At 43.4% G+C, this 48,214-nt stretch carries 35 protein-coding genes and 1 pseudogene (1 of these 36 running past the window's edge); 26 read left to right on the forward strand and 10 right to left on the reverse strand.

Annotation, left to right across the window (positions count from 1 at the left end; all coding sequences use genetic code 11):
• Together ACTS60_RS07825 and ACTS60_RS07830 are read left to right on the forward strand one after the other, a co-directional pair.
• Positions 1-154, forward strand: partial view of an Lrp/AsnC family transcriptional regulator gene (locus ACTS60_RS07825; RefSeq protein ID WP_440887786.1) — the final stretch only. It extends 302 nt beyond the left edge of the window; the window shows 154 of its 456 coding nt (coding positions 303-456); its start codon lies off the left edge, out of view; the stop codon is at positions 152-154.
• Positions 155-216: 62 nt separating this feature from the next.
• The gene (locus ACTS60_RS07830) at positions 217-840 is read left to right on the forward strand and encodes a class I SAM-dependent methyltransferase (protein WP_440887787.1); all 624 of its coding nucleotides are present in this window, start codon (positions 217-219) and stop codon (positions 838-840) included.
• Between the two features lie 429 nt (positions 841-1,269).
• Here ACTS60_RS07830 and ACTS60_RS07835 read toward each other — a convergent pair whose 3' ends face one another.
• A complete protein-coding gene (locus ACTS60_RS07835; RefSeq protein WP_440887788.1) occupies positions 1,270-1,635 on the reverse strand; it encodes a hypothetical protein in 366 nt (121 codons plus the stop codon).
• A 285-nt stretch (positions 1,636-1,920) separates the two neighbouring features.
• Between ACTS60_RS07835 and ACTS60_RS07840 the strand changes: the two genes are divergently transcribed.
• The 4 genes from ACTS60_RS07840 to secF all read left to right on the forward strand — a co-directional run bounded on the left by ACTS60_RS07840 (position 1,921) and on the right by secF (position 6,112).
• A complete protein-coding gene (locus ACTS60_RS07840; protein WP_440887789.1) occupies positions 1,921-2,589 on the forward strand; it encodes an SH3 domain-containing protein in 669 nt (222 codons plus the stop codon).
• Positions 2,590-2,721: 132 nt separating this feature from the next.
• On the forward strand, positions 2,722-3,195 hold the full coding sequence (locus ACTS60_RS07845; protein WP_440887790.1) for a hypothetical protein: 474 nt from the start codon (positions 2,722-2,724) through the stop codon (positions 3,193-3,195).
• Positions 3,196-3,368: 173 nt separating this feature from the next.
• Positions 3,369-5,207: a protein translocase subunit SecD gene (gene secD, locus ACTS60_RS07850; RefSeq protein ID WP_440887791.1), complete on the forward strand. Its 1,839-nt coding sequence runs from the start codon at positions 3,369-3,371 to the stop codon at positions 5,205-5,207.
• Positions 5,208-5,209: 2 nt separating this feature from the next.
• The gene (gene secF / locus ACTS60_RS07855) at positions 5,210-6,112 is read left to right on the forward strand and encodes a protein translocase subunit SecF (protein ID WP_440887792.1); all 903 of its coding nucleotides are present in this window, start codon (positions 5,210-5,212) and stop codon (positions 6,110-6,112) included.
• Positions 6,113-6,245: 133 nt separating this feature from the next.
• Here the strand turns inward: secF and ACTS60_RS07860 are convergent.
• Together ACTS60_RS07860 and ACTS60_RS07865 are read right to left on the reverse strand one after the other, a co-directional pair.
• Positions 6,246-6,512: pseudogene (locus tag ACTS60_RS07860) on the reverse strand (hypothetical protein).
• Between the two features lie 16 nt (positions 6,513-6,528).
• Positions 6,529-7,098, reverse strand: a complete 570-nt coding sequence (locus ACTS60_RS07865) for a LysE family translocator (protein ID WP_440887813.1) — start codon at positions 7,096-7,098, stop codon at positions 6,529-6,531.
• 802 nt (positions 7,099-7,900) lie between these two features.
• On the opposite strand from ACTS60_RS07865, the gene ACTS60_RS07870 reads away from it, so the two are divergent.
• From ACTS60_RS07870 to phaC, 4 genes are all read left to right on the forward strand, one after another.
• Positions 7,901-8,641, forward strand: coding sequence for an SDR family oxidoreductase (locus ACTS60_RS07870; protein WP_440887793.1), 741 nt, complete (start codon positions 7,901-7,903; stop codon positions 8,639-8,641).
• 11 nt (positions 8,642-8,652) lie between these two features.
• Positions 8,653-9,861, forward strand: coding sequence for an acetyl-CoA C-acetyltransferase (locus tag ACTS60_RS07875; protein WP_440887794.1), 1,209 nt, complete (start codon positions 8,653-8,655; stop codon positions 9,859-9,861).
• Positions 9,862-9,905: 44 nt separating this feature from the next.
• Complete coding sequence (locus tag ACTS60_RS07880) at positions 9,906-10,253, forward strand: phasin family protein (RefSeq protein WP_440887795.1); 348 nt, start codon at positions 9,906-9,908, stop codon at positions 10,251-10,253.
• Positions 10,254-10,318: 65 nt separating this feature from the next.
• Positions 10,319-12,094: a class I poly(R)-hydroxyalkanoic acid synthase gene (gene phaC, locus ACTS60_RS07885; protein WP_440887796.1), complete on the forward strand. Its 1,776-nt coding sequence runs from the start codon at positions 10,319-10,321 to the stop codon at positions 12,092-12,094.
• Between the two features lie 220 nt (positions 12,095-12,314).
• On the opposite strand, the gene ACTS60_RS07890 is transcribed toward phaC, so the two are convergent.
• The 6 genes from ACTS60_RS07890 to napF form a co-directional block, all read right to left on the reverse strand.
• The gene (locus ACTS60_RS07890; RefSeq protein WP_005433365.1) at positions 12,315-12,449 is read right to left on the reverse strand and encodes a TIGR02808 family protein; all 135 of its coding nucleotides are present in this window, start codon (positions 12,447-12,449) and stop codon (positions 12,315-12,317) included.
• A gap of 15 nt (positions 12,450-12,464) precedes the next feature.
• Positions 12,465-13,043, reverse strand: a complete 579-nt coding sequence (locus ACTS60_RS07895) for a NapC/NirT family cytochrome c (protein WP_038885989.1) — start codon at positions 13,041-13,043, stop codon at positions 12,465-12,467.
• A 29-nt stretch (positions 13,044-13,072) separates the two neighbouring features.
• Positions 13,073-13,528 (reverse strand): nitrate reductase cytochrome c-type subunit, encoded by a 456-nt coding sequence (locus ACTS60_RS07900; RefSeq protein WP_038885992.1) that lies wholly within the window; start codon positions 13,526-13,528, stop codon positions 13,073-13,075.
• A 72-nt stretch (positions 13,529-13,600) separates the two neighbouring features.
• Positions 13,601-16,090, reverse strand: coding sequence for a periplasmic nitrate reductase subunit alpha (gene napA / locus ACTS60_RS07905; protein ID WP_010451319.1), 2,490 nt, complete (start codon positions 16,088-16,090; stop codon positions 13,601-13,603).
• Positions 16,087-16,395 (reverse strand): chaperone NapD, encoded by a 309-nt coding sequence (locus tag ACTS60_RS07910; protein WP_010451320.1) that lies wholly within the window; start codon positions 16,393-16,395, stop codon positions 16,087-16,089. Before ACTS60_RS07910 ends, napA begins: the two co-directional genes overlap by 4 nt.
• 41 nt (positions 16,396-16,436) lie before the next feature.
• Positions 16,437-16,922: a ferredoxin-type protein NapF gene (napF, locus tag ACTS60_RS07915; protein WP_440887797.1), complete on the reverse strand. Its 486-nt coding sequence runs from the start codon at positions 16,920-16,922 to the stop codon at positions 16,437-16,439.
• Positions 16,923-17,168: 246 nt separating this feature from the next.
• On the opposite strand from napF, the gene narQ reads away from it, so the two are divergent.
• The 16 genes from narQ (at position 17,169) to ACTS60_RS07995 (ending at position 38,231) form a co-directional block, all read left to right on the forward strand.
• Positions 17,169-18,890: a nitrate/nitrite two-component system sensor histidine kinase NarQ gene (gene narQ / locus ACTS60_RS07920; protein ID WP_409386703.1), complete on the forward strand. Its 1,722-nt coding sequence runs from the start codon at positions 17,169-17,171 to the stop codon at positions 18,888-18,890.
• A 1-nt stretch (position 18,891) separates the two neighbouring features.
• Complete coding sequence (locus ACTS60_RS07925; RefSeq protein WP_440887798.1) at positions 18,892-19,524, forward strand: response regulator; 633 nt, start codon at positions 18,892-18,894, stop codon at positions 19,522-19,524.
• Between the two features lie 298 nt (positions 19,525-19,822).
• Positions 19,823-20,827 (forward strand): response regulator, encoded by a 1,005-nt coding sequence (locus tag ACTS60_RS07930; RefSeq protein WP_010451325.1) that lies wholly within the window; start codon positions 19,823-19,825, stop codon positions 20,825-20,827.
• Positions 20,827-21,264, forward strand: a complete 438-nt coding sequence (locus ACTS60_RS07935) for a PAS domain-containing protein (protein ID WP_010451326.1) — start codon at positions 20,827-20,829, stop codon at positions 21,262-21,264. The genes ACTS60_RS07930 and ACTS60_RS07935 overlap by 1 nt, the downstream gene beginning before the upstream one ends.
• A gap of 77 nt (positions 21,265-21,341) precedes the next feature.
• Complete coding sequence (locus ACTS60_RS07940) at positions 21,342-22,877, forward strand: NAD(P)H-hydrate dehydratase (RefSeq protein WP_440887814.1); 1,536 nt, start codon at positions 21,342-21,344, stop codon at positions 22,875-22,877.
• 443 nt (positions 22,878-23,320) lie between these two features.
• Positions 23,321-24,364 (forward strand): GMP reductase, encoded by a 1,044-nt coding sequence (locus ACTS60_RS07945; protein ID WP_010451329.1) that lies wholly within the window; start codon positions 23,321-23,323, stop codon positions 24,362-24,364.
• Positions 24,365-25,003: 639 nt separating this feature from the next.
• Positions 25,004-25,477, forward strand: coding sequence for a hypothetical protein (locus ACTS60_RS07950; RefSeq protein ID WP_440887799.1), 474 nt, complete (start codon positions 25,004-25,006; stop codon positions 25,475-25,477).
• Positions 25,478-25,623: 146 nt separating this feature from the next.
• Positions 25,624-26,928, forward strand: a complete 1,305-nt coding sequence (locus ACTS60_RS07955; RefSeq protein ID WP_440887800.1) for an FRG domain-containing protein — start codon at positions 25,624-25,626, stop codon at positions 26,926-26,928.
• A 132-nt stretch (positions 26,929-27,060) separates the two neighbouring features.
• Positions 27,061-27,384: a hypothetical protein gene (locus ACTS60_RS07960; protein ID WP_440887801.1), complete on the forward strand. Its 324-nt coding sequence runs from the start codon at positions 27,061-27,063 to the stop codon at positions 27,382-27,384.
• A 1,103-nt stretch (positions 27,385-28,487) separates the two neighbouring features.
• Positions 28,488-28,901 carry an RDD family protein gene (locus ACTS60_RS07965; RefSeq protein WP_440887802.1) on the forward strand — a complete coding sequence of 138 codons (414 nt, stop codon included), beginning with the start codon at positions 28,488-28,490 and terminating at the stop codon, positions 28,899-28,901.
• Positions 28,902-28,973: 72 nt separating this feature from the next.
• Entirely contained in the window at positions 28,974-29,621 is a 648-nt protein-coding gene (locus tag ACTS60_RS07970; protein WP_440887815.1) for an HAD family hydrolase, read from the forward strand.
• A gap of 168 nt (positions 29,622-29,789) precedes the next feature.
• The gene (locus ACTS60_RS07975) at positions 29,790-30,047 is read left to right on the forward strand and encodes a hypothetical protein (RefSeq protein ID WP_440887803.1); all 258 of its coding nucleotides are present in this window, start codon (positions 29,790-29,792) and stop codon (positions 30,045-30,047) included.
• Between the two features lie 135 nt (positions 30,048-30,182).
• Positions 30,183-33,035 carry an HD domain-containing phosphohydrolase gene (locus ACTS60_RS07980; protein ID WP_440887804.1) on the forward strand — a complete coding sequence of 951 codons (2,853 nt, stop codon included), beginning with the start codon at positions 30,183-30,185 and terminating at the stop codon, positions 33,033-33,035.
• A 105-nt stretch (positions 33,036-33,140) separates the two neighbouring features.
• Positions 33,141-34,778, forward strand: coding sequence for an ABC transporter transmembrane domain-containing protein (locus ACTS60_RS07985; RefSeq protein WP_440887805.1), 1,638 nt, complete (start codon positions 33,141-33,143; stop codon positions 34,776-34,778).
• Positions 34,775-36,925, forward strand: coding sequence for an ABC transporter transmembrane domain-containing protein (locus tag ACTS60_RS07990; protein ID WP_440887806.1), 2,151 nt, complete (start codon positions 34,775-34,777; stop codon positions 36,923-36,925). The genes ACTS60_RS07985 and ACTS60_RS07990 overlap by 4 nt, the downstream gene beginning before the upstream one ends.
• The gene (locus ACTS60_RS07995; protein WP_440887807.1) at positions 36,918-38,231 is read left to right on the forward strand and encodes an HlyD family type I secretion periplasmic adaptor subunit; all 1,314 of its coding nucleotides are present in this window, start codon (positions 36,918-36,920) and stop codon (positions 38,229-38,231) included. The genes ACTS60_RS07990 and ACTS60_RS07995 overlap by 8 nt, the downstream gene beginning before the upstream one ends.
• Before the next feature lie 98 nt (positions 38,232-38,329).
• Here ACTS60_RS07995 and ACTS60_RS08000 read toward each other — a convergent pair.
• Positions 38,330-48,214, reverse strand: a 9,885-nt coding sequence (locus ACTS60_RS08000) for a VCBS domain-containing protein (RefSeq protein WP_440887808.1), incomplete at its 5' end; no start/stop codon positions are given.

The raw sequence follows: 48,214 nt of genomic DNA on the forward strand, positions 1-48,214 counted from the left end.
TTATGACTACTTGCTCGAAGTGGTGAGCCAAGACTTAAAAAACTACGAAGTGTTTACTCGTAAACTTCAGCGGTTGGATAATGTCAAAGATATTCATACGCATCTAGCAATTCGCCAAGTGAAGGGAAGTGGGGAGCTACCTATTTTTCTCTAAGCTCTGCCATTTGATAAAACATCATAGCCTTTTGCCCTCGGAACGACTAGCCAGGAATTCGTGTGAAATTTTTAGATAAACTTAGGATCTATCATTACCATCACAAACGTGAGAAGCAGTTCGATGGTGAGCACTCTCAAATTTTGGGGTGGCAGGACTTGGATAGTCAGATATCGAGATTTGAAGCGTTGTGTGGTGACTTTTGTTTCGAAAATCACTCCGTTTTAGATGTTGGGTGTGGATATGGCGATTTACTCGCATACCTAGAGTCTACAGAGCGCTTTCCAAGTTTTTATACTGGGGTTGATTTGAAGCGGAGTTTTGTGTCTGCGGCTAGGAAGAGAGAATTTCTAACGAACTGTACTTTTTTAAAAGGGGATTTTAGCAAGATGATCCTCAAAAAAAGTGATTTTGTGTTTGCCTCTGGCTCGTTGAACTATCAGACGAGTAATGCAAATCACACGGTGGAGATGATCCGTAAAATGTATGATTTAGCGAATGTTGCGTGCGTTTTCAATTTGCTCGATCAGGATAAACTACCCGCAATGAAACTGTTGGAATCACACAATAAAGAAGGTGTACTGCGGTATTGTAGAATCTTATGCCCAGAGAGCTATTTGATAGAGGGGTATTCTGCTCATGACTTTACAGTGGTTATGCTCAAAAAAGCGGAGTCAGTTTCCTAACTCCGCTTAAGAACTTTTAAGCCTTATTGGTTCTTATATTGTGATATTTCACAATCACCAGTCATTCTGTTTACCTTGAACGAAAATGCAGCTGAATGGTACTCCCTACCGTCACTCCAAATTGTTTCTCCAAAGATTTTACACAAGTCCAAATCATTGATTGAACCGAATTGTTTAACGTGCCTAACTACTGACAAAAACTTGGCTTTAGTAGCATTAGGACAATCCATGTTACTCAAACGATTGATAATCATATGGTTTGCATTATCTCCAGCCAAATATGACTTTTTATTTAATTTTGTTAATGGATAAAGTATCCAAAAAGTGGACGTAAGTAAAGCATTATTGTGACCTGTGTCGCTAAATTTGAATTTGAGCGGTTGAATTCTGACCGTAAATTGGAAGGGGAGTAAAATACCGTTAATAGATTCAATTGGATGGGTTTTGTACACGTAATAAGGTAGCAACTTCTCTGTCGTACTGCGCTTTGAGCGCATCAAATTGAGTTGAAAGTTGGTTGATTTGAGTTCCTAGCTCTAATGCTTGTGTGTGATACCAATCTGCAACGATGTGGTTTACTTGGTATCGCTCTTTTTTACACCCCAATGAGATGTTCTGCCAGTTGTTAGCGTTACTTTCTAAAGCTATGGACAGTTTTCCAACGAGGTTAGCATTCTGTTTAACTTTATTGATAAATAACCGAGAGGCGTTAAGTTGGCTTTCTAATAGGTCCTTCTTACCTTCGGACTGCCAGAGCAGAGAAATATCTGACTCTGAGAAGGTTTGCGTTAACAATCGCCGCTGCTCGTGTTCAAAGAGAAGTTGATTGAAGGTGGTCGCATGCCGATTGTAGGTAGACTCTAATCTATTGAATTGGGTAAGATAATTATTCCATGAATCTTCATTACATTGGGGCTGCTCTTTCGCCAATATAGCAAAAGAACAGCACGTTATTGATGATATGACTAACCATTGTTGAAAAAGTGAATGCATAATGTGCTACTTCGCAATGGGCGCTACTTCCATTATAGAATGCATCTTTAATGTCGCTTAGTGGCCAAAACATTACAGGGAAGGAACATGAAGAAAATCATAATCGCAGTGTTCATTTTGCTTCTATTGGGCGGTGCAGGTGCGGGCTATTATTTCTTTTTTATGCAAAGTGAAGAACCGGAAGCTACGGTTGCTGAGCCTGCTCCTGCTGTCAGTGAGAACCAGGAGGCACCTAAGCCAATAATGGACTTAGAAGCCAAACCTAAGGAAATAACAGAATATTACGTCATCGATCGAAAGATCAGTGTCTTCAACGAACCAAGCGAAGACGGTTTAATCGTCGACTCTCTATATAAGGGAGAAAAGCTTTCTGTTCTTGAAAAGAAAGACGGTTGGTTCCGAATATCTGCTTATATTGTTTATCATGAAGGTGGAGAGGAGACTGCAGAGTGGGTGGCTTCTAAAGGGTTATCTGATGCGGCTCCCGTCATTAAGGAACAGGAGCGCCTTGAGATTCTGGATAGCTATTTAGCTAAATCGGATGATTTAAAAGAGCATCGAAAAGTATTTCGCAGTACCACTCAGAAGTTACTAAAAGATGACACTTGTAAGCCAGAAGACTTTGAAGAGTTAGGTGGATGGGTTCGTTCGATCACTTACAAAACACGAAATGTGTACTTCATATACTGTGGTGGAATAGAACAAGAGAATAAAATCTATCTTGATGTGGATAATGGCGAGATTTTTTATCGATGAGCTATTCCCTAGGGTATTGTTTCTAGCTTAATTATGAATTTAGAATTTTTTAGTTGTTAACTATACACGATGAGAATATTATTCAAGGGTCGGACTGGTTGAGTTCGACTCTTTTATTTTAAGTGAGCAGTTATGCCTTGGTTCTTCATTAGACATCTCTTTTTGTTGCTTTGTGCAATGGCGTTTATGCCAGCACATGCGGCAATGTCTGATGCAGACGTTTCAGTACCAAGTCACTTTAAAATTAAGGTAAATCTTGCAGCTCAGGGGCAGTCGACACCACCGATTGACTTCAAAGAGCTAACAGAAGAACCGGTACAAACCCCTGTGTCTGAAGGGCATGTTAGCCAAGACACCTACGCAATTTTTAACTATCAACGATTTACTTCTCACCTAAGAGAAAATATTGATGATGAACATGTTGATAGTGTTTCCGATCTAACTTCGCCATATTATGCCGATGCAGGCTATGCTTATGGGCTGCATACGACTACATGGCGCCAAAATCGTTCTACTTTTTATCATTTCGTTAGTGACCATCGCCTTTCAGGGTGGAAAGATACTAACGCGATGTATGTTGCCCTCAATAGTCAGTTTTCTGCGTAAACACCATCACTCTGCACATATTGTGCATTCTTAACACGACGTCGCTTCTACATCGACAGGGCAACAGAAGCTCTGGGCATTCTATACCTGAGTATTATTTCAGGTCAGCGTTTTGTCGTGTCTTGAATCTAACTAATTGAAACTTCACGGTTACGTGAAGGGATGATGTTTACATGAAGAAAACACCCGGAACACAAAAGAACAGAAAAGTGCTGAATCACTACTCAGCATGGAAATACGTCGTACTCGTTACGACCGTGATTATCTTAACGTTGAGTGCAATCCCAACTTGGTTTGGTGAGCAACCTTCTATTCAGGTGACGTTTGCTGATCAAAACAACAGTGCGATGTCGTTGGTTCAACTAGACCAACTACTAAAAACACACCATATCCCAGCATCCAAGATCATCGAGAAAGATGGAAAAACCACCATCGTTTTTGATGGAGAAGATGCACAAAGTAAAGCACGTGCGTTATTAAACGAACAACTAGGCCAAGATGACAGTATCACGTTTTCTTACGTTTCTGTCGCGCCAGAATGGCTAAATGAAATGGGTTTTAGCCCGATCAAGCTTGGTCTTGACCTTCGTGGTGGCGTGCAGTTCTTGCTTAATGTTGATGTGAACAAAGCATTCGAAGAACAACGAGATGCACTTGTCGATGAAATCAAAGCTAATCTTCGTGAGCAGCGTATCCGAGGTGTTCAAGTTCGTGCAGAAGCGCACAACCACATCGCAGTGAACAGCGAAAATGAAGACGGTTTGAAAGCAGCAAGTCAGTTCATTCGCCAAAACTACCCTGGTTGGACAATGACGAGCTCTGACCGTGGTTTCGAGCTTCAACCAAGCGAACAAAATATTCAAGAATTCCAAACTACGACACTTCAACAAAACTTGAAGATCATGCGTGGTCGTATTGAGGAGCTTGGCATTACGGAAGCTCTGGTTCAACGCCAAGGTAAAGAGAGTATCCGCATTGAACTTCCTGGTGTTCAAGACCCAGCACAAGCGAAAAACGTTATTGGTGCGACAGCAAGTCTTGCGTTCTATGAAGTAAAAGACGCTAGCCAAGCACGCAGCAGCCAAGATTTGGTTCTTAAAGATAACGACGGCCGTACTGTGATCCTGCAGAAACGTCCGGTTCTTACTGGTGAGCATATTGTGAACGCTCGCGCAGGTGTCGATCAGATGGGTATGTCAGAAGTAAACATCTCTCTCGATCACGCTGGTGGTAAGAAGATGAGTGACTTCTCTGCAACTCATATTGGTAAACCAATGGCAACGGTCTACCGTGAGTACAAAACAGACGAACGTGGTATGACGGAGCGAAGTGAACGTGTAATCAGTGTCGCAACGATTCAATCTCAGCTTGGTAGCCAATTCCGTATTACCGGTGCTGGCAGTATGGATGAAGCACAACAACTTGCACTACTTCTACGTGCAGGTTCTCTAACTGCGCCAGTGACTATTGTTGAAGAACGTACTATCGGCGCTTCTCTTGGTGCAGAAAATATCCAAAATGGTTTTGCAGCACTTGCGCTAGGTATGGGGTTAACCCTTCTATTTATGGCACTTTGGTATCGTCGTCTAGGTTGGGTAGCAAACGTCGCGCTATGTGCCAATATGCTTTGTTTGCTTGGCCTTATCGCATTGCTTCCTGGTGCGGTACTGACTCTACCAGGTATTGCAGGTTTAGTACTGACCGTTGGTATGGCTGTTGATACTAACGTAATTATCTTTGAACGAATTAAGGACAAAATGCGTGAAGGCCGTAGCTTCGCTCAAGCGATCGACTTAGGCTTTGACAGTGCATTTGCCACAATCCTTGATGCCAACATCACCACCATGATCACCGCAGTGATTCTATACGCGATCGGTAACGGTCCAATTCAGGGCTTCGCCTTAACACTAGGCTTGGGTCTGATGACCAGTATGTTTACTGGCGTATTTGCTTCTCGTGCAATGATCAATTTAATTTGGGGCCGCGATGGCCGTCGTGATGTGAGGGTTTAATCATGGTCGAAATGCTAAAACAAAATATCCGTAAGATTCGTTATTTCACTACTGCTGTATCAGCGGTTCTAACAATAATTGCTCTGGTTGCTCTTGGTATGAAAGGGCTTAATCTCGGTCTCGACTTCACTGGTGGTATGGTTACTGAAGTGAAAGTTGATAAACAACTGACTAACCATGACTTGCTTAATGCGCTTCAACCAAAGCTTGGTGAATCAACATCGGTTACCCGTTCTGGTGAAGATGGCCGTTGGGTGATTCGTTACTCTGCGCCGACTGAAGGCCAAACGCTTCCAAGTGTTGCAGATGTTCTTAAGCCAATCTCGCATCAAGTTGATGTGGTGAGCAATAGCATCGTTGGTGCTCAAGTAGGGCAAGATCTGTTTGACCAAGGTGGTTTAGCACTACTGATTTCGGTACTAACCATTCTTGGCTACCTGTGTTTCCGCTTTGAATGGCGTTTGGCGAGTGGTTCGTTATTCGCGTTAGCACATGACGTGATCTTGGTACTTGGCTTCTTTGCTATTACTCAAATGGAGTTCAACCTAACGGTGTTTGCGGCGATACTCGCGATTCTTGGCTACTCATTGAATGACTCGATCATCATCGCAGACCGTATTCGTGAACTACTCGTGGCTAAGCAAAACTGGAAAACCGAGCAGATCAACGACGAAGCGGTACTGGCGACATTCTCCCGTACTATGGTGACATCGGGCACCACTTTGATCACTGTAGGCGCGTTGTGGATTATGGGCGGCTCAGCTCTAGCTGGTTTCTCAACGGCAATGTTTATCGGCGTACTTTCAGGTACGTGGTCATCTATCTCGATTGGTACGGTGCTTCCAGAATGGTTGAAGCTAGAACCAAAACACTACCTACCAGTAGAGATCGACACTGCACCATAATGCTTGGTGTGTAATACCAATCAGAATAGATATCTGGGTAATGTAACCATCTATTTACCCTGATTGGTATAGGTAAAAGTGCTTGCGCCACTCAATATGAGTGGCGCTTTTTTATCTGGAGAAACGAGAGGTGCTATTTCACCCGCATCAGTCGATGTTTGACTGCACCTAAATCAAACTCAATGGCTTGAGAACGCTTCATCGACTCTACTTTGGTGAGCATTACCTCTTTCTAGCCTTTTCTTTTCATCCATTGTAACGGTTCAGAGAAGCTGTCTTCATTGACCACATAAGATTCTCCCTTGTGTTCACCGGCGTAGACATTTACTACCCACACGCGGGCTCGGAAATCCAACATTTCACCTATGGCCTGTTTTAGCTTCGTTAAAAAGTTCTTCATCACTGGTCGCTCGTTTCTAACTCATTAAAAGCCAAACACCCACTCCCATCATCAAAGTACCTGCGATGCGGTTCATTAAACGTACATTTTTCGATTGTCCTAGCAAACGCTTTAATCCTTTACCGCCCGTTGCGTATAAAGACATACAAATAAACTCGAACAACAAAATGATAGAGACGAGTATGGCAAGCTGGGGTGCAAGAGCAGCACTTTGGTCGATAAAAGGAGGGAGGAGAGAAATCATAAATGCCCAACCTTTTGGATTTGCGATTGCGGTCACGAAGCCTTGTAAAACTAAAGCCCAGTTGCCACTAGTAGGAACATCGACATTATCAACATTGATGGCGAGTTTGCCTCGCGATCGCCACATTTCTATACCGAGATAGAGGAGGTAGCCACCGCCAATAAATTTGAGTGCGGTAAATAGCCACGGATAGTTAAGCATAATAGCCGCGATACCAAGTACAGCCGAAACAGAAACTAGCGCAACACCGATGAGCTCTCCCACCATCATCCAAAGAGTGCGTCGATATCCGATGCTCATTCCTAGCGTTAAGGCAAGCGTCATGCACATTCCGGGAGTAATTTAAACGAAGAAATAGGTAGGGATGAACATGGTTAACAAAGCGGTATTCATGATGACTGATAGTTTTGTAAGTCAATAGTAAGGTATCAAAGATAGTGCAAAAGGGTGATAGATGCCACCAATAATCAACATTGGTAACATTGATATAGAGTTATTATTCAAATATTTAATTGAACTTAAATCGTCATAAAATAAATGTGACATATTGGTGCAGGTCTGCACCAAATAGTTTAGTTTATAAATTGATTCAACCGTGTGAATTTAAAATAAAAGAGTGTCTATTGTGATTTCTATATTTATTATTTAAGTGCCATTATCATTTGATGGTGCATCATTTAATATATAAATTACTCAGTTAAATCTAACTAAATGATATATTTAATATTTGTTGATACGCAAGTAAGAAGTATTCTTTATATGATTTAATTGGAAGTTATAACTTTAAGAAAGAATGATGATCTTCAACTACTTGTAAATGTAACGCACATAAAAATTCATGTAACTTACTGAATAAACTATGTTTTTCAAAAGTGAGAATAGTGGGTTTATTTTTGTTTTTTCTTTTAAAGCAATAACTTATGATAAGTTAACGTTTTTATAACATTTCATTGCGATTGAGATCTAAATCAATCTTATGCAAACAAATAAGTTTTTTATTTGAAATGTAATATTTCTAAGTTAAGTTTAAATAAAAGGCAGTAGAGGAATTACTGTCGAAAGAATAAATAAACACGTCAGTTGGCGATTCATTTCGCCAGTGTATTAGTTTGCTTTTTAAATGCCGTTAAGAATGGAGTCTTCAATGAAGAAAGTCGCTTTGATCACTGGATCAAAAGGCGGAATTGGTTCTGCTATTTCCTCTCAACTAGTAAATGATGGTTACCGTGTTATAGCAACCTATTTCACGGGGAAATATGAATGTGCTTTAGAGTGGTTTAATGAAAAAGGGTTTACCAAAGATCAAGTACGTCTTTTTGAGTTGGATGTAACTGATACTGCTCAATGTGCTGAAAAGTTAGCTCTTTTACTTGAAGAAGAGGGGACAATAGATGTCGTGATCAACAACGCAGGTATCACACGTGACGGTGTGTTCAAAAAGATGTCTGCGGAAGCTTGGAACGATGTAATTAACACTAACTTAAACAGCTTGTTCAATGTAACTCAACCTGTTTTCGCGACGATGTGCGAAAAAGGTGGAGGTCGTATCATTAACATCTCCTCGGTCAATGGCCTGAAAGGCCAGTTTGGTCAAGCAAATTACTCTGCAGCAAAAGCCGGCATGATTGGTTTCTCAAAAGCATTGGCATATGAAGGTGCTCGCTCTGGTGTAACGGTAAACGTGATTGCACCGGGCTACACCGGCACGCCAATGGTAGAGCAGATGAAACCAGAGGTGCTGGATTCGATCACCAACCAAATCCCAATGAAGCGTTTAGCTACGCCAGAAGAAATTGCAGCATCAGTAAGCTTCCTAGTGAGTGATGCAGGTGCGTACATCACCGGCGAAACACTGTCGGTGAATGGCGGCCTATACATGAGCTAAGGAGTGGAATGATGGAAAAAGTATTTATCGTAGCAGCAAAACGTACCCCAATTGGTGCATTTGGTGGAAGCTTAAAAAATACCTCAGCAGGTCAGTTAGCGTCAGTGGCAATCAAAGGTGCACTTGACTCAATCGCTCTACCAGCAGACAAGGTTGATGAAGTGATTGTTGGCAATGTCATTGCCGCTGGGCAAGGTATGGGCGTTGGTCGCCAAGCGGCATTGTTTGCCGGTGTTCCTGAGTCAGTGCCAGCTTATGGCGTAAACATGGTTTGTGGCAGTGGTATGAAAACCGTCATGGATGGTGTGTCTCATATTCGCAGTGGCGACGCAGAAATCGTTGTGGCCGCTGGTGTAGAAGTGATGTCACAAATCCCATTCATTGTGCCTAGCGTTGTACGTGATGGTAATAAGATGGGCAACATGGAGTTGAAAGATCTCCTCATTGCGGACGGTTTGACGGACGTTTACAACCAATACCACATGGGCGTGACCGCAGAAAATGTGGCTAAGGAAGTGGGTTTATCGCGTCAACAACAAGACGAGTACGCACTTTCAAGCCAGCAGAAAGCAGTGGCTGCGATTGAAGCAGGCAAGTTCAAAGATGAAATTGTCCCAGTAGAAGTTAAGCAGCGCCGTGAAACAGTGGTATTTGACACAGATGAATACCCAAAAGCCAACGCAACACTTGAGGGGTTGAGCAAGCTGCGCCCTGCATTTGATCGAGAAGGTACAGTGACAGCTGGTAACGCTTCAGGCATTAACGACGGGGCAAGTGCCATCATATTAGCTTCGGAAAGTGCCGTTCAAGCGCACGGCTTGACGCCACTTGCTGAGGTGGTTAGCTACGCTCAATCGGGTTTGGATCCTCAAATTATGGGGCTTGGTCCGGTGGAATCAGTGAATAAGGCATTGCAAAAAGCCGAACTGAAAACGAGCGATATTGATGTTTATGAACTGAATGAAGCCTTTGCTGCTCAAGCTCTGGGTGTGATTCATAAGCTGGCTGAAACCAACCAAGTACCAGTGAACTCAATTCAAGATAAAGCCAACTTTAACGGTGGTGCTATCGCATTAGGTCACCCTCTAGGTGCATCAGGTAACCGTATTCTGGTTACGCTAGTACACGAACTTCACAAACAAAACGGTCAGTACGGAGTCGCTTCACTTTGTGTAGGCGGTGGTATGGGCACAGCTGTAGTTATAAAAGCAGCTAAGTAGTTATTTAAACGGATATTTTTAATTATTTTTCTAGGAGATAAACCATGTACACTGATTTTTTCAAGACTTTTAGCGATCAAACTGAAAAGAATCTAGAACCATACTTGAAGTTCAACAAGTTAGTGACAAAGAACGTAGAAGTTCTTACCGAGCTTCAATTAAACGCAATCCGTACTTACAGCGAAGTGGGGCTAAATCAAATGAAAGCAGCGTCGGAAATCAAAGACGTAACTTCTCTAACTGCTTTTAACAGTCAGCAACTTACTGTTCTTACAAAGCTTTCTCAACAAATGATGGACGACAGCAACAAGCTGCAAGCTATCGCGAAAGAATTTAAAGAAGACGTTGAGCAAATGACTTCGGAAAACCTTAAGACTGTTACTCCTGTGTAATACGTCCTCTTTCGCCGCCCAAGATCTTGGGCGGCGTTATTATTTCCGAATATAGGAGTAAGACTATGTTTCAGCACTTCTTTTCGGACTATCTTGTTAAGCTTCAGGAAACCAATCAACAGTGGTGGCATGATTTCGAAGTCAACAAGGCAGTCGTGAATTCTCCTTTGAATAAGGCCATGCAAGAAGTGAACTTCGAAGATACGGCTAAATTGTTTGAACAAGCCGCCAACCAACCTGCTGCGATTTTGAAGCTCCAAGCTGAATGGTGGGAGCAACAGCTACAAATTTGGCAGAATGTGGCATTAGCGGGAAATCAGAAGCAAATCATCGAAGCAGAGAGGGGTGATAAGCGCTTCTCAAATGAGGCTTGGCAACAAGAAGCCATGTACAGCTTTATTAAGCAATCTTATTTACTGTTTAGCAAAACCTATTTAGACACGCTCGATTCTATCGAAGGTCTTGATGAGAAGACCAAAGAGCGTATTACCTTCTTCTCTCGTCAAGCCATCAATGCACTCTCTCCATCCAACTTCATCGCGACCAATCCTGAACTGCTTAAACTGACACTAGAGCAAAATGGTGAAAACCTACTGACGGGGTTAGAGAAGCTCAAAGAAGATGTCGAGTCGAGCGCAGATATCCTCAAAGTGCGCATGACCAACAATAATGCATTTCGTGTTGGTGATGATGTTGCGACGACAGCGGGTGATGTGGTTTTCCAAAACGAGCTGTTTGAACTGATTCAGTACCGTCCTTTGACAGAAAAAGTGAATGCGACACCGCTTCTGATCGTTCCGCCCTTCATCAATAAATACTACATACTCGATCTAACGGCTAAGAACTCGATGGTTCGTTGGCTATTAGAGCAAGGTCATAGTGTGTTTATGATGTCATGGCGCAATCCGGGCAAAGAACAAGCTAATGTTGAATTTGGTGACTACGTGACGGAAGGCGTCGCTAAAGCCGTGACTGCGATTGAAGATATTACAGGTCAAGAGCAGATCAACGCAGCAGGATACTGTATCGGTGGTACGGTTTTAGCGAGCACTGTCGCTTACTACGCGGCGAAGCGCATGAAAAAGCGCATTAAGTCTGCGAGCTTTTTTACGACGTTACTAGACTTCTCTCAACCTGGGGAAGTGGGCGCGTACATTAATGACACCATTATTAGTGCAATTGAAACGCAGAATAACGCCAAAGGTTATATGGATGGTCGCTCGTTAAGTGTGACGTTCAGTTTACTGCGTGAAAACAGCTTGTACTGGAACTATTACGTTGATAATTATTTGAAAGGTAATAGCCCAGTTGATTTTGACCTGCTTTACTGGAATAGCGACAGTACAAACGTGAGTGCCGCATCTCACAACTTCTTATTGCGTGAACTTTATCTAGAGAACAAGCTAGTTCAAGACAAGGGCGTGAAGATTGGTGGTGTTTGGATCGACCTGAACAAGATTAAGATCCCAAGCTATTTTGTGTCGACCAAAGAAGACCATATCGCGTTGTGGCAGGGAACTTATCGCGGTGCGCTTAATACCGGCGGTAACAAGACTTTTGTTTTGGGTGAATCAGGGCACATTGCCGGTATCGTCAATCACCCTGCAAAAAACAAATATGGTTACTGGTTGAATGACAACCTTGATGATTCTGCAGATGAGTGGTTCAACAATGCCAATCATCAAGAAGGCTCTTGGTGGACGCACTGGCACCAGTGGTTGATGCAGTTCAACTCGAAAGAGCAAGTCGAGCCATTCCCAATTGGCTCTGAGCAGAATCCTGTAATTGATGAAGCACCGGGTCAATACGTTAAACAAGTATTGCCTATTCAAGAGTCCTAAACTGCTCCTTACAGCAGTATTGGTTGGCGACCTACGTAGGTCGCCTTTTTTATATCAACTCTCTACCCGAGAAGTAGGGATGCTCTGAGCTCATCGAACAGAGCGGCTATGAAAGAGCTTATTGATGGAATTGGTATAATACACAAAGAAAAAACGCCAAGCACAAGCTTGGCGTTTTCCGTCAACAAAATAGGCAAAAAGTTGACAAGTTAGAGGCTGATTAAACCTCTTTATCCTTACCTAGTGAGAGTAGCCAAAGAGAGATTGCAGCTACACCCACAAAGCCGGAAAGAATAATGACTGGCATCGCACTGTATCCAAGAAAATGCCAGATAAAGGATTCAAGATTACTCATGGTCTGTTTTGCTCCTTATTGCCAGCCTTCAACGCCGTGCATGTCAGGCAACTTGTGAGCAATACCTTTATGGCAGTCTACACAGGTTTTATCGCCATTCGCTAAAGCGGTGGAGTGTTGTTTTGCACTTCGAGAACCTTGTTCTGAGAAGTCCATGTATTCAAATTCGTGACAGTTACGACATTCCAACGAGTCGTTCTTTTTCAAACGAGCCCATTCTCGCTCAGCAAGGTGAGCTCGACGAGCTTGGAATTTTTCAGGCGTGTCGATGGTTTTCGTTACGAAGTGAGCAAACAGCTCTTTTGATGCTTGAACCTTACGAACGATTTTATCAGTCCATTCATGTGGTACGTGACAATCTGAACAGATTGCGCGAACACCAGAACGGTTAGAATAGTGAATCGTCTCTTGAATTTCTGCGACGATAGGTGCGTGACAACCTGAACAGAACTCTTCTGTATTGGTTGCCTCCATACCTGTGTTAAATGCGCCCCAGAATAGAAGACCACCAGCAAATCCCATAAATAGCACTATGCCTACGGCAGCTTTACTTGGGCTTGTCAGTCTCTTCCAAAACGCTTTCAATAATTTCATAGATAGCCTCTTATCTTTTCAAGCCGCACTTATTTCAGTGCATCAACGCTCTTGAATTTGTTTTCAACAAGCGGCTTCGCGTTTGCTTGAGGAACATGACATTGCAGACAGAAGTAGCGACGAGGAGACATATCTGCCAGTACAGCATCTTCACGGTTCACATAGTGTGTTACGCTAATTTTCGTTGCACCCATCTCTTTAGCATTCTTCCAGCTATGGCAAGCTAGACATTTGTTCGCGTTGAGAGACACCTCATAGTTACGAATGTTATGAGGAATCAAAGGTGGCTGATAAACAAAGCTGCTATCAAGAACCTGCTCTTTTGGGTATTTTTTAAAGTCATCCGCTGGGCGAGTAGATTCTAGCTCGCTTGCCCCACGTAGAGACTCAAGTCCGCCGATGCCGCCTGGGTTATCGAGTTCGGCTACTGCTGCACCACTAACTAGCGCACCTACAGATAACAGTGCAATTAGAAATTTTTTCATTATTAATTCTCCGCCTAATGGCTAAATTCTTAGGTATGACTGCTGCTTTCACAGCAGTCATCGCACTCTTAATTAAGCAATTTTTGTGATCTTCACTGGACACTTCTTAAAGTCCGTCTGCTTAGACAGAGGATCCGTAGCGTCTAGGATCAGTTTGTTAATCAAAATACGAGCATCAAAGAATGGTACGAATACCAAGCCTTCAGGTGGACGGTTACGGCCGCGAGTTTCAACACGAACGCGTACTTCACCACGTTTGTTTGCAATCAGAACTTCTTCACCGCGACGTACGTTACGTTTCTTCGCATCAGCAGGGTGCATGTAAACCACAGCATCAGGAACCGCTTTGTAAAGCTCAGGTACACGACGAGTCATAGTACCTGTGTGCCAGTGCTCAAGAACACGCCCTGTACACAGCCACATATCGAATTCAGCGTCCGGCACTTCTGGTGGCGCTTCATATGGTGCAGAGATAATCAGTGCTTTACCATCTGGCTTACCGTAGAAGTCCCAACCGCTGCCAGCTTTAGCGTATGGATCTGAGCCTTCTTTGAAGCGCCAAAGCGTTTCTTTTCCGTCAACCACTGGCCAGCGTAGACCGCGGACTTGGTGGTAAACATCGTATGGTGCTAAGTCATGACCATGGCCGCGACCAAACGCTGCGTACTCTTCAAACAGACCTTTCTGTACGTAGTAACCGAAGTGGTGTGCATCGTCGTTCAGCTCACGCGCTTCTTCAATTGGGTATTTGTTAATAACGCCGTTGGCAAATAGCATGTCGTACATGGTTTTACCGCGGTACTGAGGTGCTTTCGCTAGTTGCTCTTCGGTCCAAACTTCTTCCATCTTGAAGCGTTTAGAGAACTCCATCACCTGCCATAAGTCAGACTTAGCTTCGCCTACAGTACCGACTTGTTGGTACCAAGCTTGAGTACGACGCTCTGCGTTACCATAAGCGCCTTCTTTTTCGATCCACATTGCTGTAGGTAGAACTAGGTCAGCAGCTTGCGCTGTTGCTGTTGGGTATGGGTCAGAACATACAATGAAGTTTTCTGGGTTACGGTAACCAGGAAGACGTTCACCATTGATGTTTGGACCGGCTTGCATGTTGTTGTTACACATTACCCAGTAAGCGTTTAGCTTGCCGTCTTTTAACATGCGATCTTGAAGAACCGCGTGGAAGCCAGGTTTAGGTGGAATAACACCATCAGGAATATTCCAGATACCTTCTGCAATCTTACGGTGTTTAGGGTTAGCAACAACCATGTCGGCTGGTAGGCGGTGGGCAAACGTACCAACTTCACGAGCGGTACCACATGCTGATGGCTGACCAGTAAGTGAGAACGGGCTGTTACCTGGAGTCGCAATTTTACCTGTTAGCAAGTGAATGTTGTAAATCAGGCTGTTCATCCATACGCCACGAGTATGTTGGTTCATACCCATTGTCCAAAGTGACATTACTTTCGTGTTTGGATCCGCGTATTGTTTTGCAAGCTCGATCAACTTCTCTTGCTCCACACCAGATAGCTCAGAAGCTTTCTCTACTGTGTAAGGTGCAACGGACTTTTTGTACTCTTCGAATGAAATAGAGCTCATTTTGCCAGAGTTAGGGTTAGCGGCAGCTTTTTGAAGTGGGTCATCATCACGTAGGCCGTAACCGATATCTGTTGTCGCTTGCTTGAAGTTTGTATGCTTGTTTACAAAGTCCCAGTTTACGGCATCATTTTCGATGATGTAGTTTGCAATGAAGTTTGCGATTGCTAGGTCAGATTGAGGTTCGAAGATGTAACCTTTGTCTGCTAGTTCAAATGAGCGATGGTAGTAAGTCGATAAAACGTTAACTTTAACATGTGGGTGACTTAGGCGACGGTCAGTAATACGAGTCCACAATACTGGGTGCATTTCTGCCATGTTTGAACCCCAAAGCACGAAAGCGTCAGCATTCTCGAAGTCATCATAACAGCCCATTGGTTCATCGATACCAAATGTACGCATGAAGGCACCTACAGCAGAAGCCATACAGTGACGAGCGTTAGGGTCGATGTTATTTGATCGGAAACCGGCTTTCATCATTTTTGCAGCCGCGTAGCCTTCCATTACTGTCCATTGACCAGAACCGAACATACCAACACCAGAAGGGCCTTGTTTTTTAAGTGCTTCTTTCCACTTATCAGCCATAGTGTCAAATGCAACATCCCAAGATACAGGCGTGAACTCACCGTTCTTATCGTATTTGCCATCTTTCATACGCAGTAGCGGTTGAGTCAAACGGTCTTGACCGTACATGATTTTCGATAGGAAGTAGCCTTTGATACAGTTTAGGCCCTTGTTCACTGGTGCTTCTGGGTCACCCTGCGTTGCTACTACTTTACCGTTTTGAGTACCAACAAGAACAGAACAGCCTGTACCACAGAAACGACAAGGCGCTTTGTCCCATGTGATTTTGGTTTGATCAGAGCTTGCAATCAGATTGGTTGCAGAAGCTGGTAGTGTAATACCTGCGACAGCAGCAGCTGATGCAGCCGCGTTTGCTTTCACAAACGCACGTCTTGTCATTTTCATACTTCACCCTCAATTTGGGAATGTTGTGTTCCAGTGTCTTCTTTGTCCGTTTCTTCTAGCCCAGTTTCGATTTGGTGATAAACCAGTACTGTGCTTAAGACATTCGGTAAATTATTAATCGCATCGATCGTATCGGTGATGAAACCTTGGTTTTCGGTTTCTAGCACCACCACAATTTTGCCTTCTGGGCTATCCCCATAAATTTCTGCGTTTTCGTACGCTTCAATCTGGGTCTTTACTTCAGCCAGGTGCTCAGGCAGAACATGGATTACCAGACTCGATATGTGCACTTCGTTTAGTGACATGTATGTCTCTCGTTTCTATCGCCTTTAGCGCTAAATAAGGGCTAGGCTGTTATATTGCTCACATTGATGGATGAAGTAGGGCAAACTGATACACAGGCGCCGCAGCCGTTACACTCATCAAGGTCTATATTTGGTTGTGCTACTTTGCCAATTTCCAATTGGAACTTAATTGCCATTGGGTCGCACATCTCCCCACAGCTTCGGCATTCGACATTTTGCGTTGCTAAGCAGCTATCGTTGATCGTTGCTTTTGCCTGCCATGGTTGCTCTTCTTCTGCTAAAAAAAGTGGCTCAGGACAAGCATCGGCGCATTGATAACAAAACGTGCACTCATCAATCGAAAAATCAACGGCAGGAAAACCGCCGTCACTTTTGGTAATAATCTTGGTTTCGCAAGCCTCAATACATTTACCGCAGCGAGTACAGTCATCGATGAACTGAGTAGGTTTTGCCAGCCAAGGAAGACGTACCGAATTATCCGGTTGCGTTTTTCTTGCAAAAAGTCTTCGTCTAGAAAGGTCTACCACTTAGTTACCTCAAAGTTAGAAACCCAAACTAAGCATAGTCCACAATTTCATTAATAAACTGTCATTTAAGTACACGAAATTGTAGTTTTTGACATATATCTATAAATACCTCTTAGGAGGTAATTGGGATGCAATGTTGTTTTGGATCAATAAATTCCAACGCAGGTGATCACATATTGATAAAGTTAAAAGATAATGCGCGTTACATAGTAAGAAATGCGGTTGTCGTATCAGCGGAGTTCAGAGTTGTTTAATAATGTGAAAAAGTCAGTAACACGTACCATCGCATCTGCCATGATGTTGATTTTGCTCCTCTCAGTGGCGACGACTGGCTTTGCTATTTTCACTCTTGCATCGAGCCTTAATGATGCAGAGGCCGTCAATGTGTCTGGTTCAATGCGTATGCAGAGCTATCGATTAGCTCACGATATTCAGAGTGAATCTGTAGACTATTCTTCACATATTGACTTATTTGAGCAGTCTATATACTCCCATTCGATGCTGGCTCTGCAACATTGGTCAGTACCTGAAGACATCACAAAAGATTACTACCGTTTGATCCTTCGCTGGCATGAACTGAAATCGGTGTTGAAGAGCCAAGATAGAGACCGATATTTGGTGTTGGTAGCGGGCTTTGTGAAACAGATCGATGCATTCGTTTTTAAGCTGCAGCATTATTCTGAGCAGAAACTGATCAACTTAGCGTGGATTGGTGGATTAGGGCTCGGAGGCATTTTGTTTGTTAGCATGTTTGTTGTGCATTTTGTCAGGCTTGAGGTGGTCAGGCCGTTACGTGCATTAGTATTTGCTAGTGAGCAGATTCAGAATCGTTCATTTAACGTGTCATTGAACGTTTCAAGTGATAACGAAATGGGTATCCTAACCCGAACCTTTAACAACATGGCGCACGATCTAGGCCAGTTGTATCGGGGATTGGAGCAAGCAGTTAATGAGAAAACTCGTAAATTGCAACATGCTAACCAGTCGTTACAAGTGCTTTATGACTCATCGAAGGAACTGACCGCTTCGCGCATTCATCAAGAGAACTTTCAAGCAATCCTCCAACATATTGTAAGCTTGGAAGGTATTCGTGCTGTAAAGCTTGAAATCGACCAAATTGGCGAACCAAACTGGATACTGACGGAAGGTGAAGAGTGTCGTCATGATTGCGATAGTGAGTGTCATAGCAAAACACTGACTCTCGATGGTGAGCACCTTGGTTACTTGCACTGGAAAGCGGGCTTACCGTGTCCTAATGAGTCACTTATCGATAACTTTGTGCAGATCTTATCTCGTGCGGTATATTACAACCGCGCACAAAGGCAAGCCGAACAGTTATTGTTGATGGAAGAACGAGCCACCATTGCGCGTGAGTTGCATGATTCATTAGCTCAAGCTCTTTCTTATCTTAAGATCCAAGTCTCGCTATTAAAGCGAAGCGTAAAAGGACTACCGGATGAGGTGGCTGTAGCGCAAACTGCGCAAGTTATTGCGGAGCTCGATACTGGGTTATCGGCAGCTTATACTCAATTACGAGAGCTTTTAACGACGTTTCGTCTCTCGATCAAAGAGGGCAGCTTTGGGCAAGCCCTACAAGAAATGGTGGCAACACTGGACGAGCAAACCACAGCGGTCATTTCATTGAATAACCAACTTTCGTCTACTGAGCTTGATGCGCACCAGCAAGTGCATCTACTACAGTTGATAAGAGAAGCGACAATCAACGCCATTAAGCATGCGCAAGCTGAGAACATTAACATTGAATGCCTTGAATCAGACGGTTTTGTCACCGTGAGAGTCGAAGATGATGGCGTTGGGTTTGATAGACAAGATGAAAAGTTAAATCACTACGGTATGAGTATCATGCAAGAGCGTGCGGCAAGGCTCCACGCAGATTTGAGTGTTGAGGCTCAACGCGACATGGGCTGTACCGTAACATTAGAATTCCAGCAGAGTAAGGAAGTATAAATTGACAGTGTGTAAAGTAATGCTGGTGGATGATCACCCACTGATGCGCCGTGGTATCCAACAGTTATTGAGTTTCGAACAAGAATTCGATGTAGTTTGTGAGGCAAGTAGCGGTGCAGATGCGATTGCACAAGCGCATGAGCATGAACTGGATTTAGTGCTACTCGATCTAAACATGAAAGGTATGTCGGGCTTAGACACACTAAAAGCATTGCGCGCGGATGGTTGTGAAGCTCGTATTGTTATTCTAACGGTGTCTGATAGCCCGGCTGATATTGAAGCGATCGTTCGTAGCGGTGCAGATGGCTATTTGTTGAAAGATACCGAACCTGATGAACTTGTTGACCTGCTAAAAACGGCGCACCAAGGTGATAAAGCATATAGCCAAGCTGTGGCTAGGTATTTGAGTGAACGTTCTGACCAAACCGATGTTTTTGATTCATTGACTGACCGTGAAACACAAATCCTGCAAGAAGTAGCTCGTGGCTTTCGCAATAAGCAGATTGCAGACCGACTGTTTATCTCGGAGTCTACGGTCAAAGTGCATATGAAGAGCCTTTTGAAAAAGCTACAGGTTCCATCTCGAACAGCAGCAACCGTCCTATATTTGGAACGATACGGTGAAATAAAATAAAGGCTTTAAGGGGAATGAGCCGTCTAATAAAAACATTACACACTGCAAAGCTTCTCGTTCTCACTTAAAACCTTTGACTACTAATGCCTGCGCCTTTAAGCGTGGGCATTTTTGTTCGTGACATCTCTTTTTTGGGCTCTTTCCAAGAGTTTACTTGGATTGGTGTTCACTCAACTATTCATCTTGCGTATGCTAGAAGCCATAATAATGAAAATAAACTTGTCAGTTTTCTCGTACTATATGCGGTAACAATCTGATAAACTTCTGATCAGGTTGTTGAATATTTGAAGGTGGTTGAATGTCTTTTCCTGTACTCATCTGTGATGACTCAGCGCTCGCGCGCAAACAGATGGCGAGGTCACTGCCTGCAACACTGAATGCAGATATCACTTTTGCCATTCACGGTAAAAACGCGCTAGAAGAGCTAGCGCAAAAAGAATTTAAGCTCATGTTTCTTGACCTCACCATGCCTGAGATGGATGGTTTTGAAACACTTGAAGAGATGCGTAGGCTGGGGAACACCACGCCTGTTGTTGTTGTATCGGGGGATATTCAGCCTAAAGCAAAAGAGCGCGTTTTTGCGCTTGGCGCTAAAGCATTTATTCAAAAGCCCATCGGTAAAGACGAGCTAAAAGCAACACTAAAAGAGTTGGTTGAGCCGCCGCAGGTTCCGCAAGTTGTTATGCCTAGCGTTGTTGAGCTGCCAATTTTGCGTAGACGCGATATCTACATGGAGGTGGCCAACGTCTCGATCGGTCGTGCAGCGGATGCTTTGGCTCGCCATTTCGACGTATTTGTTCATCTGCCTTTGCCAAACGTTAATATTTTTGAGCTCAGCGAGCTTCATATGGCGCTAAGAGATCTGGCCTCACATGATAATGTCTCAGGTGTTTGCCAAGGCTTTTGTGGAGAAGGGATCGCCGGAGAGGCTTTAGTTATCTTAAGCGATTCAAGTGTTTCTGATCTGAAGAAACTCATGAAGGTACCTGCTGATAGCGAAGAGCTTGAAGAGCTAGAGCTGCTAATGGATATCTCCAATATCTTAGTCGGGTCATTTTTGAATGGTTTAGGGGAACAAGCGGAAGTTCGTTTCTTCCAGAGCTCTCCTGTTCTTTTGGGTCAGCACATATCAATTGACTCGATTATCGAATCCACGACGGGCGCGTTCAGTAGAACCATGACATTCGAGGTGAGTTACAATATTGATGGCACTTCAATTCGTTGTGATCTTTTGTTTATGTTTGTCGATGAGTCGCTTCCGCTTCTTGACAACAAACTGTCGTATTTGATGGAGGATTTCTGATGTTGAATCTGCCTGCAGAATTTGAACAGTTCCACTGGATGGTCGATATGGTTCAAAATGTCGACATGGGTTTGGTGGTTTTGGACCGAGATTACAATGTTCAAGTGTGGAATGGCTTCATGACTCACCACAGTGGCCTTCAATCTCATGATGCAATTGGCCGCTCGATCTTTGATATTTTTCCAGAGATCCCTCAAGAATGGTTCAAGCTAAAAACGAAGCCGGTTTATGATCTAGGTTGCCGAAGCTTTATTACTTGGCGCCAGCGTCCATATCTTTTCCGTTGTCGTAACGTTCGTCCTGTTACACAACAAGCGGAGTTTATGTACCAGAATGTAACGCTTAACCCAATGCGAACCCCAACTGGGAAGATAAACTCATTATTCCTTTCTATTAATGATGCGACTGCAGAAGCGTTACTCGCTCAACCAAAATAAACACAGAGAAGCCGAGGTTAACCTCGGCTTTTTTGTATACCCTTATAGATAGGGCACACGGTATGCAGATTGATGATATGGACTTTAGTTTAGCGTTGAAACTCTACACCGCAGAGCAAGTGAAAAGCGGAGAGGTGGAGGCTGCTCGCTTGGCGGGCATCTCTATGTATAGCTTGATGCAACGTGCGGGGATGGCAGTATACGAACGCTTTCAAACTCTTTACCCTAGAGCGAAGAAAGTGGTTGTTTTGTGCGGAAAAGGCAATAACGGTGGTGATGGGTATGTCTTTGCGACGCTCGCACAACAAGCACAACTTGATGTTTCAGTCTTTCAAGCCGGAAAAGAAGAAGCACTCAAGGGTGACGCCCAACTCGCTTTCCAAGAATGGGTTCTTAATGATGGCAGGCATTCAGACTGGAATGATTGGGAGGAAGCCCTGTTTGAAGCGGATGTCATTATTGATGCCTTACTAGGCATTGGTCTAAGTGGGGACGTTAAGAAACCGCTTAGTGAGTACATTGACCAGATCAACCGTATACGATGCCCCGTCATTTCTATTGATATTCCATCAGGTCTTTGTGCCAATACAGGTAATGTATTAGGGCATGCCGTTAAAGCCGACCATACCGTTACATTTATCGGTGTTAAACAAGGACTCTGTACTGGGCAAGCGCGCTCGAACGTCGGGGAGCTTCATTTTGCTGGATTGGGTGTTGAGCGAGAGTTCCAGTCTATCACTGATGAAAGCGCTCTAGGCATTGATCAGAAAATAATTAGTCGATTGTGGCCAGAAGCGAATCCAACGGCCCATAAAGGTGACAACGGTAAGTTACTGTGCGTGGGTGGTAACCAAGGAATGTCTGGAGCGATCCGGTTATGTGCATCAGCGGCAACTCGCACAGGAGCAGGCTTAACGGCCGCCATAACCCATCCGAATTCTTTAATACCTTTACAGGTCGCCTCACCAGAAGTCATGAGCCAGAGTATTACTCTAGAGCAGCTCAAAGATACCGATAACGAACTAGTTAAACGAGCGGAGTGGGCTGATGTTTTAGCCTTTGGCCCAGGTTTTGGCGTGGATGAATGGGCGTATCTGGCTTATGTAATGCTATCTCAGCAACATAAACCCAAGGTCGTTGATGCTGATGGTTTGAACCTTCTTGCGATGCTGAATAAAAATGGTGATGTGGCATTTGTACGAGACGAGCAGCGCGTTATGACACCACACCCAGGTGAAGCTGCACGTTTACTCGATGTTTCAACCAAAGAGATAGAACGAAATCGCTTCGCGGCGGTGAAACAACTCCAAGAACACTATGGTGGTGTCATTGTCCTCAAAGGGGCTGGTTCACTGATATATGATGGTGTACGTATGTATGTTTGTTTGGCTGGAAATCCCGGGATGGCTAGTGGAGGAATGGGAGATGTTCTTTCAGGTGTGATAGCAGCGCTATTGGCTAAAGGTTTACCTATCGCAATTGCTGCACGTCTAGGTGTTATTCTCCATAGTAATGCTGCAGACTTAAGCGTTGAACAAAATGGTGAAGTCGGACTATTGGCAACTGATGTCATTGAGTCGCTTCGGCATGCAATTAATTCTCAGCGTTTGTAAAAAGTCTTCTTAAAAGCTCAAAAAAGTGACGTTAAGCGTGAAAATTTCGAAGAAAATATTATTGATTAATAGAGCGTGAAGAACTCGTTTGGCGTAATTTTAATCGTTTATGCGGGGTTGTACGGTAGTCTGTCATGAATTTCACGCAAAGGTTTGCGCAAAGGATTACATAAAGATTGATTTTAACTACTTGATATTGCTGATTAAGTTGTGAGTTGGAGGTTTTGGAGGGTGTTTTTGATATGCGATTTCCAAGATGGTATCACAAAAAAAATTCAAATATCAGACTTGTAGGAAATAAATCACGGCCTATAATGCTGAAAACCGGAGCGTCTGCCAACGCTCCGGTTTTTTTGTGTCCGAAGAACAGTGAACTCGTCTGCCAACGACTTCACTACGCACTCTGAGGTGACACATATACATATGAATCAAGGAATTACACAATGCGTATCGAACAAGAACTTAAGTTAGGTTTTAAAGATGTACTGTTTCGCCCGAAACGTTCTACCCTGAAAAGCCGTTCTCAAGTAAATTTAACCCGCGATTTTACATTCAAGCATAGTGGCCGTCAATGGTCTGGTGTACCTGTAATCGCAGCTAACATGGATTCGGTTGGTAGCTTTGCCATGGCGAAGGCACTAGCAGAGCATGGTGTAATGACTGCTGTTCACAAACACTACACAGTGGAAGACTGGGCAGAGTTTGCAAAATCAGCAGACAAAACAACGCTAAACAACGTAATGGTGTCTACGGGTACATCGGACGCAGACTTCCAAAAAACTAAAGACATTATGGCTCTGTCAGATGAATTCATTTTCATCTGTATCGATATCGCGAATGGTTACTCAGAACATCTAGTTGATTATGTAGAGCGCGTTCGTGCTGAATTCCCAGACAAAGTTATCTCTGCTGGTAACGTCGTAACTGGTGATATGTGTGAAGAGCTGATTCTAGCAGGTGCAGACATCGTTAAAGTGGGTATCGGCCCTGGTTCTGTATGTACCACACGCGTTAAAACTGGTGTTGGTTACCCGCAACTTTCTGCAATTATTGAATGTGGCGATGCGGCACACGGCCTTGGCGGTATGATCGTTGGCGACGGTGGCTGTTCATGTGCAGGTGATGTAGCGAAAGCATTCGGCGGCGGCGCTGATTTCGTAATGCTTGGCGGCATGCTGGCTGGTCATGAAGAGTCAGGCGGCGAAGTGATTGAGAAAGACGGTGAGAAGTTCATGAAGTTCTACGGCATGTCTTCTAAGAGCGCGATGGACAAACACTCTGGTGGTGTTGCTGGCTACCGCGCAGCTGAAGGTAAAACCGTACTTCTACCTTACCGCGGCAGTGTTCACGGCACTATCCAAGACATCCTTGGCGGTGTTCGCTCAACATGCACATACGTAGGTGCAGCAAAGCTTAAAGAGCTAACCAAGCGTACTACATTCATCCGCGTACAAGAGCAAGAGAATAACGTATTCGGTAAAGAGTAAGTCGGCTGAATATCGAAAGCTGTTGATACTGCCATAAAATGATATTGCCTCTTCATGGCTTAAACTCCTGCGAGTTTATGACTTTTCATGAAGAGGCGATTTTTATCTTCTCTGCTGCCCCTTTTCAAAGCTACCTTCTGTTTATATTCCTAGCCTGTATGGCTTCTACATTGCATAAAGCGCAATCAACACACTTCTGTTACTGACTTTCTGTTTCAATTTAGTACGCATAAATATGTACAGTGAGAAGTAAACTCTCTCAAGCTACGAATAAGTCTGATATCAAAATTCAAACCACCAAGTTGCACCGAAATTAGAATTAAACATACCCGTACTATAACCGCATTCAAGGCTCGATATGCTTTCAATATATTTTATTGATACTTTTCTTGTTAATTAAAGTGCGTGGAATAAAAGAAACGGATATCGATTTTTATTCTTGTTTTTCCTTACATTATTTTTTGAGTGAGTAGGAGGTGCATTGCTACAGTTATGCATAAAGTTGCAATATAATTTTTCATCGTCATGTCCGATTTCTCGGTTGTTGGTGGAATAGAAATGGTAAAGACTGCATTGTAAGGGGACATAGAAAGTGCTTGGTTGATCAAGCGAGGTTAGGGTAAGAGAGGAAGTTGTGCCATGTTTGACAAAAATAAAGTAAACCCGATCTTAACAAAGTTTGGTTTTGAACTTAAAAATACGAGTGGTTTTGGTGATGATTATCGATATAAGCTAGGAAATGGATGGGAAGTGACTGCCTATTGCTCGTTTTTCTGGAATCCATCTGCTAACGATATGGATAATACAAAGTATGAAGAAGTAAATATTCATCTTTTTGACTGTATCGGAACAGAATATGTCTGTAAATCAGTTGAATCTCTGAAAGAAAAGTTAGCAAAAGTTGTCGAAACTCTGAAAAGTAACTCCGATGATGAAGATATTTTAAAATGTCCTAAATGTAATCGATATGTAGGTGTAAAACGACCAACTAAAGGGCAAAAATGGAAGCCATTTTTATCATGTAAGGGCATGGTTGTACACGGTAGGGGCAAAAATAAAGATGTTTTGTGTCGTGGTGTGTCTAAGAAGTTGCGAGCAGTAGTGGTATTTTAGTCTTAACAGATTCTTGAATATTGATTAGAAAGATATGGCATTTTTCTACGTATTGGTTTGAGAAATTAGGTTGGTATGAGGATCCTAAAGTATTGCATTTCTCAATTCCTAAATAGTGCATGAATTTTATTGGAGTTTAACATTAAATGTATAATTTATTTGTAACTGCTGAAAATGGGGCCTGGGAGAAGAATCATTATCAATATGATCGAAGTCGATTCCTTGAATACACAAACCAAAAGTTGGCTGAAGCACTTAAAAATTTAAATAGTTCAAATATCGAACTATTAAAAAGTTATCCTTGCCTTTTCGCTTATGAAGGAAAGAGGCATGAGGTTTACATTGGATACTTAACGTCGATTAAAGAACGAGATAGAACAGTATTAATTGAATTTCAAATTTCTCATGATGTTAACCCCATACCATTCGCCAACATCGAACCTATTTCAGAGCTCTTAGATATACGCGGTTGGGAAATGAACCGAACTCATTGGGCAGTAAAAGATGAGGACCTTTTCTCGAGATTAAAAGAACAAGGTATATCTTTAAGCAATGTACAAGACATTTCTGTAGCAGGTAAACCAAGAGCGGAAAAGTCTCAATCTCAAACCATTAAAAAGTTGCAGGGTTTTATTTCGAAAGTCTTGTCTTATCAATATGAAAAAGATAGTGACACTTTCTATAGAGGGCATTCGAGTAAAGATAAATACAAACTAGAACCTTCACTTTTCAGGAAAGATAAAGAGGGGAACTATCTTTATCGTGATGTGGAGCACATTATTTCCAGAGAGCTTCTTATATCAAATTCATCTGATTTCGCTTCAGATGTCTATACCTTGGACCGATTGGTTAGAATGCAACATTATTCATTGCCTACGAGGTTGTTAGATATAACATCAAACCCTCTAATTGCATTATATTTTGCATGTAAAGGGGCCTCAGATGAACCGGGAGAAGTCATAATATTTTCCGTTAAAAGAAGTAACATAAAATATTTTGATTCTGATTTGGCTAGTTGTATTTCTAACCTTTCAAGGTTGCCTATATACGAAAAGAATAAAATTGATTTCAATTTAGATGTTAAGAGTTTTAATAATCAGAAATCGATTTTAAGCTTATTGCAGTTCATAAAAGAAGAGAAGCCGTTTTTTGAAGGGACTATCGATCCAAAAGATATGAGAAAAGTAATTTGCGTAAAAGGTAAGAAGAACAATGAAAGAATAACTTCCCAATCAGGGGCTTTTTTATTGTTTGGTCACGAAGTGATATTTGATGAAAAAGGCACTAAGGAGATTAAAGTATCACGGATTACTATTACTAACAAAAAAGTATTATTAAAAGAGCTTGATTTACTAAATATCAATGAAAGTACTGTATTTCCATATATTGAAAACTCAGCTCGTTATATTGCCGATAAGTATAAATTTGATAAGACTCAAATGAGTGATTAGTTGTGCTTTGTGTTTGAAATTTATTTTAATTATGGTGTTTAGGGCCAAAGCCTAAGCTTAGGTATTGTGATGTTCATACCTTGATGCTGAACTATTGTTTTTAATTATTGTTTAAAATAAGTAGGTATTTGGATGAGTTTTTTAAAAGTATTGGCTCTTTGTATGTTATCAAGTGTAGCATTTGCAGCAAAAACTGATTGGTTTCAAGTTGGTACTTGTATATATAATGATATTTTCTTATTTGGGATGGATAACGCCAAAGAGAAACATGGTGAATTAGATTTTAATTTTTTGAGTAAAGAAGATAGCTTTGAAATGGGAACTGGGTTTGGCAATCGACAGGCAACACTATTGTCACAGCTACAATCTAAAGGGCAAGAATACACAATAAAGCAAGCGACTCGCTATGCAGAAGTTAGGTGTTCTGAGATTGTTGGCTTTCAAGCCTCAGAGTAATAGGCGCTTGCTACAACACAAAGTGCTATGATAATTCTCATAGACTTTGTAAGGTTCTTATATTGAAACAATTAGTGTTATTTAGTTTTTTACTTGGTTTGACTGCTTGTAAACCTAATGCTAGTGAATCAAGCAAAGATTGTATTCAGGCATCGAATAGAGTAAGTGTTTATACAAAAAGCTTGGACGATTTGCATGAGTTATATGAAAATTAATTGGATTCTGACGAGGCGAAACGTCGAATTTCTGGAATGAAACATCGTATTGAAAAAGTAAAAAGGTATATAAATGTAAACTGTGGTGAACCTTGATTTTTACAAATTATAGCGGTAGTTAAAGATGGGAAAATATGCTTAATAATATCGCTTTAGAAACGGATTGCTTGTTGTTATGTCAAGATTTAATACATGTTTTAATTTTAGATTCTAATACAAATGGTATTGAGTTTTCTACGAGGTAAATTATTTAAGAAAATGACTTAAACTCGCTTCATGCATTCAAACAACAAGGCTTTCATAATTATTTGACATACACTGTAATTTCACTTAGCGCGGTATTACGTATTTGGCTTTATAGATGCCATTAGTCACTTTATGCGGCTTTATGTTCTTGGGAGGAAGGGTTCTATGGGTTGGGAGGTAATTAATGGGGTTACAGGAATAATTGGTGCCATTTGCTGATTACTTGGTCTCGGTTATTTTGGTACCAGAGATAGAGATGATATTGGTTCTAGTGGCCGGATCGTTACGTTACCAATGATCATGTCTTTCTTGCTGGTTAGTGGAGGTTGGGCTTTAATATGTTTGTGTGGATTATGGATCCTTGATCCATTCGGTTCATACGTGAGCAGTGAAGAATACCTTAAGTTCTATACCGCAATTATGCTCTTGCCTTCAGTAATGATTTTATTTTTTGGTTCACTACCCTTAAAACCACCGAACATGACAAAGGAAGTTAGAATGATAACAAGCACTTGGTCTTCTAGTTCAGGCTTATTTTCGTATCTATATTGAAGTGTTTTATTTTTGGTCTCGGCGTTAACTCACTCATTAACACGCCTTTGAATAATATATTCAATATCTAAATTACAAGGAGAGAATTAAATGGAGATAGATGGAGACTCAATTATCGAGTCACACATGCTTGCAAGTCCAGGCTTACGTTATTTAGGTCAACTCATAGACGGCGTAATTAGCATTTCAATTTTTATATTTTTACTTTGGGCGATTACTTTAATCGGTTTGTCCCAAGAAACTGCAAGTTTAATTGCCTTCTTTGTAGCTGCAATTTACTTCCTGCTTTCTGATGGCTTCGCGAAAGGGCAGAGCATCGGAAAGAAGCTATTGGGCATGTCGGTCATTGATTCGGTTACAGGGAAAAGTTGCAGCTTCCCACAATCATTTTTCCGCAATGTGCTTACGCCACTTATCGGCATGCTTGACGCAGTATTCATTCTTGGTAAAAGAAGACAAAGGCTAGGAGACAAGTTGGCAAACACAATCGTTATAGTCAGTTAGTCGATAAACAGCTTTAAAGCCATTCTTGTGGAACTAGGTATCCTGTGTGTATATAAAACTATAGATTTTTTCGTGGAGAGTACTTTGAAAGATTATCAAGTGTATCTATTTGATATGGATGGGACGTTAGTGAATTCGGAGCCGCTAAAAGGGAAGGCGCTGGCGTTAGCGTGCGCAGATTATGGCTCAGAGGTTGATTTTAACATTTATAAGGATGTGATGGGTGAAAGCTGGTCAGTAGTGACAGGACATTTCTTTGAAGCAGCATCGATTTATCCAAAGCTAGAAGAGTTTAATTCCCATTTTCGTACTCACTACGAGCGTCTTTTATCAGATAACTTAGAATTAAATACAGGCGCAAAAGAGTATATTGAACAATTAAACAAGAAAGGGAAAAGGTGTGGTGTTGTTAGCTCTGCGGCAACATGGATGGTGGACAACATCCTCGATACGTTAAATCTTACAGAAGCTTTCGAAACTGTCATTACTCAAGAGCATGTGACTAAGCACAAACCTGATCCTGAAGCTTATAATTTAGCTTTGTCGCAGCTGAATGCCACTCCAGAGAATACGGTGATTTTTGAAGACTCGACTGCTGGGATTTTGGCTGGCAAATCGAGCGGTTGTGAAGTCGTCGCGATTAAGCATGAGTTTAATGGTAAAAATGACATGAGTGCAGCTTCTAAAGTAATTGAAGCTTATGATGAAATGTACTTATGAGAAGGGTTTAAACAGACGGGCAGCGCCTAGTGCTTGGTGTAGTTAGTTCGAGTATTGTTCGCTACGTTAGGTTTTGATTAGCATCAGGGCGTAACGTAGCAAAGTGATATACGAATGACAGTTTAAATCGAATATTCAAAAATAAAGCAAATTATTAGGATTCAAGATATGAAAAGTGGAACGCCGAGAGACTATAGCGAAGATTTATATAGAGTCTACTTTGAAGTTGGAGAGTGGGAAGGGGTAGCTCTTGGTGTCCTTGAATCGTTTGTTGGTTCCCCTCAGTCAATGAATATCTTACACCTCGAATTTGGGTATGAGCTTGCGATGCCTATCCAATGTGTGCCTGATGTCGTAAGGCTTCTAAACGAGAAAAATATAGCCATATATCAGATAGTGCGTGGTGACAAAGTAGAGTTGTCATAGCAAATCAAGTTGAATACGTTTATTAACGATTATCTCTTTAGTTTTAACGTGTAATGCAACGAAGAAAATATACAATTAATCCAATTAGATACTATTGTTTTATAAGCAGGTGATCATCAAATTGGGTAAATAATAATGAGACAAAGTACAAAGGTCCTACCAATACACATACATCTCACGGTAATCATTCTTTTCATCGTTGTCGTAGCCTCCGGAGTTCAGATTTTTGTTACTAATAAAGGTCTTTCTACACTCATTCTAGAAGCGAACAGCAAGCTCTTTGATCGTATTGAATTAGAGACAAGATACAAACTTGATAGCCATTACAGCACGGCCTTCTCTGCATTAAGCTCTTTTGCTCAAAGTGAGAAAAGTCAAGCAACGACTCTCGAAGAAAGGGAGCAGTTGCTGCCTAAGATCACCTACCTCTTAGAGCAATTTCCCCACATCGTTTCCTATTCCTTTTACTACCCATCTGGTGATTTATTTAAAGTCATTCACCTTGAAAAGAAAGCGGTACGTCAGCACTTTGAGGTAGACCAAAGTACTCGGTATTTACTTATACATACCAAAGGTACGGCGCTATATACCAAGGGGCTTGATAGTGAGTTTCGAGAAACACACCCTATAGATTTAGGTGATGGGAGTTTGTTAGGGAATATTCCCAAATGGGAAAACTTGGCTGCCAGCGGTTCAAACAAGGTTTCTAAACCGATGCCTATTTTGGGAGAGGACTTGCTTGGTATTACTGTTTTTAGAAAGAGCGATGATGGCGCCGTTGTTGTTGCTGACGTGTTATTGGAGGATTTGCAGTCTTCTTTGAAGGACACTCTATCAACCAATTCATCATTGAGAGCCTTGTACAACGATGAAGGTGATGTTTATGCCATGATTGCAAATCAAGGTTTAAACGATACTCACAATCCAACCGTAGGTGATTTGAAAAGCGACGTGCTCTTAAAGCTAATAGATGAAGACAAGGAGCAGAGTCAGGGAGTGTTGGGGGAGTTTGAATTTGAGGGAGAGAGCTGGCTTGGGAAGGTTGTCACAATTAAGCCTTTGAATAGTGAGCATATTCATCTGCTGATGGCGACTAAAACTGCAGATTTATTCGATACTGGTTTACTAATCAAAAATCAAACAATCTATGCGTCTCTCCTAATCTTGATTCTCATGTTGCCAGTCATCTATGTGGTTTCTACATATATCTCAAAGCCCATTCAACGAGTAACAAAAAGAGCGTTAGAAATAGAACGCTTTAGGTTTGATGATACCTCTTTGGGCGATAGTGTTATTCGAGAAATTCATGAACTCAATCATGCTCAAATGTCGACGCAAGAAACGATCAAGCAGTTTATTTCTCTAACAAACAACATTGCGAGACAAGAAAACCTGGACGAGATGCTTAGTTTAGTGTGTCGAGATACTGCTCACGCTGTTGGCGCCAATGGCGTATTTCTCTACTTGTTAGATGTTGAGGAAAAAAGCTTAGTTCCAAAGTTCATCTGGTGGGAAGGTATTGAAGATGACAAGTTACAAGCTAAGAATGTGCCAGTATCAGATGCAAGTCGTTTTATTCAAGAGATATTTATTGCAAAGAAACCTGCTATTTTCAATGTCAACGAGTTTCCGCGAATTGATCTTCAATGGGATAAGGGAGACAACGGAGAAATTATTTGTATACCGCTTTCATCACGTTCAGGAGAGGTCATCGGTTCTTTTGGTGTTTTGTATGAGAATGGTAGAGCCGAAGAACATTATGAACAGTATGCTGACTACCTAAAAACGTTGTTAGGTTTTACATCAGTTACGATAGAAACACACAACATGCTTGACGACCAAAAAGCATTGTTAGACTCCTTTATTCAAGTATTTGCTGGATCTTTAGATAAAAAGTCTCCGTACACAGGGAATCATTGCCAAAGAGTGCCAATCATTACGCAATGGTTAACGCAGGCTGCACAAGAATCTGAAAATGAGATTTTCCGTAATTTTAGTCTCAACTCTAAGCAATGGGATGAGCTCAACATGGCAAGTTGGTTGCACGATTGTGGCAAGATAACGACCCCAGAACATGTCGTGGACAAGGCTACGAAACTAGAAACGATTTATGATCGTATCCATGAGATACGAATGCGTTTTGAAGTCCTTAAAAGAGAGAGTGAAATAAGCTTACTCAAGGAAAATATAGCCCAACTGCCGGATGAGTTTAACGAGCGATTAAAGCAACGTCATTTAGAAATTGATGATGACTTTGAGTTTATTGCAAATCTCAACCTTGGAAGTGAGTTTGTGGATGATGAAGCTCTTGAGCGTCTAAATCAGATTGCAGCGCACACTTGGACAAGAACCCTAAGCAAAACCATGGGTATATCTTGGGCTGAAAAGCAACGTTATGAAGATGAGCTTGAACTTCCGATTAGTGAGCCGTTATTAAGTGATCGTTCTGAACACATAGTCCCTTGGGACTTTCCTCCAACCAACGAAGAACGATTTACTCTTAAGCCAACCATACACCAAGCTAATATGGGTGAGATATACAATCTATCTATCCAACGAGGGACCTTGACCGACGAGGAAAGGTTCATTATCAACGATCACATCATTCAAACCATCCAGATTCTTGAGTCTCTACCTTTTCCAAAACACATGAGTAATGTGTCTAAGATAGCTGGGGGACACCATGAAAAAATAGATGGGACAGGCTATCCAATGGGACTAAAAGGGGAAGATATGCCTACAACAGCCAAAATAATGGCTATTGCGGACGTATTTGAGGCTCTAACGAGTGCAGATCGACCATATAAAAAAGCGAAGTCATTGTCAGAATCTATTCGAATTATGAGTTTTATGGTTAAAGACAATCATCTAGATAGAGATTTGTTCGAGTTATTCCTTACGTCTGGAGTGTATAAACGCTTTGCCGATGAATTTATGACTTCGAGTCAGGTTGATGCGGTAGATATTCAGCAATATCTTCGAAGTTAAAGTGGTTAAGTGAACTGACTTTTCTATATTAAATTCAGCTTCTTACCTTGCAGAACCTTGAAGTATGTACCAAGCTTATTTCATAAGCATGGATAAGGATTGTGTATGCCTGTAACGTCAGTAAAAAACAAAGGGGTAGTAAGGAAAGTCTTACTGCCTTCTTTACTTATTAACCTCTTGTCATTAGCCGTTCCATTAACGGTTCTTCAGATCTACGATCGCATTCTTCCCAATCAAAGTTATGGTACGGCCACACTGCTTTTAGTGGGGGCGACACTAGCTGTAGGCATGGAAGCACTCATTCGTTTTGTTCGCACTTGGCTTTTGTCTGCGGCGGCCAGCAATACCGAAAAAGCCACTTACCAAACTTTGGTAAAAAGAGTGACCACTGCATCATCAGGCCACCTTCGTAAGCTCGGTGTGGGTGGTGTCGAAGAGGGACTAGGATCAGTATCCAAAGTTAAGGATTGGTATTCTGGTGGGATAATCTCTGGATTTATCGACTTGCCTTTTGCATTGATCTTTCTCGGGCTGGTGGCTTATATCGGCGGTGAGCTAGTGGCGATACCTTTGGCAGTTTGGCTCATTACGCTTGGTATTGTTTGGCTGTCTTCTATCCGCGTGAAAAGTTTAAGTGAAGAAGCTTCTAAAGATGAGAAGGAGAGAAAAGCCTTCTTGATTCTTCTTAGCCAAACCATTCAGGGTATTAAACGTCAGGCTGTAGAATCTCGAATTTTTAACCAGTTTAAATCGCTCAATAATGTCCGATCTCAATCCAAAGCCAAAGAAGAAGAGCAGAATGCCTTCGCTCAAGAGTGTATTCAGCTTGCAGCACTGGCGACATCTGTTTTGTTGGTGATTACCGGGAGCTTGTGGGTATTGGATGGCCAGTTAACCACAGGTGGGTTAGCAGCATGCTCCATCTTATCGGGTAGAGCTGTTGCGCCTCTGAGCGCTCTGGTTGGGGTTCGAATCAAGCTTAATTCAATACATAGTGCTAATCAGGCAATAGAAAAGTTAGGAGACTTATTACTGTCTGAGTCTGCGGTTTCTGAGCTTAACTTATCTGACTTTGAGACTTTAGAAATCAAGCAAGCCACTGTTGAAAGATATGGTGAACTCGCTAGTGCGGATGTGACGCTAAATAAAGGTGAACTGGTGTTATTGGAGAGTGAAGATCGTCACACCAATAGTCACTTACTCTCTTCGATAGCAGGGATTGATGATTTAGCCGCGGGTGAGTGCTTCATCAATGGCGAAGCCGTTTCTATTGCATCTGTCGCTCAAGCCACCGCTTACTGCGGGGTTAAAGGGCAGTTAGTCTCAGGTACGATTCTGGACAATTTGTGTGGCTTTGATCCTGAGAGAACACAAAGCGCCAATGACTATGCTGTGCGCTTAGGATTAACCAAAGAAATTACCCGTTTACCTGATGGGTTAGAAACACAAATTGGTCATACGAGTGCCTCTTTGTTGAGTATGGGCAATATTAAAATGCTCAATATTGCGGCTCAATTAGCGAGTGGCAAGCCCGTTATCATGCTAGAAAGACCGGATTCGTCGCTCGATCTCAATGCTCTCGGTAACCTGGTTAAGGTGCTGGAAGAAGAAGTATTGGCAGGGCGAGCCATATTGATGGTGAGCTACCATGCAAAACTTCGCGAAATAGCAAGCCGAACCATTACGGTGGAAAGTCTCGCCATTACGGAAGACAGTGAAAGTAAGCAGGAGGCTGTTGCATGAATCGTTTAGATGCTAGTAACCGTGTGGAAACGAGCGGCCGACAAGAGATGATGAATCATCTAGAAACAGAGAGCCTTTCTGTTCTTAAGCAGTTGGAAGTTAACGCGAATATCCAGTTGTTTGCCCATCAATGGGTCGATGAGAATGGCATTGACTCATTAGACGATATGTTTGCCTTGTTTGACAGGCTTGCATTGCCATATCGTTTGGTATCCAACTTAGATGACGTAGGCGAGCACAAATTAGTCTTACTGGTCATTGGTGAAAGTGAGTTGGTTTCAGGGCATCTAGAATCAAAGCAGTTTGTTGCTTCTGATGCCCATGAAGACGTTATGGATATTCCACAATTTTGTATTGTTATAGAAGGCCCACCGTTGGAGAAGGCCTCTCCGGACTGGGTTGGCGAACGGTTACATGCGTTTCGTCCCATTATTCCTAAATTACTTTTGGTTAGTTTCACCACCAATTTGTTTGCACTCGCCGTGCCATTCATCACTATGTCGATCTATGACCATGTAATCGGTGGCGATGCTGGGCATGAACTACAAGGAATTGCCATTGGGGCTGCTTTGTTGTTTGTGATGATGGGCTGGTTAAGAACATTGCGCAGTCGAGTGTTTGCTTCTGTGTCTAACCGAGTAAGTCGCGAGATATCTCAGTCCCTTGTGCAGCGACTATTAAGAAATAGCTATGCTCAAAACCAGCAAACGGCCTCGTCTAGTCAACAGAACCAAGTGATGTTATCTGAGCGTATTTCAGGTGTGTTATCAGGACCACTCGGTAATGCGTTGTTTGACTTACCTTTCATTGCCATTTTTGTCCTGGCGATAGGTGTGTTAGGTGGCTGGTTGGTACTGGTTCCAATTGTCTCTTTGGTTCTGTATTACCTGTTAGCTAAGCGTTCGATACGTTCGAGTAGTAAGCGGTCAATGCAATCGACGGTAGCCGGCACGAATCGTCAAAATATGACGAATGAGTTGTCGTCCAAGCTTGCCTTTATTCGCAGTGCTGGGTTTTCAGAGCACTGGATTCAACGCTTCCAAAAAGCCAATCTGCTTGCCTCTACGGTTACGTTTAATCAATCGGTTCTGCAAAGTCGATACACCTCGATTTACTACTTTATCGGAGTGGGCTCAACACTGGCTGTTATGGGCTTAGGTATTGGACTAATTTTCGAGCAAGTGATGACGCCCGGTGGTTTGATTGCATCAATGATGTTGATTTCCAAAGTGACTGGGCCTGCGCAGGTGTTGGCCAACAGCGCGATGCGTTTTAATAGCTTTAATCAATCCAAACTGCAGGTAAATCGTATTTTGTCTCAGCCGTCTGAACGTGAATTCAGTTACCAGCATCATCCATTGCCAACGGTTGCTCCGAACTTGAAGTTAGACCAAGTGACTCTCCGTTACCCTAAACAGAGTCGCCCTGCATTGAATGGGGTAAGTTTTGATGTTGAAGCGGGCGATATTGTCGCGATAACTGGTCCTTCAGGCAGTGGCAAATCGACATTAGTTGAAGTGTTGTCCGGTTTACAGCCTATTCAAAACGGCATGGTTGAGCTTAAGGGGGTAAACCTTGCTCAGTACGATCCGCAGCTCTATCGACACTGGTGTTTCATTCGCGCTGCTTACCCTGACTTACTCACTTTGAGTATTCGAGAGTGGTTGAGCGATGGACATAAAGTGGAGGAGCAGAAAATGGTATCTGCCATTGATATGGTTGGCGGTAAGCGATGGTTCTCCACATTACCAGATGGGTTGGATACCTCTATCAGCAGCATCCAACCGGATAGCCTGTTTGATATGTTGTCAGGCACTGTCGCTCAGATCCTTATTGACGCGAAAGCTTTGGTTTATGACTACCCGATGTTCCTAATGGATAATCCGGTGCCTGATGGCCATCCCAATGCTAAACGTGTATTCGGTGAGTTCTTGGCGATGAAGAAAGGAAAAGCAACGGTGATCTATACATCGCATGATCCTGACTTGATTAAGCTCGCTGATAAAGTCGTGGTGTTAGACGAGGGTGCTGTGGTTTATGCAGGTCCTCTCGAGCAGCCATCAGAGTCTCAAGAGCAGCAGTTATCTGACACACAAGAGTTACCAAAGCAAAAAGTAGAGTCAAAGCAAGGAGTCGCTAATGGCTAAAAAAACTATCGAGACTGGCAAGCGCTATGGTGAGCTTGTCGAATCACAAAATACGGCTCGTACATTGGCTATGGCTACGTGGTCAGTTGCTTTATGTGTGATTGCTTTTGTCATTTGGTCTGTGGTCACTCAAGTTGATGAAATCGCTAAAGCAAAAGGGGCGGTGATTCCAGAGGGTGAGAAGCAAGTCTTGCAAAGTGAAATTGGTGGTAAGTTAAAACAAATTCTAGTCAAAGAAGGTCAATTGGTAGAGAAAGGTCAACCGCTTGTTGAGTTTGATGCTACGTTCCAGCGTACCGCTCTTGAAGAGTTGCAATCTCAACAAGTGACATTATTAGCTAGTATTGAGCGCATGAACGCTCTACTTGATAACCGTGAGCCGAATTTTGGTGAGTTTGAAATTGATTTCCCAGAGATCGTGAGCCAGCAAAAGGCGCAATTAAATGCTCAGAAAGGACTGTACTTTCAGAAACGTATTGTTCTTGAAAAGGATAGTGAGCAGCTTGCTGAGCAGCTTCGTAGTGTAGAAAAGTCTCTACCTAGCTACACAAAAGAGCTGAATGCCACTAAGCAAGAACTGAACATACTGGAAAAAGGGTATAAAGCGGGAAATATCTCGCGCTTAAGAGTTCTTGAAATGCGCCAAAAACTGGCCAGTATCGAACAAAAAATAGAAGAAGCACGTGGTAAGAAATCAGTATTGATTAAGCAAGCGGACAGCAATGAGCAAAAGATAGAACAGCTTCTTGCCGAGGCAAAGGCGAAAGTGAGTGAAGATCGGTCTAAAGCTGTGTCCGACTTATCAGCTTTAAATGCAAGAGTACGCTCAAGCCAAGCGAAATTGACTAACACTATGTTAGTCTCGCCACTACAAGGCTTGGTGCAAAGTCTGCCAAGTACACAGAATGGTGGTGTTATTCAGCCAGGAGGTACGGTGGTTGAAATTGTTCCTGTCGGTGGTAAAGCTGATTTTAAAGCGCGTTTGTCGCCAAGAGATATTGGTTTCGTAAGCGTAGGGCAGCCGACTCGAATCAAGATTGATGCATTTGATTACAGTCGCTTTGGTGCTTTAAAGGGAGAGGTTGAAAGTATTTCACCGACAACAAGTCAAAGTGAACGAGGCGAGATCTATTATGAAGTAGTAGTATCAATCGAAACACCATATTTTCGTGATAACCCCGAGAGCTTCTCTATCTTGCCAGGTATGACAGGTGAGGTAGACATCACAACTGGAGAGAAGTCTGTGTTCCAGTACCTTTGGAAGCCTATTTATACTAATGTGAGTGTCGCGTTTGGTGAAAGGTAAATACTCAAAATGCAGTGGTACTATCCAGCTGTAGTCTCGATCTGAAGTAAACAAAGGGAGCACATCATTTGCTCCCTTTTGCTTCGTATCGTTGTTAGTTAATTATTAGGATCGATATCCGGCAGCCCGTCTACGTCATTGTGATGGTGATGTTCATCATCTTGGTTGTGGTCAATTGTCGTATCATGGTGTTCAAGTGCATCCGACATATCCAAATGCGCTTGATCGTAATCTACCGCATGTTGTTGGTCGACTTGTGCAAGTACAATGTCGATATCAGCAGGTTGATCGTGATCAACCGGAGATGTTACATCCGGTTTGATGCCTAGAGCATCTAAGTAAGCGGCAGCACCATGATGGCTGGTTTTCTGTTCGGATTCTTGATGTACATGTTGAGTTAAATCTTGATAACTATCATCACTTTGAGTGACCGTAAAGCTCGCTTGTGAATCTACACCTGGAATATCATGCGGCTCTGGAGGTGGCGGTGGTGGAGCAGGGTGTGATGAATGGGTGACAGGTGTGATCGTCATATCTACCACCTCAGTCCCAACCGTAAGTTTGCCACTATGCCCTGGTCCATGACTGAGTATTTGAACGTTTACGTGGGCAACCACCTCATCCTGATTTGTCCCTTGCAGTGCGATTTCGAACTTATCTTCATGCTGACCAATACCTGAAGCACTGCCATGTGGTCCAGTGTGGACTTGTGCTTGCTCTTGGTAATGTAAATGACCGGTTTGAGGATCAATGGTTAACGTTCCATATTGCCCATGATGGCTTGTTACATACTGACCATTAGGTAGGTGGATACGCCAACCGTTTTGCGCCGATGGGACTGGCGTTTGAGATGGGACAAGAGGCGGAACACCAAGTGTACCGGACACTTGATGGCTTCCAGATGGCGGTTTAACAACAATCGGCTCTGGGATTGCACTGGCGGCAACACCTTGGCTACCCGCTGTATTTCCGTGTTCGTCTGTCATGGTGACTTGTACTTGAGAGTCTGGGCTTACTTCAATTCGTAACCCATGCTGGAGTGTATGGGTATCTAGTACGTGATCTTGTCCATTAACAACGAGATGTTCGCCAACCTTAGCATCACCCGGTGGTGTGATTGTCGCGGTGACTGTATTTGGGTGCCCATGGGCTATTTCAGCCTTGCTATAAAGTCCATCAGGTCCAGGGTTTTCAAAGGTAATTGTCGGTAGATTAACTTGTGTATCAACTTGATATGCGCCATTAGTCACGGCATGAACACTATTGCCCGCGCTATCCGTTACCATTATTGATGCTTCTATTTGTTGATCAGCATCTGCAATGAGTTCACTGCCTGGGACGGCAATTGAATAGTGTCCTTTTGCATCTACTGTACCAGTATGTTGTGCTCCATTTACATCTAAAGTAACGATGTCGCCGATACTAAAATCACCTGAAACAGCTCCCGTGATATTGATAGAGCTGTTGGACTCTTGAGCATTAATCACACTGTCAGCTGTGATAGGGTCCATCTGAATTCCAACGTGTACTTGCGTATCTATGTGTACAGAAAGGAACGAAGATGTTGCTGATATCCCGGATGAAGGAGTTAATGCCTTAGCGGATAGATTATGATTGCCATCGGTTAAGCTATTGACCACAATGCTATATTGACCTGAAGCATCAGATACCGCGTGTCCAACGGGTTTTGAACCATCGTATATCGTCACTTGAGAATATGGAATGTCAGTGTGTCCGGTAATGGTTGGAGTGGCATCGTTGGTTAGGTTATCAGTGTTAGATGAACCTAAATCACTTGCGGGTGAAAGCTTAATAGTCACATCAACCACAGGAGCAATAGTTAAGGTCCCTTGAGAAGGCGCTGAATCTTTTAGACCATCACTAACACTATACTGAAAGTCTACATCTCCGTTAAAATCTTTGGCAGGTTGAAAAAGCAGCTTCCCGATATCATAAACAGGAATCTCCTGACCTGCAGTAACGGCATGCCCATTGATGAGCAGTTGTCCATGAGCAGGCTCTGGTAATTGAGTGATAGTGATGTGATCTAAGGGATCACCATCTTTATCGCTATAACCGAAATCTTGCACGCTAAAGTGATAGGTTTGATCTTCGTCCCCGAGCATAATGGATTGAATAATATCTGGAGCGGTGTCCGTCATCACATCACTCACGTGCATGCTGGTATTATCAGCCGTGCTGGTTGCCGTGGAGCCATCCGGGCCTGTGGTTGTTACTTCTACATGTAAACGGACATCTCCAGTTGGTGCTGTGTTAGGAAGCACGACACCAATGCTTGAACGATACCAATCTTGCACTTCGACAGCTTTGCCATTATGAACTGTTGCTGTGTGTCCATGGCCATCATCAAGCATTGTCCCGTCGGGCAAACCTGAGAGTTTAACACTGGTTACATGGTCGTCTGGATCGGTTGCTTGTACATCCAGATTTAGTTCATGATGGAGCGGGTCACCGCCAATTAGTGGGCTATTCAATGAGTGATGTTCTAATGCGTTAGACTGGTGCCCTGTATGATCGACTAGTTGCCCGCCTTGGATGCCTAATTCCAGTAAAACCCTGCCAGAACCAATTCCTGGTGTTGATTCACTTAATGGTCCAGAGGCTACCTGTTGGGCTGTTACTTCTCCTTGCATAATGACAGCACTGGTAAATACAGCTTGCACACTTAAATCACTCGCAGGCGCTTTCATCTGCCCATCGCTGTACATTACCTGCCCATTTTCATTCATCAGTGGGTGTAATCCATCACCTAAATTAACCCCAGTATGTCCTACTGCTTTTGCAATAAAGATTGGTATATGGTCTCCCCCACGACCTTGGTGGTTAAACCAAAAGGTAGGATTTCCAAAAATCTGTGCATCATCTCCAGCAGTGTTGTAACTATTCATGCCTAAATCACTATCATGCCATATCTGAGCACTGTTGGTGTGAAAGACAGGTTGACCATCTTGATAAACAGTGGCGCTATGCGATGCAGTATTTACTGAGAAGGTGAGTCGATGTGGATCATGGTTTTGAGTAATATCAATACCTGTTTGAATTGGTTTATGTCCCGGTAGCCAAATAGTAAGGTTTTGTGGGTTGGTGACCGTAAATGTATTTAACGTGTTGGTATGACTGTCGTCTGAATAAATTTTACATACTGCTGCAGCTCCTTGTTGTTCACCTTTGGCGACAGCATTACCAAATTGTATTAAAACGGATTCTTTATTAAGGTGTGAGCCTGAAGGAATTTTAACCACGACTTCAGCGGTTAATTCTGGTGAAGTCTGATGGGTAAGGTGAGAACCATCCAAGCGGGTAACAGCAAGCCCATTCCCTTGTCCTGATTGCATGGTTGCTTCAGTCGCGCTCAGATGCATCGAAATCGACGCTGCATCGGTGACGCTGTCTACCGTAATATGACCTGAAGCCGCTGCCGACTGCATGCCATTTTCACTCACGGTAAATCCAAAGCTGGCATCACCGTGGTAGTTTTGCGCTGGTGTAAAAACAAGCTGGTCAATGTGGGCTGTGTCGATATGTTGTCCAGCTGCCACAGGCTGCCCATTGAACGTCAAAGTGCCGTGTGTTACATCAGGTAAAGAACTGATGGTGAGCTGATCAAAATTGTCCGCACTGAACTCTGCAGCAGTAAAGGTATGTGGGGAATCTTCATGCATCTGAATGATCCCGGAGCTTGCCGTTGGCGCACTGCCCATACTGGCATGAACAGACACTGAAGCTCCTTCAGGGTCGGTGACCTGATAACTGATGTCTACCGGCCCTTTGTATCCATTTTCAGGATGGTAAAGATAACCTCCATGGCCATCAGGAGTAATGGTGCCGTGGTCCGCTTGTAGGTGGCTGACACTTAAATGCTGATTGTCATACGTATCTGAGTCGTGAACATTAGCCAGCAAATCACGTAAAGCGATAGGTGTATTACCATTTTGCGGCGTGATAAAGGTTTGCCCATTAACAACTGGCGCATCGTTGGTTCCCAGAATTGTGACTACAATGTCATGTTTGGTTCCATCACTGGCGGTCACCGTGATCTTATCTTGTACATTCTCTTGGGCGCCAACATGTTGCACTTTACTTTGATCAAGCGTGTATTCCCAACGTCCGTTGACCATCGTAAAAGAACCGTAACCGTTGTCACCTGATGTGGCCGGCATATCTGGCAGTGTTGGCGTTTGATTCGTATCTGGGTCGGTGATGGAAATACTGCCGTGCACCGTAGCAACATCTCCCACATTTCCTTCCGTTAAGTTTCCTGAAAAATCCCCTTTAAATTCAGAAGGGGTGTCCGTGCCCGTTAGATTAACTGTCACTTGATGGGTCACGCCATCGTGGGTTCTAAACGTAAAGGTTTCTTGGGCTTTTGCGCCATCTGGCAAGGATGTGGCTTTATCACCAGCCACAAAGGACCAGTGACCATCTTTCATAGTGAAAGTACCGTAACCATGATCTCCTATTTGGTTTTGTACATTAACAAAGGTGTCTGGGGTCGCATCTGGATCAGTAATATGCAAGTCACCATGGGCATCATCGGTCACACCATTAAAATGCGCCGTGGCACTGTTTGTCCCGCGCGTAAACATTGCATAGCCATTTACACCATAATTTGGGTCTCCCATGTTCATTACCCAAAACCCATGCTGCAGATCCAAGCCCTGTGCAGCACCACCTGCCGGACCCTCATCACCGCCTACAGAATACCAACGACCAGCGTTTGGATCGTTTTTGGTCACCGGTGGAAAGTCAAAACCAGCAGAAATGGTGGCCAGCCAAGCCCCTTGGGGAACCGTCAAATCTGGCATAGCACCTTGTGAACCGCCCTCAGTGACAGAGGCACTGTTATCACCTGAAATCGTTGCAACATCGTTCACTGCCACCAAGTTCATCGAGGCGGTTTGTGGTATAGACGCCCCATGCTCATCTTGCACTTGGTAACTAAACTGGACTGGACCGTTATAGTCCTTGTCAGGTGTAAAACGAAAAGTACCATCGTGGTTGTCTACAATTTGTCCGTGATCGGCAGACAAATTATGTATGCTCAGTTGTGCGTTATGGTCAATATCACTGGCATGGGCTAGCAAATCAGAAGCTTGCAAGGTCACAGTCGTGTCTTCTTTTCCTGTAGCCAATATGACTGACGATGACACAGTCGGAGCATCATTAGTGCCCGTAACGGTAATAGTAATGCGGTGAGACGTGCCATCCGCAGAATGAACCTCATAGATGACATCTTTAGTTTCACCTTGCTTTAGGGCTTGTACCGCTGGATTGCCATTTGCTAGGACGTAATCCCAATTGCCATGACGGTCGATGTGCATTTCTCCCTGGAAGGGGTCACTGATAGCTTTTTCGTGTCCAAATACCCCTGACGCCCTAAAGTGATCTTCACCAGCATCTGGATCGGATATAGAAAGGCTTCCGGTCACTTGAATATGATGCATCGAATCGGGGAAAACGTGCCGATCTTCAGTAATTGAACCAGTATCGACACCTGCGATGATCGCAGAGTCGTTGCTACCTTGTACATTTATTTGAATATGTTTTGTTGCTGTAGAGCCATCACTTGAAATGGCAACAATATCAAATCCTTCTGTTTGATATTGTCCCGCCGTTAAGTGCTGTGCTTTGGCCGGATCTAATTGGTAATGCCAAGTACCATCTGTCGCGACACTGAAACTGCCAAAATTACCGGTTAAATTCTGCGTTTGAAAATGCACGCTATCATCTTTATCAACATCGTGTGCTTGTAATGTGCCTGATAGCGTGGTTTTTTGATCTTCAATGGCAGTGCCAATCGATGCTGTTAACGAATCAGGTGTATCGATAATAACGCTATCTTCTGTGCCTTTAATCGTCGCTGTAATAGGAATTCGTGTGCCATCTGCGGTGATCAACGTCATGTGATCGGTGAGACTTTGACCATCTTTTAATTGTTGAATTTCAGGGTGATTATTATCTGCGATATAAAGCCATTTATTATGTCCATCAAATCCATGAGTGGTAACAAATGAACCGTGATCACCCTGTAAAGTCATTGCAAAATTGGCGGGGACGCTATGCTCAACACCATTAACTTCAATTTTGACAATTTGTGCATCTGCTTGACCATCGGTGTCAGTAATATCTAGATTTTTCCAATAAGAAGTTAACGTATGAGAAGAGGAACCGCTAAGATGATCTTCAATTACTTCGTTGCTAGATAACGCATTCGCAAGTACGGAAGCATCATTGACAGCAACTAAATTGATCGTTGCGTCTGTGTGCGTAGCCCCGCCGTGGCGATCAATGACATCATAGGTAAAGTGCACATCTCCGTTGTAGTCTTTTTCTGGCGTGAAGGTGAAACTGCCATCGGCATTGCTGCTGATTGAACCATGGTCGGCGCTTAAGTGGGTGGCTTTTAGCCAGCCTTGATCGTTGCGGTCACTATCACTGGCATGGGCTAACAAATCCTGTTGGGTTAATATAACCTGTTTATCTTCAATGCCTTGTGTCAGAACGAGTCCACTTGTCACCGTTGGAGCATCGTTACTACCGTGCACGACGACAGTGACCGTTTTACTCACTTTGCTTCCATCAGTCGATAACGCTTCAATGGTGAAATGCTCGTTCCACTCATCACCTTGCCCTAAAGCACCTGCTTTTGCTTCATCCACCACGTAGTGCCAGTGACCATCGGCATCAACTGAAAACTCACCATATTTGCCAGCAGTTTGGGTGACAGTCCAACTTACAGAGTCATGTGTGTCAGTATCATGTGCGAGTAATTGCCCCGTAATTTGTGCACCCGTGTTTTGATCTTCAATCACATCCCCAAGATGATTGAGTGTATCGATTATAACGTGATCTTCGGTGCCTTTAATTTCGACAGATAAGGACTGGCGAGTGCCATCTGGCGCAACTAAAGTGATACTTTCGTGTAAAGACTCGCCCTCTTTTAACCCTTGAATCGACGGGTTGCGATTATCGCCGTTATACAACCAAACTAGCTCCCCCTTGTGAGGGCCATGAGAATATGTTGTTAGCTCGAACTTGCCATAATTAGTCTGAATATCAAGAGGCGAGCCAACTTGCCAAGTGACAGTTTTACCGCCAAATTCAATGTCAACCTGATCGACGTTATTGTCAATGTCGGTAACCGTCAGTTGATGCCATTGTGTACCAGCAAAGCGACTAACACCAAAGTTGCCATAAGAGTTAACTCCAGGATCGATGTCTTCTTTAACTGAGTCAGTTGTAACGCCGCCAATCACGGTTTTGTCGTTGGTGCCGTTAATGGTGACCTTGATGGTTGACGGAGTGCCATCCACAGAGGTGACCGTGAATGTCTCTTCAACCTTATCGCCCACGTTCAGTTGGTTAAAGGTGCTGTTGGCAGTGAATACCCAATGACCATTAGCATCAATGGTTAAGTTGCCATGAGTACCTGTTATCGAATCTGGTGTAAAGGCGTTATCGGGATTATCGACATCGGTACTGGTTAGGGTGCCTGAAGTCGTGACCGCTGAATCAGTTTCATCAACAGCCACAGTCGCGCTGCTGACGGTCGCCGCATCGTTGGTGCCGTTAATGGTGACCTTGATGGTTGACGGAGTGCCATCGACAGAGGTGACCGTGAATGTTTCTTCAACTTTGTCGGCCACATTCAGTTGGTTAAATGCACTGTTTGCAGTGAATACCCAATGACCATTAGCATCAATGGTTAAGTTGCCATGAGTACCTGTTATCGAATCTGGTGTAAAGGCGTTATCGGGATTATCGACATCGGTGCTGGTCAGGGTGCCTGAAGTCGTGACCGCTGAATCAGTTTCATCAACAGCCACAGTTGCGCTGCTGACGGTCGCTGCATCGTTGGTGCCATTGATAGTCACTTTAATCGTGGATGGGGTGCCATCAATTGACGTTACCGTGAATGTCTCTTCAACCTTATCGCCCACGTTCAGTTGGTTAAAGGCGCTGTTAGCGGTGAACACCCAGTGACCATGGGCATCAATGGTTAAGTCGCCGTGGGTACCTGTGATGGAATCAGGGGTGAAGGCATTGTCCGGGTTATCGACATCGGTGCTGGTCAGGGTGCCAGAGGTGGTGACGGCTTTATCCGTTTCATCAACCGCCACAGTCGCGCTGCTGACCGTAGCCGTATCATTAGTGCCGTTGATGGTCACTTTTATAGTCGATGGTGTGCCATCGACAGAGGTGACCGTGAACGTCTCTTCAACTTTGTCGCCAACGTTCAGTTGGTTAAAGGCGCTGTTGGCCGTGAACACCCAGTGACCATGGGCATCAATGGTTAAGTTGCCGTGGGTACCTGTGATGGAATCAGGGGTAAAAGCATTGTCCGAGTTATCCACGTCCGTACTGGTCAAAGTACCTGAAGTCGTGATTGCTGTGTCAGTTTCATCAACTGCCACAGTCGCACTGCTCACCATTGCTGCGTCATTCGTACCGTTGATGGTCACTTTAATTGTGGATGGTGTGCCATCGACAGAAGCAACCGTAAATGTCTCTTCAACTTTGTCACCGACATTAAGTTGGTTGAATGCACTGTTGGCAGTGAACACCCAATGACCATGGGCATCAATGGTTAGATCGCCGTGTGTACCTGTGATCGAATCTGGTGTAAAGGCGTTATCGGGATTATCGACATCGGTACTGGTTAGGGTGCCTGAAGTTGTGATGGCTTTGTCCGTTTCATCAACCGCAACAGTCGCACTGCTGACGGTCGCCGCATCGTTGGTGCCGTTAATGGTGACCTTGATGGTTGACGGAGTGCCATCGACAGAGGTGACTGTGAATGTCTCTTCAACTTTGTCACCAAGGTTAAGTTGGTTGAATGCGCTGTTAGCGGTGAAGACCCAATGACCATGGGCATCAATGGTTAGGTCACCGTGAGTCCCTGTGCTTGAGTCTGGGGTGAAGGCGTTATCTGGGTTATCGACATCAGTACTGGTTAGGGTGCCTGAAGTCGTGATGGCTTTGTCCGTTTCATCAACAGCCACAGTGGCACTGCTGACGGTCGCGGCATCGTTAGTTCCGTTAATAGTCACCTTGATGGTTGACTGAGTCCCATCGACAGAAGCAACAGTAAAGGTTTCTTCGATCTTGTCGCCAACGTTCAGTTGGTTAAATGCGCTGTTGGCGGTGAATACCCAGTGACCGTTGGCATCAATGGTTAAGTCACCGTGTGTGCCCGTGATCGAATCTGGTGTGAAGGCATTATCTGGATTATCAACATCGGTGCTGGTTAAGATGCCAGAGGTCCTTACCGCAGAGTCAGTTTCATCAACAGCCACAGTGGCACTGCTGACGGTCGCAGCATCGTTGGTACCGTTGATAGTGAGCTTGATGGTTGACTGAGTCCCATCGACAGAAGCAACAGTAAAGGTTTCTTCGATCTTGTCGCCAACGTTCAGTTGGTTAAATGCGTTGTTGGCGGTGAATACCCAGTGCCCATTGGCATCAATGGTTAAGTCACCGTGTGTGCCTGTGATCGAATCTGGTGTGAAGGCATTATCTGGATTATCGACATCGGTGCTGGTTAAGATGCCAGAGGTCGTTATCGCAGAGTCAGTTTCATCAACAGCCACAGTGGCACTGCTGACGGTCGCCGCATCGTTGGTGCCGTTAATGGTGACCTTGATGGTTGACTGAGTTCCATCGACAGAAGCAACAGTAAAGGTTTCTTCGATCTTGTCGCCAACGTTCAGTTGGTTAAATGCGCTGTTGGCGGTGAATACCCAATGCCCATGGGCATCAATGGTTAGGTCACCGTGAGTCCCTGTGATTGAGTCTGGGGTGAAGGCGTTATCGGGGTTATCGACATCAGTACTGGTTAGGGTGCCTGAAGTCGTGATGGCTTTGTCCGTTTCATCAACCGCAACAGTCGCACTGCTGACGGTCGCCGCATCGTTGGTGCCGTTAATGGTGACCTTGATGGTTGACGGAGTGCCATCGACAGA

Origin of the sequence: Vibrio sp. WZ-1, assembly GCF_052037695.1 — a bacterium.
Lineage (GTDB): Bacteria > Pseudomonadota > Gammaproteobacteria > Enterobacterales > Vibrionaceae > Vibrio.

Bases quoted from the DNA above. Each gene is read 5' to 3' on its own strand.
- ACTS60_RS07900 (WP_038885992.1), bottom strand. From the start codon at position 13,528: ATGAAAAAATTTCTAATTGCACTGTTATCTGTAGGTGCGCTAGTTAGT.
- ACTS60_RS07955 (WP_440887800.1), top strand. From the start codon at position 25,624: ATGTATAATTTATTTGTAACTGCTGAAAATGGGGCCTGGGAGAAGAAT.
- ACTS60_RS07965 (WP_440887802.1), top strand. From the start codon at position 28,488: ATGGAGATAGATGGAGACTCAATTATCGAGTCACACATGCTTGCAAGT.
- secD (WP_440887791.1), top strand. From the start codon at position 3,369: ATGAAGAAAACACCCGGAACACAAAAGAACAGAAAAGTGCTGAATCAC.
- ACTS60_RS07985 (WP_440887805.1), top strand. From the start codon at position 33,141: ATGCCTGTAACGTCAGTAAAAAACAAAGGGGTAGTAAGGAAAGTCTTA.
- ACTS60_RS07910 (WP_010451320.1), bottom strand. From the start codon at position 16,395: ATGTCACTAAACGAAGTGCACATATCGAGTCTGGTAATCCATGTTCTG.
- ACTS60_RS07875 (WP_440887794.1), top strand. From the start codon at position 8,653: ATGGAAAAAGTATTTATCGTAGCAGCAAAACGTACCCCAATTGGTGCA.
- ACTS60_RS07995 (WP_440887807.1), top strand. From the start codon at position 36,918: ATGGCTAAAAAAACTATCGAGACTGGCAAGCGCTATGGTGAGCTTGTC.
- ACTS60_RS07895 (WP_038885989.1), bottom strand. From the start codon at position 13,043: ATGAAATTATTGAAAGCGTTTTGGAAGAGACTGACAAGCCCAAGTAAA.
- ACTS60_RS07990 (WP_440887806.1), top strand. From the start codon at position 34,775: ATGAATCGTTTAGATGCTAGTAACCGTGTGGAAACGAGCGGCCGACAA.
- ACTS60_RS07960 (WP_440887801.1), top strand. From the start codon at position 27,061: ATGAGTTTTTTAAAAGTATTGGCTCTTTGTATGTTATCAAGTGTAGCA.
- ACTS60_RS07930 (WP_010451325.1), top strand. From the start codon at position 19,823: ATGTCTTTTCCTGTACTCATCTGTGATGACTCAGCGCTCGCGCGCAAA.
- secF (WP_440887792.1), top strand. From the start codon at position 5,210: ATGGTCGAAATGCTAAAACAAAATATCCGTAAGATTCGTTATTTCACT.
- ACTS60_RS07840 (WP_440887789.1), top strand. From the start codon at position 1,921: ATGAAGAAAATCATAATCGCAGTGTTCATTTTGCTTCTATTGGGCGGT.
- ACTS60_RS07940 (WP_440887814.1), top strand. From the start codon at position 21,342: ATGGACTTTAGTTTAGCGTTGAAACTCTACACCGCAGAGCAAGTGAAA.
- ACTS60_RS07880 (WP_440887795.1), top strand. From the start codon at position 9,906: ATGTACACTGATTTTTTCAAGACTTTTAGCGATCAAACTGAAAAGAAT.
- ACTS60_RS07950 (WP_440887799.1), top strand. From the start codon at position 25,004: ATGTTTGACAAAAATAAAGTAAACCCGATCTTAACAAAGTTTGGTTTT.
- ACTS60_RS07980 (WP_440887804.1), top strand. From the start codon at position 30,183: ATGAGACAAAGTACAAAGGTCCTACCAATACACATACATCTCACGGTA.
- ACTS60_RS07935 (WP_010451326.1), top strand. From the start codon at position 20,827: ATGTTGAATCTGCCTGCAGAATTTGAACAGTTCCACTGGATGGTCGAT.
- ACTS60_RS07870 (WP_440887793.1), top strand. From the start codon at position 7,901: ATGAAGAAAGTCGCTTTGATCACTGGATCAAAAGGCGGAATTGGTTCT.
- napA (WP_010451319.1), bottom strand. From the start codon at position 16,090: ATGAAAATGACAAGACGTGCGTTTGTGAAAGCAAACGCGGCTGCATCA.
- ACTS60_RS07945 (WP_010451329.1), top strand. From the start codon at position 23,321: ATGCGTATCGAACAAGAACTTAAGTTAGGTTTTAAAGATGTACTGTTT.
- phaC (WP_440887796.1), top strand. From the start codon at position 10,319: ATGTTTCAGCACTTCTTTTCGGACTATCTTGTTAAGCTTCAGGAAACC.
- ACTS60_RS07890 (WP_005433365.1), bottom strand. From the start codon at position 12,449: ATGAGTAATCTTGAATCCTTTATCTGGCATTTTCTTGGATACAGTGCG.
- ACTS60_RS07975 (WP_440887803.1), top strand. From the start codon at position 29,790: ATGAAAAGTGGAACGCCGAGAGACTATAGCGAAGATTTATATAGAGTC.
- ACTS60_RS07845 (WP_440887790.1), top strand. From the start codon at position 2,722: ATGCCTTGGTTCTTCATTAGACATCTCTTTTTGTTGCTTTGTGCAATG.